We start from the raw sequence: 57671 nt of genomic DNA, 5'->3' as shown, positions 1-57671 counted from the left end.
CTCGCCGACTACGCCCCCGGCGCCCGCTTCCTGGGCACCCCCACCCGGACGCTGCTCGGACAGGGCGTCCACAGCGAAGTGCCGCACGACGAAAGACCGTTGGCCGCGCGCGTCGCGCACACCCTCGCCGCCGCCCAGGACGCGGGCGTCGAGACGCCGGTCGTCATCGGCGCGGTGCCCTTCGACCAAGGCGCCCCGGCGGCGCTCGCCGTGCCCGTCGCCCTGCACGCCGCGCCGCCGCTGACCGCCGACCCGCTCATCGCCCTGCCCGCCCAGGCACCGGCCGCCGCCGACTGGCGCATCCGCCAGGTGCCCGCGCCCGAGCACTACGGCGCGGCCGTCGCCGCCGCCGTCGACCGCATGTGGCGGGGCGAGTTCAGCAAGGTGGTGCTCGCCCGCACCCTCGAACTCGACACCCCCGACAGCGCGGAGCCCGTCGACGTCGCCGCCATGCTCCAGCGCCTGGCCCGCCGCGACCCCACCGGCTACACCTTCGCGCTGCCCACGGGGGCGGAGCGCACCCTCATCGGCGCCAGCCCCGAACTCCTGGTGTCGCGGCGCGGCCGGCAGGTCGTCGCCAACCCGCTCGCCGGATCCATCCCGCGCAGCGACGACCTGGCGGAGGACGTGCGCCGCGCGGCGGCCCTGCTGCGGTCGTCGAAGGACCTGCACGAGCACGCCGTCGTCGTCGACGCCGTCCACCAGGCACTCGCCCCGTACTGCGCGGACATGACCGTCCCCGCCACGCCCACCCTGATCCGCACCGCCGCCATGTGGCACCTGTCGACCACCGTCACCGGCACCCTCGCAAGGCCGGGGACCTCCGCGCTCGAACTCGCCTGCGCCCTGCACCCCACCCCGGCCGTGTGCGGCACACCGACCGCCACCGCCCGCGAGGTCATCCGCGAGAGCGAACCCTTCGACCGCGGCTTCTTCACCGGCATGGTCGGCTGGGGCGACGCCTCCGGCGACGGCGAGTGGGTCGTCACCATCCGCTGCGCCGAGGCGGAGCGGAACTCCCTGCGCCTGTACGCGGGCGCGGGCGTCGTCGCCGCGTCCGAGCCGGAGGCCGAGACCGCGGAGACCGCCGCGAAGTTCCGTACGTTCCTCGCCGCCGTGGGGGCCGAGCTGTGACCACCGAGACGCCCTTGACCGACCGGTCCCTCGCGCCCACCTGGCCCGAGGAGTTCGCCGCCCGCTACCGCGCGGCGGGCCACTGGCGCGGCGAGACCTTCGGGACCATGCTGCGCGAGCGCGCCACGGCCCACCCGGACCGGATCGCCGTCGTCGACCCCGCCACCGACCGCCGCTGGACGTACGGCGACCTCGACGCGCGCGCCGAACGGCTCGCCGCCGGGATGCTCGCCCGCGGCATCGCGCCCGGCGACCGCGTCGTCGTCCAGCTCCCCAACATCGCCGAGTTCTTCGAGGTGGTCTTCGCCCTCTTCCGGATCGGCGCCCTTCCGGTCTTCGCGCTGCCCGCGCACCGCGAGACGGAGATCGCCTACTTCTGCCGCTTCACCGAGGCCGCCGCCTACGTCATCGCCGCCGAGCACGGGGGCTACGACTACCGCGCCCTCGCCGCCACCGTCCGCGCCGAGGTGCCGACGCTGCGGCACGTCTGGGTCGCCCAGGGAGAGCCGGGGCGGTTCACGGCCCTGGACGACGTGCGCGCCGACACCGACGGCCCCGCGGACCTGCCCGGGCCCGCGCCGCAGGACCTGGCCTTCCTCCAGCTGTCCGGCGGCAGCACCGGCGTGCCCAAGCTGATCCCGCGCACCCACGACGACTACATCTACTCCCTGCGCGGCTCCAACGAGCTGTGCGGCGTCGACGAACACAGCGTCTATCTGTGCGTGCTCCCGGCCGCGCACAACTTCCCGCTGTCGTCGCCCGGAACGCTCGGCGCGCTGTACGCCGGAGCCCGCGTGGTGCTCAGCCCGAGCCCGGACCCCGAGACCGCCTTCTCGCTCATCGCGCGCGAGGGCGTCACCCTCACCGGCCTCGTGCCGCCGCTCGCCCTGCTGTGGACCCAGGCCGCCGCCACCACCGCCCACGACCTGAGCAGCCTCGACGTCCTCCTCGTGGGCGGCGCCAAGTTCAGCGAGGAAGCGGCCCGGCGCGTCCGCCCGGCCCTCGGCTGCACGCTCCAGCAGGTGTTCGGCATGGCCGAGGGCCTGGTCAACTACACCCGCCTGGACGACCCCGAGGAAGTCATCGTCACCACCCAGGGCAGGCCGATCTCCCCGGACGACGAGATCCGCGTCGTCGACGACGCGGACGAGGACCTGCCGCCCGGCTCCACCGGACACCTCCTGACCCGCGGCCCGTACACGATCCGCGGCTACTGGAACGCCCCGGAGCACAACGCGCGCTCCTTCACCGCGGACGGCTTCTACCGCACCGGTGACATCGTCCGCCTCACCGACACCGGCCACCTGGTCGTCGAGGGCCGCGCCAAGGACCAGATCAACCGCGGCGGCGAGAAGATCGCGGCCGAGGAGGTGGAGAACCACCTCCTGGCCCACCCCGCCGTCCACGACGCCAACGTCGTCGGCGAGCCCGACCCGTACCTCGGCGAGCGCACCTGCGCCTATGTGATCCTGCGCGCCGGAGCCGAGCCGCTGAAGCCCCTCGCGATGAAGCGCTTCGTGCGCGAGCGGGGCCTCGCCGCGTACAAGGTCCCCGACCGCGTCGAGTTCGTGGACGCCTTCCCGCAGACCGGCGTCGGCAAGATCTCCAAGAAGGACCTCAGGGCGGCCGCCGCCGAGCGGCCCGCCACGCCCTGACACCGGCCCCACCTCACCCCACCGCACCCCACCCGGACGGAACACACCGCACCATGGCTCTGCCCACCATCACCCCCTATCCCATGCCCGTCGCCGCGGACCTGCCCGCGAACCGCGTCGACTGGAAGGTCGACCCGGCCCGCGCCGTGCTCCTCGTGCACGACCTGCAGAACTACTTCCTGTCCGCGTACGACGCCGAGGCGGCGCCGGTCCCCGAACTGCTGCGCAACGTCAGCGCCTTGAAGGAGCGCGCGGCCGCCCTCGGCATCCCCGTGGTCTACACCGCCCAGCCCGGCGGCCAGACCCCCGCCGAACGCGGCCTCCAGCAGGACTTCTGGGGTGCGGGCCTGCCGGCCGACGCGCAGGCCGCTGCCATCGCGGGACCCGTCGCGCCGGGCCCCGGCGACCAGGTCCTCAGGAAGTGGAAGTACAGCGGGTTCGTCCGTACGTCCCTGGAGGAGGACCTCCGTGCGCAGGGCCGGGACCAGCTGGTGATCACCGGCGTCTACGCCCACATCGGCGTCCTGATGACGGCGTGCGACGCCTGGATGCGCGACATCCAGGCCTTCGTGGTGGCCGACGCCGTGGCCGACTTCTCCGCCGACGACCACGCCATGGCCCTGCGCTGGGCCGCGGGCCGCTGCGCCGTGGTCACGACCACGGACGAGGTGCTGAAGGGGAGCTGAGCCACAGCTGATCCACAGCTGATCCACCGCGAACCAACGGATTCCCCAGGGGAGTTCAAGAATTTCCCACTGGTCTACACCTTGACTGGTATAGACCAAGGCGGGTTGACTGCGCCCCAGTCCATCTCGGCCCCCCAGCGTGGCTCGCTGCCGCATCGAGGAGTGAAGAGATTGAACGAGCGCAAGCCAAGAAGTGGCGTCACCGCCCGGTTCCGTGCACGCGCGCGGCGGCTGCGGCCGTTGCTCGCGGCCTCGGCGGCCACCGGCGTCGCGGCCCTCCTGGCCACCCTGCTGCCCACGTCGGCCGCGGCCGCGGCCGACGCCCCGGCCGTGGCCCCCGCCTGCGCCACCGCCTGGGACTCCGGGTCGGTCTACACCAACGGCTCCACCGCGTCGCACGGCAAGCGCAACTGGCAGGCCAAGTGGTGGACCCGGGGCGAGACCCCGGGCACCACCGGCGAGTGGGGAGTCTGGGTGGACAAGGGGGAGTGCGGCACCGGCGGCGGGAGCCCCGACCCGGGCGGCTTCATCGTGAGCCAGGCCCAGTTCGACCAGATGTTCCCGAACAGGAAGCCCTTCTACACCTATCAGGGCCTGGTCGACGCGCTGAAGGCCTACCCCGAGTTCACCAGGACCGGCAGTGACACGGTGCGCAAGCGGGAGGCCGCGGCCTTCCTCGCCAACGTCAGCCACGAGACCGGCGGGCTCGTCCACGTCGTCGAGCAGAACCAGGCGAACTACCCGCACTACTGCGACAAGACCCAGCCCTACGGCTGCCCCGCGGGCAACGACGCGTACTACGGTCGCGGCCCCATCCAGCTCAGCTGGAACTTCAACTACAAGGCCGCCGGCGAGGCCCTCGGCCTCGACCTCCTGAACAACCCCTGGCTGGTCGAGCGCGATCCGTCCGTCGCCTGGCAGACCGGCCTGTGGTACTGGAACACCCAGAAGGGCCCGGGCACGGTGACGGGCCACCAGGCCATCGTCGACGGCCACGGCTTCGGCGAGACCATCCGCAGCATCAACGGCACCCTGGAGTGCAACGGCGGCAATCCGGCCCAAGTGCAGAGCCGCATCAACCGCTACCAGCAGTTCGTCCAGATCCTCGGCACCACGCCGGGAGACAACCTGAGCTGCTGACACCCTTCCGAGCCGCCGGGCCCCGCCGCGCCGGGGACCGGCGGCCCGGCGGGCACGCGCCGCACCGGCACGATCGCGTCGTTCTCCGCGCGTTCCGGCTCGCGACGGCTCGTCGTGCGCCCATACTGGCCGCCGTGCGAGTTGCGATGATGACAGCGGGCTCCCGGGGCGACGTCGCCCCCTTCACCGGCCTCGGCGCGGGCCTCGTCCGGGCCGGGCACGACGTCACCTTGCTGACGCACGACATGTTCGAGCCCCTGACACGGGGTTCCGGCATCCGCTTCCACCCGCTCCCCGTCGACCCGCGCGCGGAACTGCACTCGGAGCGGGGCCAGGGCCTGCACCGCAGCGGCACCGGCGTGGGCAAACTGCTGCGGGCCATGTCGATGGGCCGCGCCGTCGTCGGGCAGTTCACCGACAGCCTCATCGAGGTGGCGCGGGACAGCGACGTACTCGTCCTGAGCGGTGTGGTGGCCCCGCTGGGCTGCACCGTCGCCGAGGGCCTGAAGCTGCCGAGCGTCGGCGTCAACCTCCAGCCCATGCACGCCACGCGCGCGTTCGCGCCCCCGCTGGCCACCGTCCGCTCGCTCGGCCCGGTGGGCAACCGCCTCGCGGGGCACGCCGTCACCGCCCTCATCGAGCAGATCTTCACCCGGGCCGCCCCGGAGGCGCGCCGACGGCTGCGCCTTCCGCCGCTCGGCGTCGGGGCCGCGCGCCGCGCCCGCGAACGGCAGGGCTGGCCGGTCCTGTACGGCTTCAGCCCGCAGGTCGTACCCCGCCCCGCCGACTGGCGCCCGGGGCTCGACGTCGTCGGCTACTGGTGGCCGCACGACGTCCAGGACCGGCTGCCCGCCGAGTTGGAGGACTTCCTCGCCGCGGGCCCCGCCCCGGTCTACGTCGGCCTGGGCAGCGCCACCGTCCCCGACCCGGACCGCCTCTGCGGCCAGGTCGTCCAGGCGCTGCGGGCGGCGGGCCTGCGCGGCGTCATCCAGCGCGGCTGGGCGGGCCTGTCCGCCACCGGTGACGACGTCCTCACCATCGACGACGTCCCGCACAGCCTGCTCTTCCCGCGCACCGCCGCCGTCGTGCACCACTGCGGCGCGGGCACGACCGCCGCGGGCCTGCGCGCGGGCGTCCCCGCCGTGCCCGTGCCCATCCAGTTCGACGAGATGTTCTGGGCGAGCCGCCTCACCGCCCTGGGCACGGCCCCCTACCCGCTGCCCCTGCGCCGACTGACCACCCAGCGCCTCACCGACGCCCTCATCCGGGCGACGAACGACCCCGTCCACCGCGAGCGCGCGCGACGGGTGGCGGCCCGCCTTGCCGCCGAGGACGCCGTCGGCCCCGTACGGGCCCTGCTCCAGCGCATCGAGAGCGGCGAGCCCGAGGCGCGGGTGCCCTAGACGAGGCGTTCAGCCGACGTAGACCTGCGGGGTGCGGTCCCGCCACGGGACCGCCTGCTCCAGCTGGGCGGCGACCTGGAGCAGCAGGTCCTCGCGGCCGTGTGCGGCGACCAGCTGCACGCCGATGGGCAGGCCCTCACGGCTCTGGCCGAGCGGCAGGCTGATCGCCGGGTTGCCGGACACGTTGAACGTGGCGGTGAAGGGCCCGTACGTGAACAGGCGGCGCAGCCACGAGCGGGCCGAGTGCCCGTCGTGGTCGTACTTGAGGGTTCCGTGCGGCGCGGGCAGGCGCCCGAGCGTGGGCGTCAGGAGCAGGTCGTGCTCCTGGAAGAAGCGGCCGACCGACCGCGTCACCCCGTTCTGCGCCTCCGTCGCGGACATCACGTCGAGCAGTGTGAAGTCCTCGGTCTCGGAGAGCACGCGCCGGGAGACCCCCTCCAGCGTCGCGGGATCGGGCCGGCGGGGCGTGCCGCGAAGGACGGCGCCGCCGGTGGTGACGACCGTCAGCATCGCGGCCTCCACGACGGCGTCGCCGTCTACGTCCGGTCCCGCCTCGGTGACCGCGTGGCCGATCCACTCCAGGACCTGGCCCGCGGTGACCGCCGCGTCGGCGACCTGGGGGTCCACGGTGCCGCCCGTCCACGGCCGGGTGGTCAGGGCGATCCGCAGCCGCCCGGGGTCGGTCCGAATCGCTTCGGCGTACGGCCGGGCGGGCGGCGGCGCCTGGTACTTGTCGCCGACGGCGGGCGCGCTGACGGCGTCCAGGAGGTGGGCGGTGTCCCGCACCGTGCGCGTGACCGCGAACTCCACCAGCTGACCGAAAGCGGTTTCACCGCTCATCGGTCCGCACGGCGTGCGGCCCAGGCCCGGCTTGAGGCCGACGAGGCCGCACGACGCGGCCGGGACGCGGATGGAGCCGCCCGCGTCGTTCGCGTGCGCCAACGGCACCGCGCCCGCCGCGACCAGGGCGGCAGCGCCGCCGCTCGACCCGCCCACGCCGCGCTTGGGGTTCCAGGGGTTGCGGGTCGGGCCGTAGCGCACCGACTCGGTGGCGAAGTTGAGACCGAACTCCGGCGCGGTGCTCTGCCCGAGCGCCACCAGGCCCGCGGCGCGGAACCGGCCCATCAGATCGTGGTCGACCAGGGCGTACGCGCCCTGGACGGCGCGGCTGCCGATGGTGAACGGCACGCCCTGCGCGAAGGGCCCGCTGTCCTTGATGACGAACGGCACCCCGCCGAAGGGGCCCTCGGGCTCATGGGCGAGGGACGGGTCGAACGGCGGCTGCGTCAGCGCGTTGAGCTCGCCGTTCGCCTGCTCCAGGGCGCGCCGCGCGCAGGCCTCGACCTCGGCCGCGCTCACCTCGCGCGTCCGGATCAGCTCACGCAGCCCCACCGCGTCGAAGGACGCGTACTCGTCGAGCTCCAGCGCTCCCAGCTCCTTGTTCCTCGTGCCGTGCTTCTTGTGCCGTGTTCCGTCCGTTGCTCTCGCGTACGGGGAAGGAGTCAGCGGCCCGGCGTCGTGGCGCCGAGGTGGTCGGTGATCTCCCGTACGACCGACGCGGTGTGATCGCCGAGGAAGAAGTGACCGCCGGGGAAGACGCGCAGGCGGAACGGCGCCACGGTGTGCTGCGCCCAGGCCCTGGCATCGGCGACCTCGACCAGGGGGTCGCTGTCGCCGGTCAGCGCGAGGACCGGGCAGTTCAGGGGCGGCCCCGGCAGGTAGCGGTAGGTCTCGATGGCGCGGTAGTCGCCGCGCATGGCGGGCAGGACCATCCTCAGGACCGCCTCGTCGGCGAGCAGCTCCGAGTCGGTGCCGCTCAGCCGCCGCAGCTCCTCGACGAGCCCCTGGTCGTCGCGCAGGTGCACGTGCTCCTCGCGCTGCCGCGACGGCGCCCGGCGCCCGGAGGCGAACAGGCCGCGCAGGATGACACCGCGTGCCTCCAGACGCCGGGCGACCTCGAAGGCGACCGTGGCGCCCATGCTGTGCCCGAAGAACGTCAGCGGCCGGTCCGCCAAGGGCGCCAGCTCATCGGTGAGCTGATCGGCAAGGGTTGAAATGTCCGTGATGCACGGTTCTTGGAGGCGGTCCTGCCGCCCGGGGTACTGCACGGCCAGCACGTCCGCCGCTTCGCGGAGCGCGGCGGAGAACGGGAAGTAGTACGTCGCCGAGCCGCCCGCGTGCGGGAAGCAGACCACGCGCTCGCCCGCTTCCGGTGCCGGATGGAACCGCCGCACCCAGGCGCTGCCGGTCGCTGCCATCACGGTGCCTCTTCTCCGCGTCGTGCCGGTGGTGCAGGTCAGCCGGGGTGGTGTCCGGTCCTGCCGGTGGCGCCGCGCGGGGTGGTGCGCGGGCGAGGGCCACCTTAAGCTCCGCGCGCCCCCGATGTGACATCGGAGGGGGTCCGGGAGCGCTGAGGTATATTTCGAGCCACTGCGGTGACCGGCTCGTGACTCCGTCCCCGCAGCTCGCACCCAGTGGGTCATCGGGCCACCGTGAATTCCGGACAGCCGGAACAGGTGATGGCCGACGAGGCATGGAAATTGGTGCTTGACGGTTGGCCCTTTCGTGACGCAGTGTTGCGGGACGGTCGTCAGTGAGTAGGCGTGTAGGGCGGCTGCTCGACGGGTAGGAAACGCCGGGCACGGGGGACGGGGCGTACGTACACATGGTTCAGCAGCGCACTGAAGTGATTCGTCACGCCCGCCTCTCCGATATGCCGCGACTTCTCGAACTCGAGGAGTTGTGCTGGCCCGAGCCGCTGCGCGTCACCGAAGAAGTCATCCGGCGGCGCCTTTTCTCCTATCCCGTCGGTCAGTTCGTCGTCGAGTTCGACGGCGCGGTGCACGCGGTCATCTACTCCCAGCGCATCGGGAGTCCGGACGACGTGTTCTCCGCGACGTTCGACACGGCCGACCGTTTGCATCTGCCGGAGGGGCCGGTCGCTCAGGTCCTCTCGCTGAACGTCGACCCCTCGAAGCAAAGCTTCCGTTTCGGCGACATGCTGCTGGAGCACCTGCTGACCTGGGCAGAAGGCGAGGCGTCCGTCCGGACGGCGGTCGGTGTGACCCGGTGCAGGGACTTCGGCCGGCACCCCGGCAAGGAGCTGTCCGAGTACATCCGCGCGACGAACGTCCAGGGCCGCTGCCTCGACACGGTCCTGCGCATGCACCAGTTGCACGGCGCCGAGATCCGCGCGCTCGTCCCGGGATATCGGCCGGGCGATCTGATCAACGCGGGAAACGGCGTCCTCGTCGTCTATGATCTGTCGGACCGTCAGGAACGAGTGCGAATTCTCCTTAGCGAAGGAGAGAAGTCCGCGACGGCTCCCATTCCGACCGGCGGGCAACTCGCCGCCGAAATACGGGAGTTCTTCGACGCCATACTCGGCGGTGACTACGAGGGAATCGAGCACCCTCTAGAAAGCCCTCTCTTCGAGCTGGGTTTCGACTCGGCGGGACTTCTGGATCTTCAGGAAAAGATCGAATCCCGATACGGAATTGCGCTCGCCCCCCTCTTCTTCTTCGAGCACAACACCGGCGTCTTGATCGTTTCCTATCTGGAAGAACTCAGGAGCAAGGAAACAAGCCACGACGTACCGCCGGACGCCCGGCCCGCCGCCGCGGCCGGGCGGGCCGAGTCCGCCGACAGCTCCCGTGACGTGGCCATCATCGGCACCGCGTGCCGACTGCCCGGCGGCATCGAGGACCGCGCCGGACTGTGGGAGCTGCTCACGTCCGGCCGCAGCGCGATCGGCACCCTGCCCGAGGGGCGCTGGCAGTGGCCCGACGGCACCGGACCCGCCACCCACCCCGGCATCGACCGCGGCGGATTCGTCACCGACGCCGGGGCCTTCGAGGCGGGCCTGTTCCGCGTCACCCCGTACGAGGCGCGGCACATGGACCCGCAGCAGCGCTGGACCCTCGAGCTGGCCTGGGCCTGCCTGGAGGACGCCGGATACGCGCCGAGCGGCGTCGCGGGCACGCGTATGGGCGTCTTCGTCGGCGCCAGCGGCTCGGACTACCAGCGCGTCATGGACACCCGCGGCCTGCCCGTGCGCGCCCACAGCGGCCTGGCGACCTCCATGGCCGTCATCGCCAACCGCGTCTCGTACTTCTTCGACCTGCGCGGCCCGAGCGTCCAGCTCGACACGGCCTGCTCCAGCTCCCTCGTGGCCGTGCACACGGCCCTGCGCGCCCTGCGCGCGGGGGAGTGCGACACGGCCCTGGTCGGCGGCGTCAACGTGCTGTGCCACCCGGCCAACAGCATCGCCTACCACCAGGCGGGCATGCTGTCGCCCGACGGACAGTGCAAGACCTTCGACGCCTCGGCCAACGGCTATGTGCGCTCCGAGGGCGGCGTCGCCCTGCTCCTCAAGCCGCTCGCCGCCGCGCTCGCCGACGGCGACCCGGTGCACGCCGTCATCAAGGGCAGCGCCACCAACCACGGCGGCCAGGCGGGCGGCCTCACCGTGCCCAGCGCGGCCCTCCAGGCGAGCCTCGTCGAAGCCGCCCTCGCCGACGCGGGCGTCAGCGCGCACGACATCGGCTACGTGGAAGCGCACGGCACCGGCACCGCCCTCGGCGACCCCATCGAAGTCCAGGGACTCACCAAGGCGTTCGCCGGAAGCGAGGCGCCCTGCGCGCTCGGCTCGGTGAAGACCAACCTGGGCCACCTGGAAGCCGCCGCGGGCATCACGGGACTCCTGAAGACCGTCCTCGCCCTCCAGCACCGGCAGCTGCCCGCCTCGCTGCACTACGAGCGGCCCAACCCGCACATCGACCTGGACGCCTCGCCGTTCGCCGTCGTCACCCGGCTCCGCGACTGGGAACTCGAAGGACGACCGGCCCGGCGCGCCGGGATCAGCAGCTTCGGCTCGGGCGGCAGCAACGCCCATGTGATCGTGGAGGAGTTCCCGCGCGCCGCGGCCGCGCCCGAAGCGGACCGCCGGGGCGGCGAAGGGCCTTCGATGGTCGTCCTCTCCGCCCGCAGCGCGCCCCAACTGCTGCGCCAGGCCCGGCGCCTGCTCGACCACCTGCGACAGGAGCGCCCGGCAGAGGCGGAGCTGAGGGACATCGCGTACACCACGCAGGTGGGCCGCGCGGAGCTGCCCGAGCGGCTCGGCCTGCCGGTGACGAGCGTCGCCTCGCTCACCGCGCTCCTCGAGGACTTCGTGGCGGGCACCGCGTCGCCCGCCGTCCTGCGCGGCCGCGCCGAGCGGGACGCCGCGCCGACGGCCGCCCCCGGCGCGGCGGCCGAAGACGTCCTGGCGGCCTGGGTGCGCGGCGCACACGTCGACTGGGAGGCGTGCCACCACGGCGACGCCCGGCCGCGCCGCGTCCCGCTGCCCACGCACGCCTTCGACCGCGACCACTACTGGATCGGCGACGGCCCCGCCGACGACCGCCCGCGAGGCGGCGCGGACGGGGACCTGCCCACCACGCGGACCGCGCCCCGCCACCCGCTGCTCCAGCGCGCGACGCCGGACGGGGACGCCCTCGCCTCCTTCGAGTCCACCCTCACCGCGGAGGACTTCTTCCTGCGCGACCACCGGGTGGCGGGCGAGCCGGTGCTGCCCGCCGTCGCCTCCCTGGAGATGGCCCGCGAGGCCGTGAGCCGGGCGCTGCCCGCCGCCGACGCGGTCGAGGTGCTCCGTCTGGAGAACGTGGTGTGGTCGCGTCCCGTCGTCGTACGGGACGAGGCGCGCACGGTCCGCACGGTCGTGACGGAGCGCGTGAACGGCTCGGCCTCGGGAGACGGCCCCGGCTCGGGGAGCGTCCCGGTCGCCTTCGAGATCCGTGCCGCCGACATCGTCCACGCGCGTGGAACGGCCTCCCGCGTGCGGACGGCCGCGCCCGAGCCGCTCGACCTCGACGCGCTGAGGTCCCGCATGGGCGCGGCGCCGCTCGACGTGGACGACTTCTACGCCACGCTGCGCGCCACCGGGCTCGACTACGGCCCCGCGCACCGGGCGGTGCGCGAGATCCGCCTCGGCGACGGCGAACTGCTCGCCGCGCTCACCGTGCCCGACGAGGTCGCGGCCACCCTCGACGACTACGTCCTGCACCCCAGCGTGCTCGACGGCGCGCTCCAGGCGGCCTTCGCCCCGGACGCCGCGACGGCGGAACGGGACGGCCTCGCGCTGCCCTTCGCCCTCGACGGCGTCGACGTCCACGGGGCGACGCCGCGCGCCGCGTACGCGTGGATCCGTGCGGTGCCGACCGCCTCGCGCCAGGTGCGGCGCTGGGACCTCGACCTCTGCGACACCCAGGGAAGGATCTTCGCGCGACTGCGCGGGTACTCCATGCGCAAGACCACGCAGGCCGCCGCGGAGCCGGGGGCCACGCACGACGTCACGCTGTTCCGCCAGGTGTGGCGCGCGGCCGACGCCCCGGCGGCCGCCGGGGCCCCCACGCACACGGCACGGCTCGTACTCGCCTGCGGCTTCGACGACCGGCTCGACGAACTGCGCGCCCTGGCCCCAGAAGTAACGTTCCTGGAGCCGCCCGAGCAGGCCGCCGCCGACCGGAAGGCGGCCGCCGCGACCGTGTCCGACGCCGTCGCCGAGCACGCCGTCGAGCTGCTCCGCGCGGTACGAGGGCTGCTCATCGGCAAGCCGACGGGCTCCATGCTCGTACAGGTCCTCACCCACGCGGACGGCGAACAGGCGCTCCACCAGGCGCTGTCCGGGCTCCTGCGCACGGCCCGCCTGGAGCACCCGGCCCTCCTCGGCCAGGTGATCGCGGTGCCCGCCGACGCGTCGGCGGCGTACCTCGCCGAGACCCTGGAGGCGGAGAGCCGCCGCACGGACGACCCGCGGATCAGGCACGGCGACGGAACCCGCGAGGTCCTCGGCTGGGAGCCCTTGGAGCCCCTGGACGAGACGGCCGAGCCCGTGCCGTGGCGGGCCGGAGGCGTGTACCTCATCACCGGCGGAGCGGGCGGCCTCGGCCGGATCTTCGCCAGGGACATCGCCCGCCGCGCTCCCGGAGCCGTCCTGTGCCTGACCGGCAGGTCCCCGCTCGGCCCGGCGATCGAGGCGGACCTCGCGGCGCTGCGCGCCGAGGGCGCGCGCCCCGAGTACCACGTCCTCGACGTCACGGACGGGCGCGCCACCGAGCGCCTCGTCCGCAAACTGACGCGGCGTCACAAGGCGCTGCACGGCGTCCTGCACGCCGCCGGAGTCCTGCACGACGCCTTCCTCCAGCGCAAGTCCGTCGCGGAGTTCCGCCGCGTCCTCGCCCCCAAGCTCGCCGGCTGCCGCGCCGTCGACGACGCCACCAAGGGTCTCGACCTGGACTTCTTCGCGCTGTTCTCGTCCGTCATGGGCGCGACCGGCAACGTGGGCCAGGGCGACTACGCCGTGGCCAACGCCTTCCTCGACGAGTTCGCACGCCACCGCGCAACCCGCGTCGCGGCGGGCGAGCGCGGCGGACGGACCCTGTCGGTCGCCTGGCCGCTGTGGCACGGCGGCGGCATGGGCGCGGACGACGACACCCGCAGGGCCTTGCGGACGCGCGGCGGCTTCCTGCCGATGGCCACGGACGCCGGGACCGACGCGTTCCACCGCGCCCTGGCCAGTGGCGAGCCCCACGTCGTCGTCTGGGCCGGAGAGCGCGCGGCGGGCACCCGGGCGCTCCTCGACACGGCAGCCGCCCCCGAGCCGGTGCGGCCCGCCCCCGACGCCGGACGGGCCACGAGCGCGGGCGCGCCCGACGAGAAGGCCCTGCGCGCCCGGGCGCTGGAGTTCCTCAAGGCGGAGCTGTGCCGTCTCACCCAGCTGCCGCCCGGCGAGATCGACGACGCCGAGCCCCTGGGCTCGTACGGCATGGACTCGATCCTGGCGACCGAGCTGACCGCGGGCCTGGAGAAGACGTTCGGCTCGCTGCCGAAGACGCTGCTCTTCGAGTACCACACGCTCGCCGAGCTCGGCGGCTACTTCCTCGGCGGTCACCGGGCCGTCCTGGAGGGGATGTTCGCGGACGCCGCCGAGCGGACGGAGGCACGGGTCGCGGAGCCCGCGGCCCCCGCGCCGACGCGCGCGGTGACCACGGTCACCCGGCCGGAGGCCCCCGCCGACGTCCCCGCGGCGGAGGACTCCGCCCTGGACATCGCCGTCATCGGCCTGTCCGGCCGCTACCCCGAGGCACGGGACGTACGCGAGTTCTGGGACAACCTGCGCGCCGGACGGGACTGCGTCGTCGAGGTCCCCGAGGACCGCTGGGACTGGCGGGAGTACTACGAGCAGGACCGCACCGTGCCCGGCCGCCACTACAGCAAGTGGGGCGGCTTCATCGACGAGGTCGACCGCTTCGACCCGCTGTTCTTCAACATCGCGCCGCACGAGGCCGACTACCTGGACCCGCAGGAGCGGCTGTTCCTGGAGCACGCCTGGACGGCGATGGAGGACGCCGGCTACACCCGGGAGCGGCTCGGGCGCGCCACCGGCGACGGTGCCGCCGGACGCGTCGGGGTGTACGCGGGCGTGATGTGGGGCCAGTACCAACTCCTTTTCCCGGACGGGGCCGCGGGCCGCGGCAACCCCCACGCCCTCGGCAGCAGCTACGCGAGCGTCGCGAACCGCGTCTCCTTCGTGCTGAACCTGCACGGCCCCAGCATGACCGTGGACACCATGTGCTCCAGCTCGCTCACCGCCGTGGAGCTGGCCTGCCGCGACCTGCGCGGCGGCCGCACCCGGCTCGCCTTCGCGGGCGGCGTGAACGTGACCGTGCACCCGAACAAGTACCTGGGCCTGAGCACCGGCCAGTTCATCTCCAGCCAGGGCCACTGCGAGAGCTTCGGCGTCGGCGGCGACGGCTACATACCCGGCGAGGGCGTCGGCGTCGTCCTGCTCAAGCCCCTGCGCGACGCCGAGCGCGACGGCGACCGCGTCTACGGCGTCATCAAGGGCAGCGGCGTGTCCCACGGCGGGCGCACCAACGGCTACACCGTGCCCAACCCGCGCGCCCAACAGGCCGCGATCCAGGACGCGTTGGGCGAGTCCGGCGTCGACCCGAGGGCCATCAGCTACGTCGAGGCGCACGGTACGGGGACCAAGCTCGGCGACCCCATCGAGATCACCGGTCTCAGCCAGGCCTTCACCGCCGCCTCCCCGGACGGCGCGGGCGCCGCGGCCCGGTGCTACCTCGGCTCGGCGAAGTCCAACATCGGACACTGCGAGAGCGCCGCGGGCATCGCCGGGCTCACCAAGGTCCTGCTCCAGCTCCAGCACGGCCAGATCGCCCCGTCGCTGCACTCCGCCACGCTCAACCCGCACATCGACTTCGCGCGCACGCCGTTCGTCGTCAACCAGGAACTGTGCGACTGGGAGCGCCCCGTCGTCGACGGGCGGCCGCAGCCGCGGATCGCCGGGGTCTCCTCGTTCGGCGCAGGGGGCGCGAACGCCCATCTGATCGTGGCCGAGCACACCGACCGCCGCCCCGCCCCCGCCGGACACGGCCCGCAGCTGTTCCCGCTCTCGGCCAAGGACGGCGACCGGCTGCGTGCCTACGCCGAGCGGCTCCTGGACTTCGCGCGGGACGAGGCGGAGACCGCCGACGTGACCCCCGCCGACCTCGCGTACACGCTCCAGACCGGGCGCGAGGCCATGGACGAGCGCCTCGGCGTCGTCGCCGACTCCTTCGCCGCGCTCGCCGAGAAGCTGGCGCGCCACCTGGCCGGTGACACGGCCGTCGACGGCGTCCGCAGCGGCAACGCCAAGCGGGACCGGAAGGCCCTGGCCGTCGTCCCCGCCGAGGAACTCGCCGAGACCGTCACCACCTTGGCGCGCCGCGGCAAGCTGCCCGAGCTCCTGGAGCTGTGGGCGCGCGGTGCCGCGGCCGACTGGCAGGCGCTGCACGCCGACGCGGTCCCGGCGCCGCGCAGGATCAGCGCGCCCACGTATCCGTTCGCGCGCGAACGGCACTGGGTACCGGAGGCCGCACCCGTTTCCCCCGCCCCGTCGTCCGCCCCCGCTCCCGCCGCCGACCCGGCGTCCGGTACGGCGCACTTCCTCACCAAGCAGTGGCGCTCCGCCCCCTCCGCCCCGGGGCGGTCCTGGCCGTCCGGGGCCCTCGTCCTGCACGACCCCGCCACCCGGCGCCTCGCCGAGCGGACCGCCGAACTCGTCGGCGGTGCCACGCTGGTGGACGCGACCGGCCCCGGCGCGGACGGCGCCGTCGACCGGCTCGCCGCTGCGTGCTCCGCCCTGATCGACCTGACCGGGATCGGCGACGACACCGCCGCCCCGGCCGCGGGCATCGACCGGATCGCGGAGGACAGCCCCTCCGGCCGCGCGCTCGCGCTGCTGCGGCGCGTACTCGACGCGAAGGCGTCGCGGGACATCCGGCTGCTGTTCGTGACCCAGGGCCTGGAGAGCGTCGACTCCGCCTCGGCCGCGCCCGGCGCGTCCCGGCGCGTCCCGCTCGCGGGCGCCGCCCGCGCCGCGCTCTACCGGCTGCTCCAGAGCGAGTACCGGGGCCTCGCGTCCCGGCACGTGGACCTCGATCCCGCCGTGCGCGACACCGCCGCGCTCGCGGCCGTCGTGCACGCGGAGCTCGTCGACGACGGACGCCTGCCGGAGGTCTGCCACCGCGACGGCGCCCGGCTCGCGCCCGTGCTCGCCGCGTCCCCGACGCCCGCCGACTCCCGGCGCACCCCGCCCGCCTTCGCGCCCGACGAGGTCCTCCTCGTGACCGGCGGCACCCGGGGCATCGGTCTGCTGTGCGCCCAGCACTTCGTCGCCCGGCACGGCGTACGACGGCTCGTCCTGACGGGCCGTGAGCCGCTGCCGCCGCGCCACCTGTGGGCGGACCCGGAGGCCTGCCCGCCCGCCGTACGGGCGAAGACCGACGCCGTCGCCGCCCTGGAGGCCCGGGGCGTCGAGGTGCGGGTGCTCGCGCTGCCGCTGGACGACGCGGCCGCGGTGGCGACGGCCCTCACCACCGTCGCGTCGACGCTCGGGCCGATCGCGGGCGTGCTGCACGCGGCGGGCCTCGTCGACACGAGTAACCCGGCGTTCGTCCGCAAGCCCGTGGCCGACATCGCCCGGGTCGTCTCGCCGAAGGTCGACGGCACCGCGCACCTGCTCGCGGCGCTCGACCCGCGGGCCCTGCGCTTCGCCGTCCTCTTCTCGTCGGTCTCCGCGGCCCTGCCGACGCTCGGCGCAGGACAGAGCGACTACGCCATGGGCAACGCCTTCATGGACTACTTCGCCCAGGCGCGCGCCCACGAGCTGCCCGTCACCAGCGTCCAGTGGCCGAGCTGGCGCGAGACCGGCTTCGGCGAGGTCACGAACAAGGCGTACACCGACACGGGCCTGCTCAGCATCACCAACGCCGAGGGCCTCGCGTTCCTCGACGAGATCCTTGCCGCGCCGCGCGGCCCCGTGGTCATGCCGGTCCGGGTCGACGCGGCCCGCTTCGACGCGGCCGCCCTCCTGGACGCGCACCCGACGGCCCCGGCCGCCCCGGCGCCCCAGGCCCGTACCGCCGAGGCCCGACAGGACACCGCCAAGTCCGCCTCCGCCTCGCTCAGGGCCCGGCTCACCGGCTTCCTCAGCGACACCTTCAGCGGTGAACTGGGCCTGAAGGAGGGCCAGTTGGACGAGGACACCTCCTACGCCGACTACGGTGCCGACTCCATCCTGCTCGCCCAGGTCCTCCAGCGGATCCGCCAGCGCCTCGACGTGCCGCTCGACCCGTCGGTCCTCCTGGAGTACCCGACCCTGAGCGAGCTGGTGACCTGGCTGCTCGACACCCATCCGGCGGAGGTCGCCGCGCGGTTCGCGGCGGAGCGGGCACAGGACCCCGGGACGGGCGAGCCCCCGGCGCGGCCCGAGCCGACGCCGGCCGCCCCTGCGCCCGTACCGGCCGTCCGCACCGGGCCGCGGGCCACGGACCAGGAGACGGATCGTTTCGCCGACCGCAGGGTCGCCGTGGTCGGCATGGCCTGCCGACTGCCCGGCGCGCCCGGTCTCGACGCCTACTGGGAGCTGCTCTCCCAGGGCCGCCGCGCCGTGCGCGAGGTGCCCGCCGAGCGCTGGGGGCGGCCGACCGGCTTCCGCGCCGGCCTGATCGACGACGCCTACGGCTTCGACGCCGGGCACTTCATGCTGCACGCCGAGGACGTCCGCGCCATGGACCCGCAGGCGCTCGTCCTCCTGGAGGAGAGCCTCAAGGCCGTGCACCACGCCGGTTACCGGGCGGCCGACCTGGAGGGCTCGCGCACCGGCGTGTACGTGGGCGCCCGCAGCGGGCAGCGGCCCGACGGCACCCTCGTGGACGGGGCCCGCAACCCCATCATGACCGTGGGCCAGAACTACCTGGCGGCCAACGTCTCCCAGTTCTTCGACTGGCACGGCCCCGCCATGGTCATGGACACCGCCTGCTCGTCCGCCCTGACGGCGATGAAGGTCGCCACCGACGCGCTGGCCGCGGGCGCCGTCGACCTGGCCCTGGTCGCGGGCGTCAGCCTGCTCGCCGACCCCGAGGCGCACGAGCTGTTCCGGCGCCGCGGACTGCTGCGCGAGGACGGCGAGTTCCACCTCTTCGACCGCCGCGCGGGCGGCGTCGTCCTCGGCGAGGGCGCGGGCGTCGTCCTGCTCAAGCCGCTGGCCGCCGCCGAGCGCGACGGCGACACCGTGTACGCCGTCGTCGAAGGCCTCGCCGTCAACAACGACGGCCGCACGGCCGGCCCCGCCACACCCAACCTCACCGCCCAGAAGCAGGTGATGCGGGAGGCGCTGCGCCAGGCCGGATGCCCCCCGCACCAGGTGGGCCACCTGGACGTCAACGGCTCCGGATCCGAACTCACGGACCTCCTGGAGCTGAAGGCCGTCCAGGAGGTGTACGGAGCGGACCGGTCCGCGCCGCTGGACCTCGGGTCGATGAAGCCCAACATCGGGCACCCGCTGTGCGCCGAGGGCATCGCCGCGTTCATCAAGGTGGCACTGATGGTGCACCACCAGCGGACGGTGCCGTTCCTGTCCGGCGAGCAGCCCATGGACCACTTCACGATCGACCCCGCCGTGCTCCGCCTGCCCCGGAACGCCGAGCCGGTGGACCTGGCGTACGCGGCGGTCAGCAGCTTCGCCGACGGCGGCACGAACGGGCACGTCGTCCTGGGCCGCGCCCCGGCGCCGCGCCCCGGCCGCGAGCCGCGCGGCCCCGTGGCGCTCCCGGACCTCGACCGCCGCGACGTCCGCACCGGCGCACCGGTGGGCGGCGACGCCCGGGTGTGGACGCGGCGCGTGGACGCCCGCGACGCCGTCGTGGACGGCCACCGCGTCTACGGACGGCGGTTGCTGCCCGGCCTCGCCTGGATCGACGTCCTGTACGGCTGCTGCGCCGACCTCGCACCGGACGCGTCCCCCGCCCGCCTTGAGCTGCGCGACCTGTCGATCTACCGGCCGCTCGCCGTGGACGAGGGCGCCGCCGTGGACCTGCGCGTGGAGGCGCGCGCCACGGCCGCGGACACCTGGCGGATCACCGTCACCGACGCCGCGCGGAGCGAGGGCGAGGCCCCGGCGCCGTACGTGACGGCCGACGTCCACCTCACGGACGGCACCACCGCCTTCGACACGACGGTCCCCACCGACGTCCCGCGCACTCCCGCCGAGGGCGCGCGCGACCTCGGCGAGATCTACCGCAGCTTCCGCTCGCAGGAACTCGTCCACTCCGGTGCGATGAAGGCCGTCGGCTCGGTGCGCGTCACCGCCGACGACATCTGGGTGAGCGTGGCGGTCGACGCGTCGGCTGTATCGAGTGAGGCGATAGAACGTTCGTTTCACCCGGCGCTCATCGACGGCAGCGCCGTGGCGGCCAGCGCCGTCGCCCTGGGCGGCGAGCCGCGGCTCTTCCTGCCGCTGCACTACGCCTCGTTCCGGGCCGCGGCGCCGCTGGGCCGCGCCTGCCACACGCGCGTGCGCCGTGGCGGGATCACGCGCGGGGACGAACTGCTCACCTTCGGGATGGAGTTCTACGACGACCACGGGCGCAAGCTGGGCGAGCTGACCGGGCTCACCACGAAGGCGGTGCGCGACGCCGGGCACATCGATCCCGCGCGGGGCGCGGCGGCGGAGCCGATACCCGTGGCCGCGCCGGTGGCGACGCCCACGGCCGCGGCCGCACCGGAGGCCGACGCCACGCAGGCCCTCGTACGATCGGTCGTGGCCGGTCACCTCGGCGTACCCGCGGACCGGATCGACGCGGGCGCGAGCTACTACGCGCTCGGCCTGGACTCCGCGACGCTGCTGCGGATCGCGGCGGAACTGGGGGAGCGGCTCGGCACGAAGCTCGCGCCGACGCTGCTGTTCGAGCACGCCACGGTGACGGCCCTCGCCGGGCACCTGGCACGCCACCACGAGCCGGTCGGGCCTGTCGTCGGGACGGGCGAGCCGGTGGCGGCTCCCGCAGCCCCCGCGGCCGCGCCTCCCACCCCGGCCAGGCCCGCCGGTGCCGCCGGTCAGGACGTCGCGATCGTCGGCATCAGCGGCCGGTACCCGAGGGCGCGCGGCCTCGCCGAGTTCTGGGAGAACCTCAAGTCCGGGCGCGACTGCGTCGGCGAGGTGCCCGAGGACCGCTGGCCGAGCGACACCTTCGCCGGTGAGCGCACCCCGTCGGGGCGGCCCATGTCCCGCCTGGGCGGCTTCCTCGACGACCCGGACTGCTTCGACGCGGAGTTCTTCCGGATACCCGAGGACGAAGCGGCCCGGCTCGACCCGCAGGAGCGGCTGTTCCTCGAAGTGTGCTGGGAGGCCGTCGAGGACGCCGGGTACACGCCCGCGGGCCTCTCCGCGGCCGACGGCGGCGGACGGCGCGGGGCCGTCGGCGTCTTCGCCGGAGTCATGCACAAGGACTACGTCCTGGTGCAGCACGACGCGGCGGACGGCGACCCGGCCGCCACGCCCGCGCCCCTGGCCCTGAACGCCGCGGCCATCGCCAACCGCGTCTCGCACCACTGCGACTTCCGCGGCCCGTCCCTCGCGGTCGACTCCGTGTGCGCCTCGTCGCTGAGCGCCGTGCACCTGGCGGTGGAGAGCCTGCGCCGCGGCGAGTGCGACGCCGCCCTCGCGGGCGGCGTGAACCTCTCGCTGCACCCCGCGAAGTACCGCACGTACGGCAGCCTCGACCTGCTGGCGGGCGACGTGCCCGCCCGCTCCTTCGGCGCCGGAGGCGACGGCTACGTGGCGGCGGAGGGCGTCGGTGCCGTCCTCCTGAAGCCCCTCGACCGCGCGCTGGCCGACGGCGACGCCGTCTACGCCGTCATCAAGGGCACCGCCGTCAACCACTCCGGGCGGACCCCCGGCATGCGGGTGCCGTCCGTCGCCGCACAGGCGGAGCTCATCGAGACCTGCCTGGAGCGCGCCGGAGTCGACGCCGGGACGATCGGCTACCTCGAAGCCCACGGCACGGGCACGGAGATCGGCGACCTCATCGAAGTGCGGGGACTGCGCCGGGCGTTCGAGAAGCACACGGACGCCAAGGGCTTCTGCGCGCTCGGCTCGGTCAAGTCCGCCATCGGCCACGCCGAGGCGGCCGCCGGAATCAGCGGGCTCACCAAGGCGGTGCTCCAGCTCCACCACCGGACCCTGACGCCCCTGGTCGGCGGCGCCGGGACCAACCCCCACCTCGACCTCGCCGACTCGCCCTTCCGGCTCCAGACGGACCTCGCGGAGTGGACCGTGGACGCGGGCCGCCCCGGGACGCCGCGCCGCGCCGGAGTGAGCGCGTTCGGCGCCACGGGCACCAACGCCCACGTCGTGGTCGAGGAAGCGCCCCCGGTGCCCGACCACGCCCTGAGCGGCGACGCGGCGGGCCCCGTGCTCGTACCGCTTTCGGCGACCGACGGCGACCGGCTGCGCGCCTACGCGGACAAGCTGCTGCGCTTCCTCGACACCAAGGAGGGCGCCGCGCTCGACCCCGCCGACCTGGCCCACACCCTCCAGAACGGGCGCGTGGCCCTGGCCGAGCGCGCGGTGATCCTCGCGCACGACCTGGACGAGGTCCGCGAGGGCCTGGAGACCGTGGCGGGCGACACCGGGACCGAGGGCACCGGGGTCCAGGTGTGGCGCGGCCGCGTGGCGGAGACGACCGCGGAGGCACGGCTCCTCGACGAGGACGACGTACGCGCGGAACTCGTCGGCCGGTGGGCGGCGCGGGGCAAGTGGGCCAAGGTCGCGGAGCTGTGGCTCGACGGCTACGCGGTCGACTGGCCCGCCCCGCACGGCACGGCGGCCCCGCGGCGCGTGCACCTGCCCACGTACCCGTTCGCCAAGCGGCGCCACTGGGTCGCGGCGCCCGCCCGCACCACGACGGCACCGGCCCCGGCGACCGCCCCTGCCGCGACGACCCCCGCCCCCGCGACCGATGGCATCCACTGGCACTTCGTGCCGGACGGCGCGGCGCCGCCCGGCTCCGCCCACCGGGCCGAGTTGCCCGCGGAGGAGAAGGCCCGCGGCTATCTGCGCCGGCTCGTCGCCGCCCGCGTGGGACGCCCCGCACGGGACATCGGCCCGCACGCGGGTCTGATCGAGCTCGGCCTGACGTCGCTCGGCGCCGTCGGCCTCAGCAAGGACCTGGCGGCGACGGTCGCGCCCGGCTTCGTGCCCAGCGCCCTGTTCGAGTACGGCACCGTCGCCGAACTCGCCGCGTACCTGGTGGCCGAGTGGCCCGCAGGCCTGGCACGCCTTGTCGCCGCCCGCCCGGAGGAACGGCCCACCGCGCCCGACGTCCTGGACGTCCTCGAGTGCCTGCGCACCGGCGCCCTGCACCTCGACGACGCCATCGCGCTCCTCGACGAAGAGAGTAACGAGAAGTGAAGCACGAGCTCAGCGCCCTCATCGCGGACTACAAGGCGGGCAAGGTCGGCGCCCGTGAGGTCGGCGACCTCCTGCGCGACCTGCGCGCCCAGGCGGGGGAGCCGCGGCCCCAGGGCGTCTCGCGGTACCCCCTCTCCGAGGGGCAGCGCGGACTGTGGGCGCTCCAGCGGGCGTACCCGGACATGGCCGCGTACAACGTGCCGCTGTGCTTCCGCGTCAGCGGCCTCGACGTGGCGGCGTTCCAGGACGCCTGCCGGGCGCTGCTCGTGCGCCACCCCGTGCTCACCACGGTCATCGGCCAGGACGAGGGCGAGCCGACGCAGTCCGTCGACCCCGCCCGCGCGCTCGACTTCGCGCGGGTCGACCTGACGGGCACCGCCGACGAGGGCGAGGCGCTCGCCGTCGTGGAGCGCGCGAGCAAGCGGGTGTTCTCCCTCGGCGGGGCCGCCGGAGACGACGGCGAAGGCCTTTTCCGCGTCCGCGTCTTCGACCGCCCGGCGGGCGAGTCGCTCGTCCTCCTTGTCGTCCACCACATCGTCTTCGACGGCACGTCGGCGACGCTCCTGATGGACACGCTGTTCGAGGAGTACGAGGCACGGGTGCACGGCACCCCGGCCGAGGGCCGCGACGCCGAGGACACCGCGGGCTTCCGTGACTTCGTCCGCGAGGAGCGCCGCACCCTGGCCGCGCGCGGCGCCGAGCGCCTGCCGTACTGGCGCAGCCGCCTCGCCGCGCCCCTGCCCGTCCTCGACCTGCCCGCGGAGCGGCCCCACACGGCCCTCGCCGACCGCTTCGCCGGGAAGACCCTCGTGACCGAGGTGCCCGCGGAACTGGCCGCGCGCGTCGCCGAGTTCGCCGCCGCACGGCGCACCTTCGTGTCCACGGCCATGCTCACCGCCTACGCGGCGACCCTCGCGACGTACTCCGACGCCGGTGAACTCGTCGTCGGCATGCCCGTGAACGAGCGCGACGGCGACGCCCTCGCCCGGACCGTGGGCCTGATGATCAACATGGTGCCGGTCCGCGTCGCGCTCCCGCCCGACGAGCCCTTCGACCGGCTCGTCGCGCGGGCGCAGCGGGACGTCGCCGACGACCTGCTGCACGGCTATCCCTTCCCGGCCCTCGTGCGGGAGCTGGCGCAGGACACCCCGGCCGGGCGCTCCCCGGTGTTCCAGACGGCGTTCGTCTTCCAGGACGTCCTCGACGGCATCGCCGACGCCGACCGGCCCTACCGCCTCGTCGAGGAGCTGCACCAGGAAGGGGAGTACGAACTCTCCGTGGAGGTGTGGCGCAGCGGCGCGGGCTACGCGCTGTACTGGAAGTACCAGCCGGAGCTCTACAGCCCCGCCTTCGTCGAGGACCTCGCGGCCCGCTTCGCCGACGTCCTCGCGGCGGTGTGCGAGGACCCGCGCACGACCGTGGCCGCCCTGCGGCGGCCCCGCGCCGAGCGGTGCGTGCAGGACCTCGTCGAGGACACGGCCCGCCGCACCCCGGACGCGGTCGCCGTGGCCGGTCAGGAAGAGGTCCTGACGTACGAGGCGCTCGGCGCCCGCAGCGACGCCCTGGCCTCCTGCCTGGTGGCGCGGGGCGTGCGCCGCGGCGACCTGGTGTCCGTGCTGCTCGACCGGTCGCCCGACCTCGTGGTGACCCTGCTCGGCATCCTGAAGGCGGGCGCCGCGTACGTCCCCCTCGACCCGGAGCTGCCCGCCGCCCGGCTCACGGACATCGTGACGGACAGCGGCACCCCGCTGATCGTGACCCAGGCCCGGCACGAGGCCCGCGCCCGCGCTCTGGCGGAGGGCCGGGGGGCCGCCGCGCCCGCGCTGTTCGTGCTCGACGAGGAGCGGGACGCGCTCGCGGCCGCCCTCGGCTCCGGGCGGCCCGTCGCCGTTCCCGTGACCGCCGACGACCTGGCGTACGTCATCTACACGTCGGGCAGCACCGGCCGCCCCAAGGGCGTGATGATCCCGCACCGGGGCTTCACCAACCTGCTCGGCTCGCTGCGCCGCGAGCCCGGGATGGACGCGGCGGACACGCTCTTCGCCGTCACCACCGTCAGCTTCGACATGGCGCAGGTCGAACTGCTCCTGCCGCTGGTGTGCGGGGCCCGCGTCTACGTGTGCGACGGCCCGACCATCAAGGACGTGGCCCGCCTGAAGGAGCGTCTCGCCCGGGTGCGGCCCACGGTGATGCAGGCGACCCCGGCGACGTGGAGCATGCTGTTCCACTCGGGCTGGCGCAACCCCGAGGGCGTCCGCGTCCTCTGCGGCGGCGAGGCGCTGCCCCGGACGCTCAAGGAGTTCTTCCGCGACACCGGCACCGAGGCCTGGAACCTGTACGGGCCGACCGAGACGACCGTGTACTCCACCGGCGGCCTCGTCCGCCACGACCGGCCGACCACCATCGGCAGGCCGGTCGCCCACACCCAGGTCCACATCCTCGACGAGCGTCTGCGCCCGGTGCCCCACGGCGGGACCGGCGAGCTGTGCATCGCGGGCAAGGGCCTCGCCAAGGGCTACGTCAACCGGCCCGACCTCACCGCGGAGAAGTTCGTCGACCACGACCTCGTGCCCGGCGGCAAGCTCTACCGCACCGGGGACCTGGCCCGCTGGACCGAGGACGGCGAGATCGACTACCTGGGCCGGAAGGACTTCCAGGTGAAGATCCGCGGCTACCGCATCGAACTGGGCGACATCGAGTACCACTTGGGCCGCCACCAGGACGTCGCCGAGTGCGTCGTCGTCGCGCGCGGGGAGGACGGCGCCAAGCAGCTCGTCGCCTACTACGTGCCGCGCGGCGCGGGCGCCCGCGCCGACGCCTTCAAGGAACACCTGCGCGCGCTGCTGCCCGCGTACATGGTTCCGGACTTCTACGTCCCGCTCGACGCCGTCCCGCTGACCGGCAGCGGCAAGGTCGACCGCACCGCCCTGATGCGGCGCGAGGTGTCCGCCGCGCCCGCCCCGGCCGCGCGCCCCAAGGCGGCCGCGCAGCCGTCGCGTGACGTCGAGCGCGACGTCCTCGCCTGCTGGCAGGAGGTCCTGAAGGTGGGGGACCTCACCCCGTCCGTCTCCTTCTTCGAGGCCGGCGGCAACTCGCTGTCGGCCGTGGTGCTCGCGGATCTGATCAGCCGCCGCCTCGGCGTGCCGTTCGCGGCCGCCGACCTGTTCAAGTACGCCACCGCGGCCGCCGTCGCCGCGTACGTACGGGAACGGACGCCGGACGCCGCGGTCACTGTGGAGCCCGTCGCGCCGGCTCCCGCGCACGCGCCGGAGCCGGAGCCGCAGCAGGCGTCGGTGCCCGACGACGCCGTCGCCGTCGTCGGCATCTCCTGCCGGTTCCCCGACGCCCGCGACCACTGGGAGTTCTGGGAGAACCTCAAGAACGGCCGCGCCTCCGCCGGCCGCTGGAGCGAGGCGGACCTGCGCGCGGCGGGCGTGCCCGAACGCGTCCTCGGCGACCCGGACTTCGTGCCGCTGCGCTCGGGGCTCGACGGCAAGGAGGAGTTCGACGGCGCGTTCTTCCGGCTCTCGCCCCAGCACGTCGAGCTGATGGACCCGCAGTTCCGCCAGGTCCTGCTGCACGCCTGGAAGGCCGTCGAGGACGCGGGCCGCGACCACCGCGAGATCCCGAACACCGGGGTGTACGTCTCCACCGGCAACCACCACTACGGCGCGCCGGACGACACCGCCGAGACGCCCGCCGCGGTCATCGAGGACCCCCGGCAGTACCTGTCGTGGGTGATGAGCCAGAGCGGCACCGTCGCCTCCATGGTCTCCTACCAGCTCGGCTTCGGCGGCCCGAGCATGTCCGTGCACTCCAACTGCTCCTCCTCGCTGAGCGCGCTCGCCCTCGCGGCCCGCGCCGTGCAGACCGGCGAGACCGACTTCGCCCTGGTGGCGGCGGCCTCGGCGAACAGCGTCGACGGGCTCGGCTACGTCCACAAGGCGGGCCTCAACCTCTCCGGCGACGGCCGCGTCAAGGCGTTCGACGCGGATGCCGACGGCATGGCGGGCGGCGAAGGCGTGGTGGCCCTGCTGATCCGCCGCGCGGCCGACGCCGTCGCCGACGGCGACCACGTCTACGGTCTCCTTCGCGGCATCGCCGTGAACAACGACGGCGGCGACGCCACCGGCTTCTACAGCCCCAGCGTCAACGGCCAGTCCCGGCTGATCCGGCAGGTCCTCGACCGCACCGGCGTCGACCCGCGCACCATCGGCTACGTCGAGGCCCACGGCACCGGCACGAAGCTCGGCGACCCCGTGGAGGTCGCCGCGCTCACCGAGGCGTACCGCGCGTTCACGGACGACACCGGCTACTGCGGCATCGGCTCGGTGAAGACCAACCTCGGCCACCTCGACACCGCCGCCGGACTCACCGGGGCCGTCAAGGTGCTCCTGAGCCTCTACCACGGGCAGCTCCCGCCGACGCTCCACTACCGCGAGCCCAACCCCCAACTGCGCCTGGACACCTCGCCGTTCCACGTCGTCGACCGGCTGCGGGACTGGCCCGCGGGCGCCGGGCCGCGCCGCGCGGCGCAGAGCTCCATCGGCCTGGGCGGGACCAACGCCCACGCCGTCTTCGAGGAGTACGTCCCCGCCGCACCCTCGCGCCCCGACGGCGCGGGCGCGCCGGACCTCGTGCCGCTGTCCGCCCGCACCCGCGACGACCTCGTGCGCGCGGCCGCCGAACTGCGCCGGCACCTGACCGGGCCCCGCGCCACCGCGCTGCGCCTCGACGACGTCGCGCACACGCTGCGCACCGGCCGGGTCGCCATGGCCCACCGCGTGGCGTTCGTCGTCCGCGACCTGGACCGACTGGCCGCCGAACTGGACGCGTTCGTGCGGGACCCGGACGGCGACGACACCGCGCGCCGCTTCACCGGACCCGCCGCGGGCCGCACCCCGGCCGACGACGGCACCGCGCGCAAGCGCGCCGCACAGCTCGCCCGCAGGCTCGCCGACGGCAAGCTGAAGAAGGCCGCGAAGGCCTGGGCACACGGCGCCGACGCCGACTGGAGCCCGCTCACCGGGCAGCGGTCCGCCCGCCGCGTGAGCCTTCCCGGGTACGCCTTCGCGCCGGTGCCCCACCCGTACCCGGCGCGCGGGGCGCGCGCCGCCGCGCCCCGCCCGGACGCGGCCACCGGCACGGCGCCCGCGCACCCGCTGCTGCACGAGAACGTGTCGCGGCTCGACGCACAGCGCTACCGCTCGGCCTTCTCCGGCGACGAGTACGTCCTGCGCGACCACGTCGTCGACGGCAAGAAGCTGCTGCCCGCCGTCGCGAGCCTGGAGATGGCCTGCACGGCCGTGCGGCAGGCCCTGCCGGAGACGGCCGGGCGGCGCACCGTCCTGAGGAACGTGACGTGGGCCCGCCCCGTCGTCGTGGACGACGGCGGCAGGCAGGTGGAGTTCACGCTCACCCGCGAGGACACGGCGTCCTCCGGAGCGCTGGGCTTCGCCCTCCTGACGGACGGCGACCAGCTGTGCGTCCAGGGCCGCGCCACCACCGAGGCGGCCGCGCCGCCGCCCCGCGTCGACCTCGCGGAGCTGCGCGGCCGACTGCGTCTGCGGCCCCTTCCCGGCGAGGACGTCTACGCGCACATCGCCCGCGCGGGCGTCGCCTACGGCCCCGGCTTCCGCCTGGTGCACGTCCTGCACCGGGGCGAGCGCAACGGGCGCCGCGAAGTGCTCGCCGAACTGCGCCTTCCCGCGCACCTGCGCGCCACGGCGGACGCGTACGCACTCCACCCCAGCGTCCTCGACGCCGCCGTGCACGCCTCGCTCGGCCTGGACCCGGCCTTCGACTCCGCCACGGTCCCGTCGGTCGCGGACGGGACGACGCGGGTGCCCTTCGCCCTCGACCGGCTCGACGCGCACGCGCCGTTCGGCGAGACGATGTACGCCTGGGTGCGCCCGGCGGCAAACTGCTCCGCCGCGGCGGAACGCGTCCTCGACATCGACCTCCTCGACCCGCGGGGCCGGGTCTGCGCCACGCTGCGCGGCCTCGCCTACCGCACCCTGGGCACCCCCGCACGCCCGGAGGCGGCCCGCGCCTCCGAACTGCGCACGCTCCTTCCGGTGTGGGAGCCCCGGCACCCCGCCGAAGCCCCCGCCACGGACAGCTCGCCCGGCGCGGTGCTCGTCCTCGACGCCGACCGCAGGCTGCGCGCCGAACTGGCGGCGCTCCACCCCGGCCACCAGCGCGTCGACCTGCCCGACGGCGCGTCCGTCGACGACATCGCCGCACTGATCCGCACCGCCTGCGCGGCCACCGACGGCCGGATCGCCCGGATCGTCTGGGTCGCCCCCGCCGAGACCCGGGACGGCATGGTCGACGGCCAGGAGCGCGGCGCCGTCGAGGTATTCCGCACCGTCAAGGCCCTCCTCGCCCTCGGCCACGGCACGCGCGACCTCGCCTGGTCCCTCTACACGTTCGGCACCCAGGCCGTCCGCGACCCGGACCCGGTCGCGGCCACGCACGCGAGCGTCCACGGCCTCGCGGGCAGCCTCGCCCGGGAGCACGCGCGCTGGACGATCGACGTGGCCGACCTGCCGCACCCGGACTCCGGCGACCGCGTCGGCGACCGCCTGGGCGAGGAGCGACACCTCACCGGGGTGCGCCCCGGCACCACGGTGGCCCTGCGCGGCGGCCGCTGGTTCTCCCAGGAACTGCTGCCCACCACCGCCCTGGAACCGGCCACCGGCACCTACCGGCACGGCGGCGTCTACGTCGTCATCGGCGGCGCGGGCGGCATCGGCGAGCTGTGGAGCCGGTACATGGTGGAGCGGTACCGCGCGACGATCGTGTGGATCGGGCGGAGCCCCCTGGCCGACGGGGTGGAGGAGCGCCTCGCCGACCTCGCCGAGCGGGCCCGCGCCGCGGGCGCGGCGGCCCCCTCGTACGTCCGGGCGGACGCGCGCGACCACGAGAGCCTCCTCGCCGCGCACGCGCGGATCAAGCGGGACCACCCGCGCGTCGACGGCGTCGTGCACTCCGCGATCGTCCTCGCCGACAAGACCCTCGCGCACATGGACGAGGACCGTTTCCGCGCCGCCCTCGCCGCGAAGGTCGACGTCGGCGTCCGCGTCGCCGACGTCTTCGGGGCCGAGCCGCTGGACTTCCTGCTGTTCTTCTCCTCGGTCGAGAGCTTCGTCCGGGCCCCCGGGCAGGCCAACTACGCCGCCGGATGCACCTTCAAGGACGCCCTCGCCCACGCCCTGGACCGGCGCGGCGCCACCGTGGCCAAGGCGGTCAACTGGGGGTACTGGGGCGTGGCAGGCGTCGTCAGCGACTCCTTCTACCGCGAGCGGATGGCCGCGGCCGGAGTCGACTCGCTCGACCCCGACGAGGCGTTCACCGCCCTGGAGTCCTTCCTCGCGGGCGAGCACGGCCAGGTCGCCCTGATGCGCACCTTCGGCGACGAGGCGCTGCGCGGCCTCGCCCTGGACGAGCACCAGGGCCACCACCGGCCGGGCCTTCCCTCCGTACGCGACGCCGTCGTGTCGGCGCACCGCGCGCCCCACGGCGAAGTGGAGCGGCTGCGCCGCTTCCTGCCGCACCCGCGCATGCGCGAACTCACCCTGGACCTGCTGTACGTGACGCTGCGCGACCTCGGCGCCGAACGCCCGGACAGGGCCGGGCACCGCGTCCTGCCCCGGTACGCGCGCTGGCTGGAGGAGAGCCACCGGCTGTTCGCCGAGGCCGGGCCCGCCCTCGCCGCGCGCGACCTGGACGGCGCCGCACTGTGGCGCCAGTGGCGGGCCGAGCGCGACGGCTGGCAGGCGGGCGCCAACCAGCGCGCGCAGACCGACCTGGTCGAGTCCTGCCTCGAAGCCCTGCCGGACGTGCTCACCGGCGCCCGCCAGGGCACCGAGATCCTCTTCCCCGGCTCCTCGCTGTCCCGCGTCGAGGGCGTCTACCGGGGCGACCCGGTCGTCGACTACTTCAACGACCGGCTCAGCGTGCTCCTCGCCGACGCCGTGCGCGCCTGGGGCGCGGCCGAACCGGGACGGCGCCTGCGCGTCCTGGAGGTCGGCGCCGGGACCGGCGCGACCAGCGTCAAGGTCCTCAAGGCCCTCGAACCGTTCGGCGACCGCATCGCCGAGTACCACTACACCGACCTGTCCAAGGCGTTCCTGTTCCGCGCCGAGGAGCGCCTGAAGCCCCGCTACCCGCACGTGACCACCGGCATCTTCAACGCCGAGCACGCGCCCGGACCGCAGGGCGTCGACCTCGGCGGCTTCGACGTCGTCGTGGCCACGAACGTCCTGCACGCCACCGCCGACATCTCCCGCACCCTGCGCAACGTCAAGGCGACCCTGCGGGCGGGCGGTCTGCTCCTGCTCAACGAGATGAGCCGCAACACGCTCCTCGCGCACGTCACCTTCGGCCTCGTGGACGGCTGGTGGCGGTACCGGGACGCCGCCCTGCGCATCCCCGGCAGCCCGGTGCTCTCCGCCGAGAGCTGGCGCGAGGTCCTGGAGGACGAAGGGTTCCGCACCGGCGCCCAGCCGGACACCGAGGCCCACGCCCTGGGGCAGATGCTGCTCGTCGCCGAGAGCGACGGACGGTTCCGCACGACGGACGGCCCGAGCGGTGCCCAGGCCCCGGCCGCGCCCCGCGCCACCGCCCCCGACACCGTGCGTGAGCCCGTCGTGGCCGCGCCCGCCACGGACGACGAGGGCGAGCTGCGGGCGCGTACCGCCGACTACTTCGAGCGGCTGCTGCGCGAGGCCCTGCACCTGGCGGACGGGGAGCTCGACCCGGCCAAGGACCTGCACGACTACGGCCTCGACTCCATCCTCGTGTCCGGCATGAACAGCGCCGTGGCCCGGGACTTCGAGGACGTCAGCAGCACCCTGTTCTTCGAACTCCGCACGCTGGACGACCTCGTCGAGCACTTCGTGGAGCGGCGGCGCCCGGAGCTGAGGACGCTCTTCGGCCTCGACGGCACAGACGCCCCCGGGCCGCGGGCCGGCGCGCCCCGCGCCTCCCTCACCGAGAGGGCCGTCGCGTACGTCACCGGCCTCGTCGCCGAGACGCTGAAGCTCGACCCCGAGCGGTTCGACGCGGACGCCGACCTGTTCGACCTCGGCCTCGACTCCATCCTCGTGGTCCAGCTGAACAACACCCTCGGCCGGGACTTCGAGGACCTCAGCAGCACGCTGTTCTTCGACCACTCGACGGTCCGCGACGTGGCCGCGTACTTCGCCAAGACGCACACGGCGCGCCTGGCCGAGGTCCTGGGCACGGCGACCCCGGCGGGCCCGCCGCTGGAGGAGACCCGCCCGGCACCGGTGAGCGCCGAGGTCCGGCCCGCTCCCGAGGCCCGGCGCGAGCCCGAGCGGCACTCCGACGACATAGCCGTCGTCGGCCTCGCCGGGCGCTACCCGGGCGCCGACAGCCCCGCCCGGCTGTGGGAGAACCTGGCCAGGGGCGAGAGCGCGACCGCGCCCTACCCGGCCGACCGCTGGTGGTGCGACTGGCAGGGCCGGGAGCGCCCCTGGGGCGGCTTCCTCGCCGACGTGGCCTCCTTCGACGCCGAGTACTTCGGCATCGACGAGCGCGAGGCCGCGGCCATGGACCCGCAGGAGCGGCTGTTCATCGAGACGGCGCACGGCGCCGTGCAGGACGCGGGCTACACGCCCGCGGCCCTCGCCGGGCACGGCCGCGTCGGCGTGTTCGTCGGCGTCATGAACGCCACGTACAACGGGCGCACGGCCTACTCGTCCATCGCCAACCGCACCTCGTACCTCTTCGACTTCCAGGGCCCGAGCGTGGCCGTCGACACGGCCTGCTCCGGGTCGCTGACGGCCCTGCACCTGGCCGTGCAGAGCCTGCTCTCCGGGGACAGCGCCTGCGCGGTGGCGGGCGGCGTCAACCTGCTCCTCGGCACGGACCACTTCGACGTGCTCCAGGAGCACGGCCTGCTGTCGTCCGGCGAGCGGTGCCGCCCCTTCTCCGAGCACGCGGACGGGTTCCTCGCGGCGGAGGGCGTCGGCGCCGTGGTGCTGCGGCCGCTGCGCGACGCGGTGGCCGCGGGCGACCACGTCTACGGCGTCATCAAGGGCAGCGCCGTCAACTCCGGCGGCCGCACCAGCCGGTACAGCATGCCGAGCCTGGACGCCCAGCGCGACGTCGTGAGCCACGCCCTGGCCCGCGCCGGGGTCACGCCGGACACGATCAGCTATGTGGAGGCCCACGGGACGGCGACGCCCCTCGGCGACTCCCTGGAGATCTCCGCGCTCGGCCGCGCCTTCGCCGGTGACCGCCCGGGGCAGTACTGCGCCGTCGGCTCGCTCAAGTCCAACCTGGGCCACTGTGAGAGCGCCTCGGGCGTCGCGGGCCTCACCAAGGTCCTGATGCAGCTGCGCCACCGCGCGCTCGCGCCCTCGATCAACGCCGAGGAGCTCAACAGCGGCATCGTCTTCAAGCAGTCGCCGTTCCACGTCCAGCGCGAACTCGCCCCCTGGAACCCGGTCGACGCCGACGGGCGCCTCCTGCCGCGGCGCGCGGGCATCTCCTGCTTCGGCGCGGGCGGCTCGAACGCACACCTGATCATCGAGGGATACGAGAACATGGCCGACGACGAGGCACGCCCCACCGAGGCGGCGGCCGACGAGGCCTGCCTGGTCCCGCTGTCGGCGCGCACGCCCGAGCGGCTGCGCACCGCGGCCGGGGAGCTGGCCGCGCACCTGGACCGGGCGAGGCGCGAGGGGCGGCCGATGCCGCTGCGCGACATCGCGCACACCCTCCGCACGGGCCGCGACGAACTGCCCGTGCGCCTCGCGCTCGTCGTCCGCTCCACCGCCGAACTCGCCGCCGCGCTCGCCGAGTTCAGCGAGCACGGCGGCGCGGACCCCGACCGGTACGCCGACCTCACCGACACCGGCACCGGTACGAGGCCCGCGGCGGCCGGCGCGGGCGAAGGCCCGCACGCGGCGGCCCGTGCCTGGCTGACCGGAGCGAGCATCGCCCGCGCCGAGCCGTCCACCGGGCGCCCGCCGCGCCGCGTGAGCCTGCCCACCTACCCGTTCGCGCGGCGCGACCACTGGTACGAGCCCGCGGGCGACGAGCGGCCCCAGGCGGCGGAGCCCGCGCGGGAGACGCGTCCCGAGCCGCGCCCCGAGGACGGCGCCGCCGACGTCCGCGCCTGGCTGCGCGCCGCGCTCGCCGAGGAGCTGGACGGCACGCCCCACGACGTCGCCACCGACCGCGAGTTCGCCGCGCTCGGTGTCTCGTCGATGGGCCTGGTGCGCCTCTCCCGGCGGGTGCGGAGCGAGCTGTACGCGGACTTCGCGTCGGCCGCGCTCTTCGAGCACCGGACCGTCGACGCCCTGGCCGCCCACCTCGTCGGCGTACTCCCGCGCGTGGTGGAAACCCCTGATGAGGCCGACGAGGCCGACGAGTTCGTGCCGCACCCGCTGTCCGAAGGGCAGCGGGGCCTGTGGAGCCTCCAGAAGTCCGCACCCGAGGCGAGCGTGTACCATGTGCCGCTCTGCTTCGAGGTGTCCGGCCTCGACCTCCGCGCCCTGCGCACCGCCTTCGAACGCGTCCGCACCCGCCACCCGCTGCTCGGGGCCGTCGTACGACGGGACGGCGACCGGCTCGTGTTCGCACGGGCCGAGGCCGCGCGGCCCGCGGTCACCGAGCACGAGCTGACCACGACCGACCCGGACGAGGTGCGCGCCCAGCTGCGCGCGCACGCCAGGGAACCGTTCGACCTGGAGAACGGCCCGCTGTGCCGACTGGGCGTCTTCCGCGGCGCCCGGGGCGCGGACGCCATGGTGCTCCTGAACGCCCACCACCTCGTCCTCGACGGCGCCTCCGCCGTCGTGCTCGTCAAGGAGCTGCTTGCCGCCTACCGGAGTGCCGCGGCGGGCGCCGCGCCGCATCCGGTCGCCGCGCCCGCCCCTTACTCGGAGTTTGTCGCCGACGAGGCCACGCTCCTGGCCGGGGACGAGGGCGCGGCCCGACTCGCCTACTGGCGCGGGCAGCTGGCCGCGCTGCCGCCCGCCCCGGCCTTCCCCACGGACCGGCCGCGCTCCGCCCCGGAGCGGGGACGGCACGGCGCGACCGAGAGCCTGCGGCTCCCGGCGGACCTCGGCGACCGCGTCGCGCGGTTCGCCCGCGACCGGGGCGTCTACCCGTCCGCCGTGTTCCTGGCCGCGCACAAGGTCCTGCTGCGGCAGTACACCCAGCAGGACGACGTCGTCGTCGGCATGCCGGTCAGCACCCGGCCCGGCGGCCGCTTCGACGGCACGGTCGGCCACTTCGTCACCATGGTGCCGGTCCGGAGCCGGATGTCCGGCCGCTCCTCGTTCGCCGAGCTGTGCGCGGACGTGCAGGGCACGCTGCTCGACGCCCTCGCGCACGCCTACCCGTTCGGCCCGCTGGTCCGCGAGCTCGGCCTGGGCACGGCCGACGGCTCCGCGCCGGTGTTCCGCCACGCGTTCATGTACCAGGACTGGCACGAGGACGTCACGGCCGGAGCCCCCGACGTCCGCTACGTCGAGGGCATCCACCAGGAGGGCGAGTACGAACTCGTCATCGAGGTCATCGAGCCGCACGCCACCGAGGACGCGTACACCGTCAAGGCGAAGTACGACCCGGCCCTCTTCGACGCCGTGACGGTGGACAGACTGCTGCGTCAGTACGCCCACCTCCTGGAGTCCGCCCCGGCCACCGACCCGGGCCGACGGCTGGACGACTGCTCGGCGGCCTCGCCGCAGGAGCTCCACACCCTCACCGTGGAGTGGAACGACACCGCCGTCGCCCAGCCGGAGCGGCGCGTCCACGAGCTGTTCGCCGACCAGGCGGCCCGCACCCCCGACGCGGTCGCCCTCGTCACCGACGCCGAGTCCGTGACGTACGCGCGACTGGACGAGCGCACGCGGCAGTTGGCCGCGCGCCTGCGCCGGCTCGGCGTGGGTCCCGGCCGTCTCGTCGCCGTGCACCTGGAGCGCTCCGTCGACCTCGTCGTCGCGCTGCTGGCCACCCTGCGCGCCGGGGGCGCCTACATCCCCCTCGACCCGGACTACCCGCGCGAGCGGATCGCCCACATCCTCGACGACGCCGAGCCCGCCGTCCTCCTCACCCACACCGCGCTGCGCGGACGGTCCGCGGACCTGGACCGGCCCGGTCAGCGGCTGCTCGTACTCGACGACCCCGGTGCCGACCCCACGGCCGAAGAGCCGGGCGACGGCGCGGCCCCCGGCGCCGACGACCCCGCGTACGTCATCTACACCTCCGGCAGCACGGGCCTGCCGAAGGGCGTCGTGGTGCCCCACCGCGCGCTCACCAACTTCCTCTGCGCGATGGCGAAGCGGCCGGGCCTCGGCGCGGCCGACCGGATCCTCGCGGTGACGACGCACAGCTTCGACATCGCCGCCCTGGAGCTCTATCTGCCGTTGGTCACCGGCGCCGAGTGCCACCTCAGCGACCCGGCGACCGCGCGCTCCGGCGACCGCCTCGCCGCCCTGATCGCACGGGTGCGGCCCACCGTGATGCAGGCGACCCCCGCCACGTGGACGATGCTGCTGCACGCGGGCTGGACCAACGCCGAAGGCCTGCGCGTGCTGTGCGGCGGCGAGGCGCTGTCCGAGTCCCTCGCGGAGCGCCTCACCGCGCTCGGCGGCGAGGTGTGGAACCTGTTCGGGCCCACCGAGACGACCGTGTGGTCCACGGTCGCCCGCGTGGAGGCGGGCCGCCGCGTCACCATCGGGCGGCCCATCGACAACACCCGGATCCACATCCTGGACGAGAACGGCCACACGGCTCCGATCGGCGTGCCCGGCGAGCTGTGCGTCGCGGGCGACGGGCTGGCGCTCGGCTACCTCAACAAGCCCGACCTGACCGCCGAGCGGTTCCCCGCCGACCCCTTCACGCCGGGCGGCAGGCTGTACCGCACGGGCGACCTGGCGCGGCGCCGCGCGGACGGCGCCATCGAGTGCCTGGGGCGGATCGACTCCCAGGTGAAGGTGCGCGGCTTCCGCGTCGAGCCGGGCGAGATCGAGCACGCCCTCACCCGGCACCCCGCCGTGCGCGACTGCGCCGTCGTCACCAGGGCCGAGCCCGCGACGGGCGCCACCCAGCTCCTCGCCTACTGGACCGGCGAGGGCGCCACCGCGCGCGAGCTGACCGAGCACCTGCGCCGGTCCCTGCCCGCGTACATGGTGCCCGCGTTCGTCCTGCCGGTCGACGCCCTGCCGCAGACCCCGAACGGCAAGGTGGACCGACTCGCCCTCGCGCGACGGCCGATCGCGCTGCCGGACGCGCCCGCCGCGGAGCGGAGCGCGGCCCCGGCCGCCGCACCGCCGCGTGCCGTCGCCGCCGTCCGCGACAGCGACGTACTCGCCGTGTGGCGGGACGTGCTCGGCGTCGCCGGGCTCCGCCCCACGGACGCCTTCCTGGACGCGGGCGGCAACTCCGTCCTCGCGGTGGTGCTCGCCGACCGCGTCGCCGAGCGCTTCGGCGTGCGCTTCACGTCGGCGGACGTCTTCGGCTGCGTCGACGCGGCCGGTACGGCCGCCCGGCTGCGCGCGGACCTCGGTGCGGAGCACCGGCCGGGCACTGTGGCCCCGGCCGAGCGGACGGCCCCGGCCGCCCCGGAGCTGCCTGCCGGGCTCGAAGGCGCCGTCGCCGTCATCGGTGTCTCCGTCGGACTCCCCGGCGCCGACGACCACCGCGCGTTCTGGCGCAACCTCGTCGCGGGCACGGAGAGCGTGGAGTTCTGCGCGCCCGACGAGCTGCGCCGCCTCGGCGTCGACGAACGCCTGGTCCAGGACCCGGCGCACGTGCCGGTCCGCGCCAGCATGCGCGGCAAGGGCCTGTTCGACCACGCCTTCTTCCAGGTCTCGGCACGCGACGCCGAACTCATGGACCCGCAGGCGCGCCAACTGCTCCAGCACGCCTGGAAGGCCGTCGAGGACGCCGCGTACCTGCCCGACGACATCGCCGACGCGGCGGTGTACATGTCCACCGCCAACTCCCTCTACCAGGCGCCCGTCACGGGCCCCGGCGCACGCCGCGACTCGGAGGCCCTGGTCGGCTTCCTCCAGGCCCAGCCCGGTACCGCGCCGACGACCGTGTCGCACCGGCTCGGCCTGCGCGGACCGAGCCTGTTCGTGCACAGCAACTGCTCGTCCGCGCTCGCCGGTCTCGCCCTCGCCTGCCAGGGCATCCAGTCCGGCCAGACCACGCACGCCCTGGTCGGCGGCAGCGCGATGTACGGCGAGGAGACCGTCGGCTACCTCTACGAGGAGGGCATGACCCTTTCGCCGGACGGGCACTGCAAGCCGTTCGCCGCGGACGCCCGCGGCATGGTCGGCGGCGAGGGCACCGTCGTCGTCCTGCTCAAGGACGCCCGCGCGGCGGTGCGCGACGGCGACCACATCCACGCGCTCGTGCGCGGCGTCGGCATGAACAACGACGGCGCCCGCAAGGCGGGTTACTACGCGCCGAGCCACGCGGGCCAGAGCGAGCTGATCGCCTCCGTGCTCGACCGCGCCGGGGTGCGCGCCGAGTCCGTCCGGTACCTGGAGGCCCACGGCACCGGCACCGTCATCGGCGACCCCGTCGAGGTGAACGCCGTGTCCGAGGCGTTCCGGCTGCACACCCGCGCCACCGGCTTCTGCGGCATCGGCTCGGTGAAGGCGAACCTGGGCCACCTCGACGCGGCGGCCGGTCTCGCGGGCCTCGTCAAGTCCGCCCTCGTCCTGAGCCACCGCACGGTGCCGCCGACCATCAACCACGACGCGCCCAATCCGCAGATCGACTTCGCGAACTCCCCGTTCTACGTGGTGGACCGGCTCACCCCGCTGACGCCCGCGGACGGGCAGCCGCTGCGCGCCGCCGTCAGCTCCTTCGGCATCGGCGGCACGAACGTCCACGCCGTCCTCGAAGAGGCCCCGCCGCGCGAGGGCCTCGGCGCGGACTTCGCCGGGCCCCACCTCGTCCCCCTGTCGGCGCGAACGCCCGAGGCCCTGCGGCGCTACGCCCGCGACCTGGCCCGGCACCTCGCCGACGCGGGGGACGCCGCGCCGGTCGCCGACGTCGCCTTCACCTTCCAGGTGGGCCGCACCGCCATGCCCTGCCGGGCGGCGTTCGTGGCCGGGACCACGGCCGAACTCGTCGCGGCCCTCCAGGACTTCGCCGAGCGCGCGCAGCCGAGCGCACAGCCGGGTGCGCAGGCGCCCGCGCAGGTGCCCGGCGCCCTCGACGTCCTGGACGACGACGACCGGCGCGCCCTCCTCGACCAGTGGCTCGCCGAGCGCAGGCTCGACAAGGCGGCCCGGCTCTGGGAGGCGGGCGCGCCCGTCGACTGGCGGCGGCTGTACGCGGACGGGCCGCGCCCGCGCCGACTGAGCCTGCCCGCCTACCCGTTCGACGAGCAGCACTTCTGGCTGCGCGCGGAGCCCTCGGCCCCCGTGGCGGCCGACGCCGTCGCCCCCCGCCTGTTCGAGGAGCGCTGGGTGGCGCGCGCCGCCGCGGCGGTCGCGGACACCGACGCCCGCCGCGTGGTCGTGGCCTTCCTGTCCGACCGCGCGGCCCAGGACGCCTACCGGGCCGCGACCCTCCGGCACGCGCCCGGCACCCGCCTCGTCTTCGTCGCCAGGACCGGCACCCCGGAGCCCGCGCCCGCCGAGGCCGAACCGTCGGTGTACCGCGTCGACGGCGCCGACGAGCGCGCCCTGACGCGCGTCCTCGTCGCCGTCGCCGAGGCCCACGGCCCCGTGGACGCCCTCCACTACCTGTGGCCCACCGAACGCGCGGACGGCCGGCCGCCGCTGCGCGAACTGGCCGACGTCGGCGTGCTCGTACGGGCCGTCGCCGCCACCGGCGGCACCGTCCCCGACGTCCTGGTCGCGGGCCACTACGACGACGCCGTGGGCCAGGCCGCCCTCGACGCCCTGATCGGCTACGAGCGCTCCCTGGCAAGGCCGCTGCCCGGCACCGCGCTGCGCGTCGTCCTGCACGAGGGCGCCGCGACCGCGGGACGCTGGGCCGAACTGCTCCTGACCGAGCAGCGGCAGGAGCAGCAGGCCGCCGCGCTCTACCGGGGCGGACAGCGCCACGTCTGCGCGGTGCGGAGCCTGCCCGACGCCGCCGCGCACGCTCCGGGCGTGCTGCGCGAGGGCGGCACGTACCTGATCACCGGCGCCTTCGGCGGCCTCGGCCGCCGCGTCGCCGGGCACCTGGCCCGCGCCTACCGCGCGAACCTCGTCCTGCTCGGCCGCTCCCCGCTGAGCCCCGCCGACGAGACCTGGGCCGCGGGGCTCGGCGAGCACGGCGGCACGGTCGTCTGCCGCCGCGCCGACGTCACCGACGAGGACGCCCTCGTCGAGGCCCTCAGCACCCTGCCGCCCGCGCTGCGCGCCATCGACGGCGTCGTGCACGCCGCGGGCACCGCGCAGCGGCTCGCCGTCACGGAGGCGACCCGCGAGGCCGCCCGGCGCGTCCTGGCCGCCAAGGTGGACGGAACCCTCGCCCTCGAACGGGCCCTGGACCGCACCCGGGCCGGGCGCTCCGCGGAGTTCATCTGCCTCTTCTCGTCCAGCTCCGCGACCCTCGGCGACTTCGGCAGCTGCGACTACGCGGTCGCCAACCGCTTCCAGTCGGCCTACGCGCGCGCCCTCGCCGAGCGCGGCGAGCGACGGCTGCTCGCCGTCGCCTGGCCGCTGTGGGAGGACGGCGGCATGGGCGCCGCCGCCCAGCGCGCGGCCGACCACGACCACGTCACCGCCTACCTGGCGGCCAGCGGCCAGCGTCCCCTCGCCGCCGACACCGCCCTCGCCCTGCTCGAACGGCTCCTCGCCGAGCGGTCCGGCACGGCCGCGCCACTGGTCCTGCACGCGCCCGCCGAGCGGGCCCTGGCCCTGGCCGAGCGGCCCTTCGCAGCCGCTCCGCACGGCCCGCGTCCCGCGGTCGCCGCCGCTCTCCCGCAGGAGCCGGACCCCGCGCGGGAGACCGCCGTGGCGCACGACCGGCGCCGCGCCGCCCTGGCCGACGCGGTGCGCGAGGTCGTCGCGCACGTCCTGAAGTCCCCCGTGGACCAGCTCGACGACGACGGCGGCTTCCACGACCTGGGCCTCGACTCCATCCGTCTCACCCAGCTCGCCCACCGGCTCGCCGAACGCCTCGGCACGCCGCTCCAGCCGACGGTCCTGTACGACCACCCGTCCGTACGGCGCCTGACCGACCACCTGGCCGACGAACCGGGCGTGCGGCTGCCGGAGTCCGCCGTGGCTCCCGTGGCGCCGCAGCCTGCCCCCGAAGCCACCCGCGCCGACTCCGACTCCGGCACCGACGCCATCGCCGTCATCGGCATGAGCGGCATCTTCCCCGGCTGCCGCGACGTGGACGCCTTCTGGTCCGCGCTCGCCGACGGCAAGGACCTCGTCCGCGAGCTGCCGTCCGCCCGCTTCGGCGCGGCGGCGACGCGGGACGAGGGCGCGCCGCCGCCCTACCGCTGGATGGGCAGCATCGACTGGGCGGACGAATTCGACGCCGCCTTCTTCGAGATCGCCCCCAAGGAGGCGCGCGCGCTCGACCCGCGCCAGCGCCACCTCCTCCAGGAGTGCTGGAAGGCGCTGGAGGACGCCGCCCTCGGCGCGCAGGAGCTGGAGGGCCTCAAGGTCGGTGTGTTCGTCGGCGTGGAGCAGGGCGACTACCAGCTCCTCGACGGAGCCGGCGGCAACCTCACCTCGAACCACGACGGCGTCCTCGCCGCGCGCCTGTCGTACTTCCTCGACCTGAAGGGCCCCGTCCTCGCGGTCAACACCTCCTGCTCGTCGGGCCTGGTCGCACTGCACCAGGCGCGTACCAGCCTGCTTCAAGGGGAGTGCGACATCGCCGTCGTCGCGGCGGCGAACTTCGTCCTGACCCCGCAGGCGCTCGCCGCCATGAGCGACGCGGGCATGCTGTCGGCCTCCGGCCGGTGCGCCACCTTCGACCAGGACGCCGACGGCATGGTCCCCGGCGAGGCGGTCACGGCCCTGGTCCTTCGCCCGCTGGCGGCCGCGGAGGACCGGGGCGACCCCGTGCACAGCGTCATCACGGCCAGCGGCCTCAACTACGACGGCCGCACCAACGGCATCACCGCGCCCTCGGGCGACGCCCAGCGCGAACTCCTGGAGTCCGTCTACGAGCGCGGCGGCATCGACCCCGCCGACATCGGCTACGTCGTGACCCACGGCACCGGCACGAAGCTCGGCGACCCGGTCGAGGTGGGCGCCCTGCGCGCGGCCTTCGCCCGGCACACCGACGAGCGCGGCTTCTGCGCCCTCACCTCGACCAAGACCAACGTCGGCCACACCTTCGCCGCCTCCGGCCTGGTCGGCCTGGTCTGTCTGTCCGAGGCGCTGCGCCACCGCGCCATCCCGCCGAGCCTGCACTGCGAGCGCGACAACGAGTACATCGACTGGAGCGCGAGCCCCTTCTACGTCAACAAGGCGACGAAGGAGTGGCCCGCCCCGCGCCACGGCCACCGCACCGGCGCGGTGAGCGCGTTCGGCATGAGCGGCACCAACGCCCACGTGGTCGTACGGGAGTACACCGGCCGACCGGCCGCGGCGGCCCCGGCGCGGCCCGCCTACCTCCTCCCGGTCTCGGCCAAGACGGAGACGGCCCTCGAAGGGATCGTCGACGCCCTGCTCGACCGGATCGCGAGCGGCGCCCTGACGGACGCGGACCTGCCCCGGCTCAGCGCCACCCTCGTCACCGGACGCCACCACTTCCGGCACCGGTGCGCCCTGGTCGTGAGCTCCCTGGAGGAGGCCGCCGCGCTCTGGCGCGCGTGGCGCCGCTCGCGGACGGCCGCGGCCGACGCGTGCTTCGAAGGCGTCGTGCCCCGCGGCTTCACCGAGCGGGCCCAGGACCTCGACCGGCTCCGGGCCGCGGCCGACCGCGCCCGCGACACCGGGCTCGACCCGGCCGCGCGCCGGGCGGCCCTCGCCGAGGTCGCGCGCGGCTACACCGCGGGGCACCGCGTCCCGACCGCCGTGGCCCGGCCCGACGGACAGCGCGTCACGCGTCTGCGGCTGCCCGCGTACCCGTTCGCGCGAAACCGCTACTGGGTGCGCGCCGAGCAGCAGGCCCCGGCTCCGTCCCCCGCCGTCGTGGCCTCGGCGGAGCAGGGCCCGACCCTCGCGGTCCCGGCCGCCCCGGTCTCCTCGGCCGAGCCGAGCAAGCCCGTCGTCCTGCGGGACCTGGCGGACGTACCGCACCGGATCGACACCCCGGACGCCCCGCCCGTCACCGCCAAGCCACGGGTGTCCCTCGCACCCCTGGCGTCCGCGCCTCCCCGTCCCGAAACGGCGCCCGAGGCCCCGGACGCGCGCCCGGTCACCCGTGACCACGACGTCCTGGAGGACCTCAAGGCGGCGGCCGCCCTCGACTTCGGCGGGATGGTCGCGACCCTGAACCGCACCGGCGTGATGGTCGAGCGGCTGATCCCGTACTCCCAGGAGTTCGCCGCGTACGCGGGGGAGAGCGGTGGCGAGGCCCTGGACCTGGGCTGCGCGTACGGCGTGGCGAGCATCGCCGCCCTCGAACGCGGCGCACGGGTGGTGGCGCTCGACATGGAGCAGAAGCACCTGGACATCCTCGGACAGCGGGTCAACGACGAGGCCCGGCAGCGGCTCTCCCTGCGCCAGGGCATGCTGCCCGACGTCGACTTCGAAGGCGGACGGTTCACTGCCGTGCACGCCAGCCGCGTGATGCACTTCCTCGCGCCGGACGACTTCCGGCTCACGCTGCGCAAGATGTACGACTGGCTGGCGCCGGGCGGCAAGGTCTTCCTCAGCTCGGACTCGCCGTACTTCGGGTACTGGGCGTCCAAGGCCGCCGACTACGAGGCGCGCAAGGACGCGGGCGACCCGTGGCCCGGCTACATCGACGACGTCGCCGCGCATTTCGAGGCGGCCCACGTCGTCGGCGGGCCGCCGCTGATCAACGCCATCGACCCCGACGTGTTCCGCAGGGAGTGCGAGGCCGCCGGTCTCGTCGTGGAACAGGTCGGCTACTTCGGCGCCGTGGGCGTCGACCGGGAGTCGTACGGCGCGCCCGCCCCCGACATGGAGCACGTGGGCGTCATCGCCCGCAAACCGGACGAACCAGCCGCCGCGCCCGCCCCCACGGCCACGTCCGCCGACGGCAGCCGCATCCGCTACCGGGTGCGCGGCGACGGGGCCACGGCCCTCGTCCTCATCCACGGCCTCGGCTGCGACGCGTCGTACTGGGACCGGCAGCTGGAGCACTTCGCCGACCGGTACACCGTGGTCGCCCCCGACCTCGCCGGACACGGCGGATCGGGCAGGACCCGGCAGCGGTGGACCGTGGAGGCGTTCGCCGAGGACATCGCGGCCGTGGTCGAGAAGGAGGGCCTCGACGACGTGGTCCTCGTCGGGCACTCGCTCGGCGGCCCCGTGATGCTGGCCGCCGAGCGGCTCCTGGGCGGCCGGGTCCGCGGTCTGGTGGGTGTGGACACGCTGCACAACTTCGAGCCCAAGGCGCTCTCCGCCGAACAGCTCGACCGGTTCGTGCGGACGTTCAGCGAGCAGCCGGTCCACGCGCGGGAGCTGTTCCTCGACGGGGCGCGCGACGACCTCGTCGCCCTGGTCGAGCGCACCCGCGAGGACACCGGCGCCGCCGTGGTGTCCGGGGCGTTCCGCGAGATGCTCACCTACCTCCAGGACGTGCCCAAGCACTTCGACGTGCCGCTCGTGCTGATCAACTCGACGTCCTGGATGCCGACGAACCTGACCGCCGCGCGCCGCTACGGCGTCGAGGTGGAACTGGTCGACGGCGTCGGGCACTTCGTGATGCTGGAAGCGCCCCTCACCTTCAACGCGATCCTCCGCCGCCATCTGGAGCAGATCGCTCCGGGCGTCGTTGCAGGTCAGGACGGCAGCGGGCCGGGCGCCCCGGCGGAAGGGGCCGATTCCTGATGGCCGCGCCACGTATTAAGATCCACGCGAAAAGCGACCTGCATCGGTACCTGCGCGACACGCTGGCCGTCGTCCTTGGAACCGAAGTGGCTCCGAGCCGTGACGACGTGTCCCTCGTGGAGCTGGGTCTCGATTCGTTCGGCTGCGCCCAGTGGCTGCACGAGGTCAACCGAACCCTCGGGCTGTCCCTCACCGTGGCCCAGGTCTGCGGTCACCCCACGTTCCGTACGTTGTCCGCCCTGTTCGAGGGCGCCATGGGAGAACAGATGAGTGCCACACCCCCTGGGTCCTCCGCCGCCCGCGGCACGTCCGCGCCCGGGCGCCGGGACATCGCCGCGCACCTCCGCGAGAGCCTCGCGGCGGAGCTGGAGCTCGTCGCGGCGGACATCGACGACGAGGCGCCCTTCGTGGAGCTGGGCCTCGACTCGATCACCGGTGTCACCTGGACCCGGAAGCTGAACACGCACTTCCAGCTGTCGCTCTCCGCGACGCAGGTCTACAGCCACCCTACGGTCGACGAACTCGCGGGACACCTCGCCGAGCTGCTGGGCACGGGCGAACCGGGCCGGGCTTCCGCCGAGGAGCCCGTGCCGGTGGCCGCACCGGTGGCCGCGCGCGGGCAGGAGCCCGCGGAGTCCGCGCTCGCCGCCTGGCTGCGCGCCAGCCTCGCCAAGGAGCTGGAGCTCACCGCGGCCGAACTGGACGACGACGCGCCCTTCGTGGAGCTGGGCCTCGACTCGATCTCCGGCGTCACCTGGACCCGGTCCCTCAACACGCGGCTGCGGCTCTCGCTCTCCGCGACCACCGTCTACGGGCATCCGACGATCAGCGACCTGGCGCGGTATCTGACGCGGGAGCACGGCGCCGTGGCCCCCGACGCGGTGGCGGAGGCGCGGCCCGAGCCCGCCGCGGAGCCGGAGCCGGAGCCCGCCGCCGTGGTCGAGCCCGAGCCGATCGCGGTGGTCGAGCCCGAGCCGACCGCCGAACCGGAACGCGAACCCGAGCCGCAGCCCGCCGCCGAGCCGCAGCCCGCCCCCGAAGCGCCCCTGGAGTCCAAGGCCGTCGGCGGGCCCGCGCGCGCCCCCGGCCTCGTGGACATCGCCGTCATCGGCATGTCCGGCGCGTTCCCTCAGGCGGAGAACGTCGACGCGTTCTGGCGGAACATCCTCGAAGGCCGCGACTGCATATCCGAGGTGCCGTCCTCGCGCTGGTCCGTGGAGAGGTTCTACGACGAACGGCCCGGCGTGCCGGGGAAGTCCTCCAGCAAGTGGATGGGCGTCCTGGACCACGCGGACCGCTTCGACCCGCTCTTCTTCTCCATCTCGCCCGGCGAGGCCGCCGCCATGGACCCACAGCAGCGCGTCCTGCTCCAGGAGAGCTGGGCTTGCGTCGAAGAGGCGGGCTACAGCCCCGACGACCTCTCCGGCACCCGGTGCGGCGTCTTCGTCGGCTGCTCCGTGAACGGCTACGGCGCCACGGCCGACGCGGCCGGGCTCAGCGCCCACCAGAACCTCGGCACCAACAGCGCCATCCTTGCCAGCCGCATCTCCTACACCCTGAACCTCAAGGGCCCCTGCCTCTCCATCGACACCTCCTGCTCGTCGTCGCTCGTGGCCATCGCCCAGGCCTGCGACAGCCTCTGCCTCGGCGACAGCGACACCGCGCTCGCGGGCGGCGTCTGGGTCATCCCGGGCCCCGGCGTGCACGTGGCCATGAGCCAGCTGCGGGCCCTGTCGCCCGACGGCCGCTGCTACGCCTTCGACGAGCGCGCCAACGGCTTCGTACCCGCCGAGGGCGTGGGCGTCCTGCTCCTGAAGCGGCTCGCGGACGCGCAGGCCGACGGCGACCGGATCCACGCCGTCATCAAGGGCTGGGGAGTGAACCAGGACGGCAGGTCCAACGGCATCACCGCCCCCAGCGCCGAGGCACAGGCCCGGCTCCAGAAGCACGTGTACGACAAGTTCGGCATCGACCCCGGTGACATCGAGCTCGTCGAGGCGCACGGCACCGGCACCGCCCTGGGCGACCCCGTCGAGATCGACGGCCTCGTCGACAGCTTCACCGCGCGCACCGACCGCCGCGGCCACTGCGCCGTCGGCTCGGTGAAGAGCAACATCGGCCACACCGCGTGCGCCGCGGGAGTCGCCGGCGTCCTCAAGGCCACCCTCGCCCTGGAGCACGCGACGCTGCCGCCGACCGCCCAGTACGAGCGCCTCAACGAGCACATCGACCTGGACGGCACGCCCTTCTACGTCAACACCCGGGCGCGCGAGTGGCGGCGCGCGGACCGGCCGCGCCTGGCCGCCGTCAGCTCCTTCGGCTACAGCGGCACCAATGCCCACGTTGTCCTGGCGGAGGCCCCCGCGGCCGCCGCCGAGACCTCGGCCGAACGCCCCGGCGGCTCCCGCCTCATCGCCCTGTCCGCCCGCACGGCCGGGCAGTTGAAGGACCGGGCGCGGCAGCTCGCCGCCCACCTCGAAGCGCGCCCCGGCCTGAGCCTCCGCGACGTCAGCCACACCCTGGGCCGTGGCCGCAAGCACTTCCGCCACCGCCTCGCGTTCGTCGTCGACACCACGGCGGGGGCCGCCTCGTGCTTGCGCACCTGGCTGGAGACCGGCAGCGCGCCGTCCGCGTACGCCGGTGACCACAAGCCCCAGCGCCCGGCGCGGCCCGACCTGGGAGCGGCCCGGGAACTGACGGACCCGGACCGGCTGCGGACGCTCGCCGAGGAGTACGCCCAGGGCGCGGCCGTCGCGTTCGAGCTGCTCTTCACGCCCGACCGGCGCCCGGCCCGCGTCTCGCTGCCGACGTACCCGTTCGCCCAGGACTCCTACTGGCTGCCCGGCGAAGCCCCTTCGGCGGACGCGCCCTCCGCACCGGAGCAGGACGCGTCCCCCGCACCGGAGCCGGACAGCGCCGACGAGCCGGAAGGCCCGGTCGACCTGCTGGCCCTGGAGCCGTGCTGGACGCCGCTGCCCACGCCGCCCGCCGCCCCCGACGCCGAACCGGACGACTGGGTCGTGTGGCTCGTCGGCCCCGGCGCCGACGCGGCCGGGCGCGCCCTGCGCACCCGGCTGCCCCGCACGGTGGTGCTCCACACGTCCGAGGTGGCCGCGGACCGTCCGCTGGACGCCGCGTACGCACGGCTGACCCGGGACGTACTGGGGGAGCTGCGCACCCGGATCGCCGCCGGAGACCTGCCGGACGGCGGCCTCGCCCAGATCGTCGTCCTGGGGCACGGCGCCCCTGACGCCCGGGTGCTGACCGGAGTGACCGGGCTGCTGCGCACGGCCGCCCTTGAGCACCCGTGGCTGCGCGCCCAGCTCCTGGAGCACCTCGACCCCTTCGACGCCGCCGACGACCGGTCCGCGGCCGCGCTCGCCGAAGCCGTCGAGGCGGGTGCGCGCGCCCATGCCGAGCTGCACATCCGACAGGAGGGCGGCCGCCGTTACGCCAGGCGGCTCACCGAGGCCGAGGCGCGGCCCGCGCACGGGGCCGCCGCGTCGCCGTGGCGCGACGGCGGCGTGCACCTGATCACCGGCGGCACCGGCGGCCTCGGCCTGCACGTCGCCCGCGACCTCGCCCGCACCCTGCGCACCGGCACGGTCGTCCTCGTCGGACGCTCCGCCCCCGAGACCGCGCGGCCGCGCCTGGCCGCCCTCGCGACGCCGGGCGTCACCGTCGAGTACCGGCAGGCGGACGTCACCGACCGGGCGGCCGTCGACGCGCTCGTCGCGGACGTCGTCGCCCGCCACGGCGCGCTGCACGGCGTCGTCCACTGCGCCGGAGTGCTCCGCGACGGCTACCTCGCCACCAAGAAGGACGGGGACCTGGCCGCCGTCCTCGCCCCCAAGACCACCGGCCTGGTCAACCTCGACGAGGCCACCGCCGACCAGCCGCTCGACCACCTCGTCGTCTTCTCCTCCACGGCGGCCGCGCTCGGCAGCGCGGGGCAGGGCGACTACGCCGCGGCCAACGCGTTCCTCGACACCTACGTGGAGTACCGCGCCGGCCTCGCCGCGCGCGGCCTCAGGTCCGGCCGTGCCGTGTCCATCGGCTGGCCCCTGTGGGCCGACGGCGGCATGCGGCTCGACGGCGCCGCCCTTGAGCGGCTGCGCGGGATCGGCGTGACGCCGCTGCCCACCGAGGACGGCCTGCGGGCCCTGACCGCCGCCGTCGCGGGCGGCGCCCGGCACACCCTCCTGCTCTGCGGCGACCGCGAGCTGCTGCGCGGCCGCCTGGCCGCGCAGCTCACCACGGAGCGGCAGCCGACGCCGCAGCCCGCCCCGGCCGCTGCCCCGCGCGCCGACCGCCGGGCGTGGGAGCGCACGCTCGCCGCCGCCGTGTCCGAGCAGCTCAAGGTCCCCGCCGAGGAGATCGACGGGGACGGGGAGTTCGGCGAGTACGGCTTCGACTCCATCAGCCTGACGGAGCTGGTGCAGCGGCTGAACGACGCCCACGGCCTGAGCCTGGCGCCCACCGTCTTCTTCGAGCACACCACCGTGGGCGCGCTCGCGGCCCACATCGCCGAGCACGCCCCGACGGCCCCCGCGGCACCCGCCCCGGCCCCCGCGCCCGCCCTGGACGCGATCCGGCAGGCCGTGATCGCCGAGGTCTCCGGGCAGCTCAAGGTCCCCGCCGAGGAGATCGAGGGCGACGGGGAGTTCGGCGAGTACGGCTTCGACTCCATCAGCCTCACCGAGCTGGCGAGCCGTCTCGGCGACCGGTTCGGCGTACACCTGGCGCCCACGGTGTTCTTCGAGCACCGGACCGTGGACAGCGTGGCGGCACACCTGGCGGAGACGGCACCCGCGCCGAAGGGCCCGGCCGCGGAAGTCCCGCCCCAGGATGCGCCGTTGGAGGACCGCCTCTCCCCGGAGGGCCCCTCCGGCGAGCCCGGCACCGACCCGACCCTCGCCGCCGAGCCCATCGCCGTCATCGGCATGAGCGGCAGCTTCCCGCAGGCACCCGATCTCTCCGCCTTCTGGGACAACCTGTACGCGGGCAAGGACTGCATCACGGAGATACCCGGGGACCGCTGGGACTGGCGTGCCCTGGAGGAGGACCCGGACGTCCCGCGCGGCAAGAAGCCCGTGCGCTGGGGCGGGTTCCTCGACGGCGTCGACCGGTTCGACCCGCTGTTCTTCGGCATCTCGCCCCGCGAGGCACGCACCATGGACCCGCAGCAGCGGCTGCTGCTCACCCATGCCTGGCAGGCGCTCGAAGACTCCGGGTACGCGCCCTCCGGCCTGGCCGGGAGCGACACCGCCGTCCTGATCGGCACCGCGCCGAGCGGCTACGGCAGCCTCGTCATGGGGGAGCGGGCCGGTGAGGACGGCTACGCCGCGACCGGCGTCTCCGGCTCCGTCGGCCCCAACCGCGTCAGCTACCTGCTCGACCTGCACGGTCCCAGCGAGCCGGTGGAGACGGCCTGTTCGAGCTCCCTCGTCGCCCTGCACCGCGGCGTCGAGCTGCTGCGCTCAGGCCGCAGCGGCCTCGCGCTCGTCGGCGGTGTCAACACCATCGTCAGCCCCGACCTGCACATCGGCTACAGCCGTGCGGGCATGCTGTGCGAGGACGGCCGCTGCAAGACGTTCTCCGCACGGGCCAACGGGTACGTGCGCGGCGAGGGCGTCGGCGTCCTGGTCCTGAAGCCGCTGCACCGCGCCCGGCGCGACGGCGACCGGATCCTCGGCGTCATCCGCGGCAGCGCCGTCAACCACGGGGGCCGCGCCCACTCGCTCACCGCGCCCAACCCGCGTGCCCAGGCGGACCTCCTCAAGAGCGCCTACCGCGACGCGGGCGTCGACCCGCGCACCGTCACCTACGTCGAGGCGCACGGCACCGGCACCGAACTCGGCGACCCCGTCGAGCTGAACGGCCTCAAGAGCGCCTTCGGCGAGCTGTACGCGGAGACGGCGGGCGCGCCGGGCCACCTCGACGCCCCGGCCCGCTGCGGCCTCGGCTCGGTGAAGAGCAACATCGGCCACCTGGAACTGGCCGCGGGCGTCGCAGGAGTCATCAAGGTGCTCCTCCAGATGCGCCACGCCACCCTGGTCGAGAGCCTGCACTGCGCGGACCTCAACCCGTACCTGGACTTCGCGGACAGCCCGTTCGAGGTCGTCCGCGAGCGGCAGCCGTGGCAGCGGCCGCGCGACGCCGAGGGCCGGGCGCTCCCGCGCCGGGCGGGCGTCAGCTCCTTCGGCTTCGGCGGCGTCAACGCGCACGTCGTCATCGAGGAGTACGTCGAGGAGCGCGACGACGAACGCGACAAGCGCGACAAGCGCGACAAGCCCGATAAGCACGACGAGTATGCCGAGGACCACGGGGGACACGCGGCCATGGGATCGCACGCCGACGCGCACACGGGCACCGCCGGGGCACCCGCACCGGCCGGGGCGCTGATCCCCCTGTCCGCGCGCACCGAGGAGCAGCTCGTCGCCCGGGCCCGCGCGCTGCGCGACCACCTGAGGGCCGGCCACGTCGCCGCCGGACGCCTGACCGACCTCGCGTTCACGCTCCAGGTGGGCCGCGACGCGATGGAGGAGCGGCTCGCGACCCGGGTCACCTCGCTCGCGGACCTCGAGCACCGGCTGACGTCGTTCGTGGCGGATCCGGCGGCCCACGAAGGCTGGCACCGCGGCACGGTCTCCCGCCGGACGGGCGCCGCCCAGGACCCCGCGCGGCGCCCCCTCACGACGGGTGGGCGCGACGAGGCCCTCGCCCAGTGGGTGGCCGGTCACGCCCTCGACTGGCGGAGCCTGTACGAGCCGGGGGCCCGGCCCGCCCGGATCGGCCTGCCGACGTACCCGTTCGCCGAGGAGCGCTACTGGGCGGGGCGCGGCACCGCGCACGCCACCGAGCCCTCGGCCGCGCGGCCGGACAGCACGCCCGACGCGCACCCGATGCTGCACCGGGCCCCGGGCGGCACGCCGACGGCGTACCGCACCGTCTTCGACGGCGCCGAACCCTTCTTGAAGGACCATCAGGTGCGCGGTCTGCGCGTCCTGCCGGGCGCCGCGCACCTGGAGATGGCCCGCGCCGCCGTCGCCCGTACCGCGGCGGCACCGGGTCGCGTCCGGCTGAGCGACGTGGTGTGGCTGCGGCCCGCCACCTGCGCCACGGACGACGGCCTGGACGTGCGCCTCGACCTGAAGCCGACGGGCACGGACGGCTACGCGTACACGCTCCACACCGTCGGCCCCGACGGCGAGCGCGCCCTTTCCAGCCAGGGCCGCGCGCACCTGGCCGACGCGCCCGCCGAGCGTCCGGCGCTCCCGCTCGCGGACCTGCGCGCCGCCTGCGCAGCGACGGCCTTCACCGCCGCCGACGTCTACGGCCTGTACGACCGCGTGGGCATGGAGTACGGCCCGGCGCAGCGCTCCCTGACGGCGCTCGCCGTCGGCACCGACACCGCCGGGCGCCCCCAGGCGCTCGCCGAACTGCGCCTGCCCCGGGCGGCGGAGCCCGCCGACGCCTACGGACTGCACCCCAGCATCCTCGACGGCGCCCTCCAGGCCACGATCGGCCTCGGGCTCGGCGGGGGAGAGGGCGCCGCCCCCGCACGGCCCGCGCTGCCCTTCGCCCTCCAGGGCGTGGACGTCCTGGCCGCCACCCCGGCCACGGCGTACGCCTGGATCCGCTACCAGGACGGCAGCCGCCCCGGCGACACGTCCGCGAAGCTGGACATCACCCTGGTCGACACCGAGGGGCGGGTGTGCGCGGAGCTGACCGGTCTGCTCGCGCGGGTGCTGCCCGCCGAAGCGGCCCCGCAGGCCGCCGCGCCGACCGAGCCCCCGGTCGAAGAGGCTTCCGGTACGCCCCTCGCCGAGCGCGCGCTGCCGTACCTGCGCGACCAGCTCGCCACGGCGCTCGAAGTCGCCCCCGAACGCCTCGACGTGGACACGCCGTTGGAGTTCTACGGCATGGACTCCATGATGGCGATGGAGCTGACGCAGCATCTGGAGGACACCTTCGGCGGCCTGTCGAAGACGCTGTTCTTCGAGGTCCGCACGGTCCGGGCGCTGAGCGAGCACTTCGCCGACGAGTACCCGCAGCGGCTGCGCGCCGCCCTCGGCACGGCGGCCCCGGAGCCCGCGTCACAGGCACCGGCCCCGGCCCCGGCTCAGGCCGAGACCGCCGTCCCGCTGCCGGACGCAGGCCGCGTCACCGACATCGCGATCGTCGGTGTGAGCGGCCGCTACCCGCTGGCGGAGAACCTCGACGAGTTCTGGCACAACCTCCGTTCCGGCCGCGACTGCGTCACCGAGGTCCCGGCGGACCGCTGGGACCCCCGCGACCACGAGGGCACGTCCCGGTGGGGCGGCTTCGTCGACGGAGTCGACCGCTTCGACCCGCTGTTCTTCCGCGTCTCGCCGCGCGAGGCGGAGTTCCTCGACCCCCAGGAGCGGCTGTTCCTGGAGTGCGTCCACCACACCCTGGAGGACGCCGGATACACCGGCGAGACCCTGTCCCGGCAGTCCACAGGGCCCGCCGACGCGGGACTCGTCGCCGCCGGCAAGGTCGGCGTGTTCGTCGGCGTGATGTACGAGGAGTACCAGCTCTACGGCGCCCAGGCGCAGGCGCGCGGCCACCGCGTGGCGCTCTCCGGCAGCCCCTCGTCCATCGCCAACCGGATCTCGTACTTCTACGACTTCCACGGCCCGAGCATGGCCGTGGACACCATGTGCTCCTCCTCGCTGACCGCGATCCACCTCGCCTGCGAGGCGATCAGGAGCGGCCAGTGCGCGGCGGCCGTGGCGGGCGGCGTCAACGTCAGCGTCCACCCGAACAAGTACGTGATGCTGAGCCAGGGCAAGTTCACCTCCAGCGACGGCCGCTGCCGCAGCTTCGGCGAGGGCGGCGACGGCTACGTGCCCGGCGAGGGCGTCGGCGCCGTCCTGCTCAAGCCCCTGGAGCGGGCCATCGCCGACGGCGACCAGATCCACGCCGTCATCAAGGGCACGGCCCTCAACCACGGCGGCAGGACCCACGGCTTCTCGGTGCCCAACCCGGCGGCCCAGGGCGACGTCATCACCCGCGCCCTCGCCCGGGCCGGTGTCGCCCCGCACGAGCTGAGCTATCTGGAGGCGCACGGCACCGGCACCTCGCTCGGCGACCCCATCGAACTGACCGGCCTGGTCAAGGCGTTCGGACGTACGACCGGGGCGGCCGCGCCGACCTGCGCGATCGGCTCGGTGAAGTCCAACATCGGCCACTGCGAGAGCGCCGCGGGCATCGCGGGCGTCACCAAGGTGCTGCTCCAGATGCGCCACGGCGAGCTGGTGCCCAGCCTGCACGCGAGCACGCTCAACCCCCATCTGGACTTCGACGGGACGCCGTTCGCCGTGCAGCGCGACCTCGCGCCCTGGCACGGGCCGCGCGTCGCGGGCGTCTCCAGTTTCGGCGCGGGCGGCGCCAACGCCCACGTGGTCCTGGCCGCGTACGAGCCCGAGGGCGCGCCCGCCCCTTCCCGTACGCGCCCTGTCGTCGTGCCCCTCTCGGCCGCCACCGAAGGCCAACTCATCGAAGCGGCACGGCGGTTGCTCGCCCGCGCGGACGGCCTCGCCGAGGACGACCTCGCCGCGCTCGCCTGGACGCTGCAGACCGGCCGCGTCGCCCTTGAGGAGCGCCTCGCGTTCACCGCGGAATCCCTGGAGTCCCTCCGGCGCACCCTCGGCGCCTTCCTTGCCGACCCCGCGGCGCCGGGCGACTGGGTACGCGGCCGCGTCCGGGCCGACCAGGCCCCGGCGGCAGCGGACGGCGAGGCCACAGGGCCCCAGGAGTGCGCGGCCCGCTGGGCCCGCGGCGAAGCCGTCGACTGGGACCGGCTGTACGCGGCGGACGGCACGGCACGCCCGCGCCGTCTGAGCCTGCCCGGCTACCCCTTCGCCCGCGAGCGCCACTGGCTCGACCTGGAGACCGCGACGGGCGGCGCGTCCGCCCCGTCCGACCACGTGCTCCTCACGCACCCCGTGTGGGAGGCCGAGGAGGCCGGCGACGCGACGGCCGCCCCGCAGGCCGAACGCCACGTGGTCCTCGTCGGCCGGTTCGCGCCGGGCGAGGAGGCCGCGCTGACCACGGCCCTGGCGTCCGGGGCACACCTCGAGACCGTGGCGCTCGCGGACGACGCCCCCGTGCACACCGCGTACCTGACGGCGGCACGGCACGTGTTCGCACGGGCGCGCGCCCTCCTGACGGACGGAGTGCGCGGCGGCGCGCTGCTCCAGGTCGTACTCGTCGGCGACCGCGGCCAGGGCGCGACGGACCGGGCCGTGTTCGGCGGCCTGAGCGGCCTGCTGCGGACCGTGGCCCTGGAGAACCCCAAGCTGCGCACCCAGCTCGTCGACTGCCTCGACGGCGCCGCGCCCGCCGTGATCGCCGAGCGGCTGCGCGCGGAGACGGCTCCGGAGACGGACCCCGAAGTCCGCTACCGCGCGGGCCGCCGCGAGGTCAGGCGGCTCACGGAACTCGCTCCGGCACCGGACGCGGGCACCACCCCGTGGCGCGCGGGCGGCGTGTACCTCATCACCGGGGGCACCGGCGCCCTCGGCCTCCTCACGGCCCGGGACATCGCGTCGGCCGCCGCGGGCGCCACCGTCGTCCTGACCGGACGCTCGGCGCTCGACGAGGCCCAGCGGCGAGCCCTCGACGAGCTGCGGGCCGCGGGCCTGACCGTCGACCACCAGCGCACCGACGTCACCGACCGCGCCGACGTCGAACGCCTGGTGGCGCACATCGCGCGGACCCACGGACCGCTGACCGGCGTCGTGCACGCCGCGGGCGTGCTGCGCGACAACCTCGTCGTGAACAAGGAGCCCGAGGAATTCACGCGCGTCCTCGCGCCCAAGGTCGCGGGCCTCGTCCACCTCGACGAGGCGACCCGGGACCAGCCCCTCGAACTGTTCCTGTGCTACTCGTCGACGACCGGCGCCCTGGGCAACGCGGGCCAGGCCGACTACGCGGCGGGCAACGCGTTCATGGACGCCTACGCCGCCCACCGGGGCCGCCTCGCGGCCGCCGGGGCGCGCCACGGCCTGACGCTCTCCCTGAACTGGCCCCTGTGGGCCGACGGCGGCATGGGCGTGGACACCGCCACCGAGGACCGGCTGCGGCGCATGGACCTCGTCCCGCTGGACACCGAGAGCGGTCTGCGCGCCCTGCGCACCGGCGTCGCCGCCCGCCGCACCGGACTCGCCGACGGCCAGCTCCTCGTCGTCGCCGGGCGGCGCGACGCGGTCCTGCCGCGCCTGACCGCGCGCCCCGGCCGGGCGCCGCAGGCCGAGCCGCACCCCGCGGCCGAGCCCGAGGCCGCGGCCTCCGGGCCGAAGCGCGGTGCGGTCGGCGACGACCGGGCCCTGCTCGACCGCACCCGGCGCCATCTGCGCGCGCACCTGGCGGCGGGCCTCAAGCTCGGCGCCGACCGGCTCGACGCGGAGGTGCCGCTCGAGCGCTACGGCATGGACTCCGTCGTGGCCATGAACCTGATCGCCCAGCTGGAGACGGACTTCGGCACCCTGCCCAAGACCCTGTTCTTCGAGGTGCAGACGGTCCGGGAGCTGGCCGAGTACTTCGTCGCGCAGCACGGTGACGCGCTGCGCGCGCTGTTCGGCGAGACGGCCACCGCGGTGCCCGAGCCCACTCCCGCACCGGCCCCGCCCGCCGCCGAGCCCGCGCGGGCCGAGCGCGAACAGGCCAGCCCCGCCGCGGCCGCGCCGCTCGCCCGCGACCCGCGCGACGAGGGCGTCGCCATCATCGGCCTCGCCGGACGCTACCCGGGCGCCGCCGACCCCGAAGCCCTGTGGGGCCTGCTGCGCTCCGGCGCCGACTGCGTCACCGAGGTCCCCGCCGACCGCTGGGACCACGACGCGGTGTTCGACCCGGACCGCGACGCGCCCGGCAAGAGCTACGGCAAGTGGGGCGGCTTCCTCGACGGCGTCGACCAGTTCGACCCGCTGCACTTCGGCATCTCGCCCCGCGAGGCCGAGACCATGGACCCGCAGCAGCGGCTGTTCCTGGAGACGGTGTGGCAGCTCCTGGAGCAGAGCGGCGTCACCCAGGAGGCCGTCGAGCGCACGTACCGTCGCCGGGTCGGCGTGTACGTCGGCGCGATGTACCAGATGTACCGGGCCGACACCGCCGACGTGGTGCGCTCCGCCCTGACGTCCGCGGCGTCGTACAACCTCATCGCCAACCGCGTCTCGCACTTCTTCGGCCTGGAGGGGCCGAGCCTCGCCGTGGACGGCATGTGCGCGTCCTCGGCGGCCGCCATCCACCTGGCCTGCGCCGATCTGCTGAGCGGCGACAGCGAGCTGGCGATCGCCGGAGGCGTGAACCTGACCGTCCACCCCGACAAGTACCGGGCGCTCTCCCGGGCGGGCCTGCTCGGCAGCCACCCCGGCAGCCGCAGCTTCCAGGACGGGGACGGCTATCTGCCCGCGGAGGCGGTGGGTGCCGTCCTGCTCAAGCCGCTGGCCGCCGCCCGCAGGGACGGCGACACCGTCCTCGCGGTCATCAAGGGCAGCGCCTCGCTGCACGGCGGCCGCGCGGGCCAGTTCATGGCCCCGAGCCGCAGGACGCAGGTGAACGTGGCCCGCAGGGCCCTGGAGAAGGCGGGCTGCGACCCCGCGTCGATCGGCTACGTGGAGGCCGCGGCCAACGGGTCCGCGCTCGGCGACGCCGTCGAGGCGGGCGCGCTGCGCGAGGTGTTCGGCGCCGTCACCGAGCCGATCGCGCTCGGCTCGGTGAAGTCCCACCTGGGCCACCCCGAGGCCGCCTCCGGCATCGCCCAGCTCACCAAGGTCGTCCTCCAGCTCCGCCACCGGGAGCTGGCGCCCCGCGCGGCGGTCGGCACGCCCAACCCCGAACTCCGCCTGGACGAGGGCCCGCTG

10 protein-coding genes (2 of these 10 only partly in view) are annotated in these 57671 nt (G+C 75.0%); 8 read left to right on the top strand and 2 right to left on the bottom strand.

The features are described from left to right. The 5 genes from dhbC to CP982_RS03850 form a co-directional block, all read left to right on the top strand. Positions 1–1134, top strand: the 3' portion of a protein-coding gene (gene dhbC / locus CP982_RS03870) for an isochorismate synthase DhbC (protein WP_150509167.1). The gene continues 129 nt to the left of window position 1, outside the view; the window shows 1134 of its 1263 coding nt (coding positions 130–1263); the start codon falls outside the window, past its left edge; it ends in the stop codon at positions 1132–1134. Further along, a complete protein-coding gene (locus CP982_RS03865; RefSeq protein WP_189719301.1) occupies positions 1131–2789 on the top strand; it encodes a (2,3-dihydroxybenzoyl)adenylate synthase in 1659 nt (552 codons plus the stop codon). Before dhbC ends, CP982_RS03865 begins: the two co-directional genes overlap by 4 nt. A 53-nt stretch (positions 2790–2842) precedes the next feature. After that, positions 2843–3475, top strand: a complete 633-nt coding sequence (locus CP982_RS03860) for an isochorismatase family protein (RefSeq protein WP_150509166.1) — start codon at positions 2843–2845, stop codon at positions 3473–3475. A 231-nt stretch (positions 3476–3706) separates the two neighbouring features. Further along, positions 3707–4615, top strand: coding sequence for a glycoside hydrolase family 19 protein (locus CP982_RS03855; RefSeq protein WP_229878879.1), 909 nt, complete (start codon positions 3707–3709; stop codon positions 4613–4615). A 149-nt stretch (positions 4616–4764) separates the two neighbouring features. Beyond that, positions 4765–6018 carry a glycosyltransferase gene (locus CP982_RS03850; protein WP_150515293.1) on the top strand — a complete coding sequence of 418 codons (1254 nt, stop codon included), beginning with the start codon at positions 4765–4767 and terminating at the stop codon, positions 6016–6018. Between the two features lie 9 nt (positions 6019–6027). Here CP982_RS03850 and CP982_RS03845 read toward each other — a convergent pair whose 3' ends face one another. Both CP982_RS03845 and CP982_RS03840 read right to left on the bottom strand, forming a co-directional pair. Further along, on the bottom strand, positions 6028–7410 hold the full coding sequence (locus tag CP982_RS03845; RefSeq protein ID WP_150509164.1) for an amidase: 1383 nt from the start codon (positions 7408–7410) through the stop codon (positions 6028–6030). 110 nt (positions 7411–7520) lie between these two features. Then, positions 7521–8276 (bottom strand): thioesterase II family protein, encoded by a 756-nt coding sequence (locus CP982_RS03840; protein ID WP_150509163.1) that lies wholly within the window; start codon positions 8274–8276, stop codon positions 7521–7523. A 455-nt stretch (positions 8277–8731) separates the two neighbouring features. On the opposite strand from CP982_RS03840, the gene CP982_RS03835 reads away from it, so the two are divergent. The 3 genes in view from CP982_RS03835 to CP982_RS03825 are tightly spaced (each overlapping or abutting the next) and all read left to right on the top strand, a layout consistent with a single transcriptional unit that may run on beyond the window. Then, positions 8732–22834, top strand: a complete 14103-nt coding sequence (locus CP982_RS03835; protein WP_170316350.1) for an SDR family NAD(P)-dependent oxidoreductase — start codon at positions 8732–8734, stop codon at positions 22832–22834. Then, positions 22831–44781: a non-ribosomal peptide synthetase gene (locus tag CP982_RS03830; protein WP_150509161.1), complete on the top strand. Its 21951-nt coding sequence runs from the start codon at positions 22831–22833 to the stop codon at positions 44779–44781. The genes CP982_RS03835 and CP982_RS03830 overlap by 4 nt, the downstream gene beginning before the upstream one ends. Continuing rightward, positions 44781–57671, top strand: the 5' portion of a protein-coding gene (locus CP982_RS03825; protein WP_150509160.1) for an SDR family NAD(P)-dependent oxidoreductase. It continues 1110 nt past the right edge of the window; the window shows 12891 of its 14001 coding nt (coding positions 1–12891); it begins with the start codon at positions 44781–44783; its stop codon lies beyond the right edge, outside the window. The genes CP982_RS03830 and CP982_RS03825 overlap by 1 nt, the downstream gene beginning before the upstream one ends.

Source organism: Streptomyces spectabilis (assembly GCF_008704795.1).
In the GTDB taxonomy this organism is placed as follows: Bacteria; Actinomycetota; Actinomycetes; order Streptomycetales; family Streptomycetaceae; genus Streptomyces; species Streptomyces spectabilis.
The sequence above is the reverse complement of the archived record's forward strand: the minus strand, read 5'-3'. Positions and strand labels throughout refer to the sequence as shown.

Coding starts and splice junctions, on each gene's coding strand:
- CP982_RS03860 (WP_150509166.1), top strand. CDS start 2,843: ATGGCTCTGCCCACCATCACCCCCTATCCCATGCCCGTCGCCGCGGAC.
- CP982_RS03850 (WP_150515293.1), top strand. CDS start 4,765: ATGACAGCGGGCTCCCGGGGCGACGTCGCCCCCTTCACCGGCCTCGGC.
- CP982_RS03840 (WP_150509163.1), bottom strand. CDS start 8,276: ATGGCAGCGACCGGCAGCGCCTGGGTGCGGCGGTTCCATCCGGCACCG.
- CP982_RS03835 (WP_170316350.1), top strand. CDS start 8,732: ATGCCGCGACTTCTCGAACTCGAGGAGTTGTGCTGGCCCGAGCCGCTG.